We start from the raw sequence: 55,821 nt of genomic DNA on the forward strand, positions 1-55,821 counted from the left end.
GCGCGGGCGGGGCGGGGCGGTGTGTCGCGGGGCGCGGGCGGGGCGGGGCGGTGCCTAGCGTGGGGGCATGGCTGGAGCAGCGGTGGAACTGGAGGTCGGCGGCCGGACGGTGCGGCTGTCGAACCCGGACAAGATCTACTACCCGGAGCCCGGGTACACGAAGCGGGACGTCGCCGAGTACTACCTGGCGGTCGCGCCGGGGGTCCTGCGCGGGCTGCGCGGGCGGCCGACCACGCTGCAGCGCTTCCCGGACGGCGTGGACGGCGAGTCGTTCTACCAGAAGCGGGCGCCGAAGAACGTCCCGGAGTGGCTGCCGACCGCGCGGATCGCCTTCCCGTCCGGGCGCACCGCGGACGAGGTCTGCCCGACCGAGGAGGCGGCCGTGCTGTGGGCGGCGAACCTCGGCTGCCTGACCTTCCACCCCTGGCCGGTGCGCCGCACGGACACCGAGCACCCGGACGAACTGCGCATCGACCTCGACCCGCAGCCCGGCACCGACTTCTCCGACGCCGTCCGCGCCGCACTCCAACTGCGGCCGCTGCTAGAGGAGTTCGGGCTGACCGGCTGGCCGAAGACCTCCGGCGGCCGCGGCCTGCACGTGTACGTGCCGATCGAGCCGCGCTGGACGTTCACCGAGTGCCGGCACGCCGTGATCGCGCTCGGCCGCGAGCTGGAGCACCGCTCCGGCGGCGAGGTCACCACCGCCTGGTGGAAGGAGGAGCGCGGCGCGCGGATCCTCGTCGACTACAACCAGATGGCCCGCGACCGCACCATCGCCTCCCCCTACTCGCTGCGGGCCCGCCCGCGGGCCACCGCCTCCGCCCCGCTGCGCTGGGAGGAGCTGGAGCGGGTCTCCCCCGCCGACTTCACGCTGCGCACGCTGCCCGGACGGTTCGCCGAACTCGGCGACGTGCACGCCGGGATGGACGAGCAACGGGCCTCGCTGGACGGGGCGTTGGAGCTGTACGCGCACCAGGGCGCGGGCGACCTGCCCTACCCGCCGGACTTCCCGAAGATGCCGGGAGAGCCGTCCCGGGTGCAACCGAGCCGGGCCCGGAAGCGGGGCTGACGGAGCGGGACGGAGCGGGCTGGGCGGAGCGGGCTGGGCGGAGCGGGACGGAGCGGGCTGGGCGGGGCTGAGCTGGGCTGGGCGGAAAAGGCGTGGCCTCCGGCCCGGGCCGTCCGTAGCATGCGCGGGTCGGCCCGCCCCGCGTCCAGGGGCCCGTACCTGTCGGGGAGTTCGGGATGTCTGCTCAGCGCCTCCGGTTGCCGCGTTCGGCGCCGTCCGCCGTCGGGGTGTCGTCCCGGGCGGTGGGCGCGCTGCTGGACCGGCTGGAGGAGCTGCCGGTCGAGTGCCACTCGCTGCTGGTGGTGCGCCGCGGGCAGGTCGTCGCGGAGGGCTGGTGGGCGCCGTACTCGGCCGAACGCCCGCACCTGCTCTACTCGTTGACGAAGTCGTTCACGGCCGTCGCGGTGGGGCTCGCGGTCGCCGACGGGCTGCTGGCCACGGACGACCTGGTGGTCGACCTGCTGCCCGAGCACGTCCCGGCCGACGCCCCGGAGCAGGCCCGCCGGATCACCGTCCACCACCTGCTGACGATGACCGCCGGGCACGCCGGGGACAGCCTGGAGGAGGCCTGGCGGCGGGAGCCCGACGACCTGGTGCGGGGTTTCCTCGGCCTGCCGTTCGACGCGCCCGAGGGGACGCGGCACGTCTACGACAACTCGACCACCTTCCTGCTGGCCCGGATCGTGGAGCGGGTCACCGGCCGGGGCCTGCCGGAGTTCCTCGACGAGCGCCTGTTCGCCCCGATGGGCATCGACCACGCCGAGTGGGACCGGGTCCGCGGCGGCGCCGCGTTCGGCTTCCACGGGCTGCACCTGACCACCGAGGCGCTGGCCGCGTTCGGCGAGCTGCTGCGGCGCGGCGGCCGCTGGGGCGACCGGCAGCTCGTGCCGCGCGCGTGGGTCGAGCTCGCGACGCGCCGCCACGTCGCCTCCGAGTCGTTCATCTCGGGGGCGACGGACCCGGACTTCTCCTGCGGCTACGGCTACCAGTTCTGGCGCTCCCGGCACGGCTACCACGCGAACGGCGCCTACGGGCAGCAGCTCGTGGTGGTGCCCGCGCACGAGCTCGTGGTCGCGGTGACCGCCGAGGGCGCGTCCCAGGCCGTGTTCGACGCCCTGTGGGAGTGCCTGCTGCCCGGCCTCGACCCGGTCGGCGGTTCGGACGGCGGCTCGGACGGCGGCTCGGACGGCCCTGAGGAGGACGCGGCCCTCGCCGAACGGCTGCGACGGCTGTCGCTGCCGCCGGTGCCGGGCCCGGCCGAGCCGGGGCGGACGGCCCGCGCGCGGGTGGACGCCACCGCCGAGGGGTCGGCCCTCCCGCACGGGACGGCAGCCGCCGTCGAACCGGCCGACGGCGGCTGGCGGGTCCGGCTCGGGCCGCTCCCGGACACCGGCGCCGTCCTCGACCTGGAGGTCGGCCACGGCAGTTGGCGGGAGAGCGCCCCGCTCGGCCGCCCGGTCGTCGCCGCCGGGGCCTGGCAGGACGGCTGCTTCCTCGCCGACCTGTACGTGATCACCACCCCGCACCGCGTCCGGCTGACCGTCGACCCGGCCACGGGCACGGCGACGGCGCAGTGGAGCACCCCGCCGCTGACCGGCCCCCGGCTGGAGCTGCACCTGCGCTCACCGCTACTGACCCGGCCGGACGTCGCGTAGCGCGGGCGAGCGGGCGGACGGTCGGACGAGCGGACGAGCGGACGAGCGGGGCGACTGCCCGTCGGACCGCCGCGGCGGCCGGGCGGACGGGGGGAACGGCCCGTGAGACGCTACGGACGGACGGGCCACGGCTCCTCCCGGTCGAGCCACCAACGGACCGCGAAGCGGAACGCCACGAGCAGCCGACCCGCACCCCGCCCCGCACCCCGCCCCGCCACGCCGACACGGCAGCCGGGCAGGCGGCGGGGAGAACAGCCCGCAAAGCGCCACGGGCAGACGGGCCACGGCCCCTCCCGCTCAAGCCACCAACGGACCGCGGAGCGGAACGCCACGGACAGCCGACCCGCACCCCGCCCCGCCACGCCGACGCGGCAGCCGGGCAGGCGGCGGCGGTCGCGGTGGCGACGGCCAGTGGGTCGCGGGCGGGGCGGCCGAGGAGGTCGGTGAGGTCGGGGGTGGTGCGGGCGAGGAAGCCGTGGCGGATGCCGGTGGCGATCGAGGCGAGCATCGGGGGCTGGAACGGGAGGAGGCCGGGGGTCTCGTCGAGGAGGCGGCGCCGGTACTCGCCCAGGCCGATGCCGCGGTGCGGGACCCCGAGCCGGTCGGCGACCCGGGCGGCCGTGACGGGCGGGCCGACCAGGTCGAGGGTCCGGCCGCGATGCGGGGCCATCGCCGGGGCCAGGGCGGCGTACGACCGGGAGCACCCGGGCCACGACGTCCGCTGACGGGCGGGCGCGGCCCGGGACGGACGGGCGGGCGTGGCCCCGGACGGGCGGGCGGCTCAGGACGGCTGCGGGGAGCGGTCCTCGACGGGTGCGGGTGCGGGTGCGGACGCCGGGGCCGGGGCCGTCGGGCGGCGGACCAGGAGGACGACCAGGGCGGCGGCGAGCAGTCCGGCGGCTCCGGCGGTGAGGTAGACGTGGTCGAGGGCGGTGGCGTAGGCGTGGCGGGGGTCGGCGGGGCCCCGGTCGCGCAGGGTGTTCTGGAAGACGGTGCCGAGGACGGCGATGCCCAGGGCGAAGCCGAGCTGGCGGGCGGTGTTGAAGGCGCCGGAGGCCGTGCCGGCGCGTTCGCGCGGGACGGTGGCGAGGGCGGCGGACATCATCTGCGGGGTGGCCAGGCCGACGCCGGTCCCGGTGACCAGCAGGCCGGGCAGCAGGGCCGTCCAGCCGGAGCCGGGCGAGACCAGGACGAGCAGCAGGGTGCCGGTGCCGATCAGGACCAGGCCGAGTCCGATCGGCAGCCGCGGGGGTGCGCCGCGCAGCAGGCGGGTGCCGATCGGGGCGGTGACGAACGCGGCGGCGGCGAGCGGGCAGACGGCCAGTCCGGCGCTCAGCGGGCCGAGGTGCAGGACCTGTTGGAGCCACAGGCCGGTGTAGGTGAGCTGGGCGAAGGCGGCGGCGGTGAGCAGCAGTCCGGCGGCGGCGAGGCCGGTGAAGGCCGGGTTGCGCAGCAGGCGCAGGTCCAGCAGGGGGTGGGCGGTGCGGAGTTCGACGGCGGTGAAGGCGGCGAGGGCGAGGGCGGCCCCGGCGAGGGTGCCGAGCACCAGGGGGTCGCTCCAGCCGCGTTCGCCGCTCTCGATCAGGCCGTAGGTGAGGGCGGCGGCGAACAGGGTGAACGCGGTGGCGCCGGGCAGGTCGAAGCGTCCCGCGGCGGGGGCGGTGCGGTCGGGGGCGAGGCGGCGGGCGGTGAGCCAGCCGGCCAGGGCGGCGATCGGCAGGTTGACCAGGAAGACCGAGCGCCAGCCGAACTGCTGGGTGAGCAGCCCGCCGAGCACCGGTCCGGCGGCGGCCGCGGCGCCGTTGACGGCGCCCCAGACGCCGAACGCGGTGCCCCGGTCGCGGCCCTGGTAGGCGGCGTTCAGCAGCGCGGTGGTGGAGGTCATCATGGCGGCGGCGCCGATGCCCTGGACGGCGCGGGCGGCGATCAGGGTGCCGGCGCCGGGGGCGAGCGTGCAGGCCAGCGAGGCGAGGCCGAAGACGGCGAGGCCGGCCAGGTAGAGGCGGCGGTGGCCGAGGCGGTCGCCGAGCGAGCCGAAGGCCATCAGCAGGGCGGCGAGGGTGAGGGCGTACACGTCGACCACCCACTGCAGGGCGGTGAAGGTGGAGTGCAGGTCCTCGGACATCTCGGGCAGCGCGGTGTTCACGATGCTGGTGTCGACCAGCAGCATGAACGCGCCGACGCAGATCGCCGTCAGGGGTGTCCACTTGCGCACGGGCGGGGCGTCCTTCCGGAGCGGGCTTCGCTTACCGCCGTACTCTGGCCCGTTGCCGCCGCTTTCCCCTAGCCGGTGCGGCGTTCCCGGTGGTTCTCGACACGGTCTAGGCTGGGGCGGTGGGATCCGACACGTACGATGCCGTCGACCGGCAGGTGGTGCACGCGTTGCAGTTGGCGCCGCGGGCCGCGTTCAGCAGGCTGGCGGCGGTGCTGGGGGTGTCCGACCAGACGGTGGCGCGCCGGTACGGGCGGCTGCGCGGGGCGGGGCTGATCCGGGTGCTGGGGCTGTCGGACCCGGAGCGGCTGGGCGAGGTGCGCTGGCAGTTGCGGGTGCGCTGTTCGCCGGACGCGGCGGGGGCGGTGGCGGCGGCGCTGGCCCGGCGGGAGGACACCGTGTGGGTGTCGCTGAACTCGGGCGGCACCGAGATCGCCTGCTCGACCCGGACGCCGCCGGACCGCGCGGACCACTCGCTGCTGCTCCAGCACCTGCCGCGCACCCCGAACGTGCTGGGGATGACGGCGCACTGCGTGCTGCACACCTTCTTCGGCGGGGCGCAGAGCCTGGCGGTCAAGTCGGGTGCGCTGAGCGCCGAGCAGGTCGCGGCGCTCACCGCGGCCGGCCCGCAGGTCGCCGAACCCGGCGCTCCCGTACCGGAGTTGGACGTGGCGGACCGTCGGCTGCTGGCGGTGCTGGCGGTGGACGGGCGGGCCCCGCTGGCCGAACTGGCCGCCGCCTGCGGGAAGTCGGAGAGCACGGTGCGGCGGCGCCTGGAGGAGCTGTCGGCCTCGGGGGTGCTGTACTTCGACCTGGACGTGGACTGGCGGATCTTCGGCCTGCGCACCCACACCTGGCTGTGGCTGAACGTGGTCCCGTCCGAACTCGCGTCCGCGGGTGCGGCGTTGGCCGACCACCCGGAGGTGGCGTACGCCTGCGCGACGACCGGTCCGAGCAACCTGCACGCGGTGGTGATCACCCGGACCGCCCGGGAGCTGTACGGCTACCTGACCACCCGGGTGGCGGCGCTGCGCGGGGTGCAGCACCTGGAGACGGCGCCGACCATCCGGATCGTCAAGGGCCCCGGCCCGCTGCCGCTGGCCGCCCCGCGGGACATCTGACGTTCCGTCAGGCGGATTGCGGGATGCGGGCGGTGAGGTCGGCGAGGGCGTCGCGGGCGGTGGCGAGTTCGCCGATCCGGGCGTTCAGGTCGGCGAGTTGAGCGGTGAGCCGGTCACGGACGCAGGGGTGCAGTTCGCCGTCCTCGTAGCAGGGCATCAGTTCGCGGATGGTGCGGCTGGTGAGCCCGGCGGCGAGCAGCGCGCGGATCCGGCCGACCTCGACGGGCGCGTCGGCGCCGTACTCGCGGTGGCCGCCGGGAGTGCGGTGCGCGGTGAGCAGTTCCTGCTGCTCGTAGTAGCGCAGCAGCCGCACCGGGACGCCGGTGGCCCGGGACAGCTCGCCGATCCGCATCATGTGACCCACCCCACACCGCTCTGGCTTGAACCTCACACCGGTGTCACATCCTACGGTTGCCGACATGACGACGAACCAGAACACGGACGGTACGGACCGGAACGAGCCGGTGGCGCTCTACGGCTTCCTCACCCCGAAGGACGGACACCGGGAGCAACTGCGCGCACTGCTGGCCGAGTTGGTGGAGCCCTCGCGCGAGCACCCGGGCAGCCTGGTGTACCGGCTGCACGAGCAGGAGGACGGCCGGTTCTTCCTGTACGAGCTGTGGGCGAGCCGGGCGGAGCTGGCGGCGCACCACGGGACGGCCGTGCTGCAGGACGTGCTGGCGCGGCTCCCGGAGCACCTGGCGGGCGCCCCGGAAGCCTACGAGGGGTGGTTGGTGGGCGAGTCCGGGCCGGTCAGCTCCGCAGGAACTCGCGGTTGAGGCGGGCGATGCCGCTGAGCGGGATGCCCTTGGGGCAGGCGGTGGCGCACTCGCCGGTGTTGGTGCAGCCGCCGAAGCCCTCCGCGTCCATGGTCTCCACCATGTTCCGCACCCGGGAGGCGCGTTCGGGGGCGCCCTGCGGGAGGACGTTGAGGTGGACGACCTTGGCGGCGGTGAAGAGCATCGCGGAGCCGTTGGGGCAGGCGGCGACGCAGGCCCCGCAGCCGATGCACTCGGCGTGCTCGAAGGCGAGGTCGGCGGCCTCCTTGGGGACGGGGGTGGCGTGCGCCTCGGGGGCGGAGCCGGTGGGGGCGGTGACGTAGCCGCCGGAGCCGATGATCCGGTCGAGGGCGGAGCGGTCGACCACCAGGTCGCGGACGACGGGGAAGGCGCCGGCCCGCCAGGGTTCGACGTCGACGGTGTCGCCGTCGGTGAAGTGCCGCATGTGGAGCTGGCAGGTGGTGGTGCGTTCGGGGCCGTGGGCCTGGCCGTTGATGACCATGCCGCAGGCGCCGCAGATGCCTTCTCGGCAGTCGTGGTCGAAGGCGACGGGCCGCTCGCCGCGCAGGATGAGTTCCTCGTTGAGGGTGTCGAGCATCTCCAGGAAGGACATGTCCTCGCTGATCCCGGAGACCCGGTACTCGGTCATCTCGCCCGGGGTGTCCGGGCCTTGCTGGCGCCAGATGCGCAGGGTGAGGTTCACGCGTAGCTCCGCTGGGTGGGGTGGACGTGCTCGAAGACGAGCTGTTCCTGGTGCAGGACGGGGGCCTCGCCGGTGCCGGTGAACTCCCAGGCCGCGGCGTAGCCGAACTCCTCGTCGCGGCGGGCGGCTTCGCCGTCGGGGGTGGCGGACTCGGTGCGGAAGTGGCCGCCGCAGGACTCGGCGCGGTGCAGGGCGTCCAGGCACATGAGTTCGGCGAGTTCGAAGTAGTCGACGAGCCGGTTGGCCTTCTCCAGTGCCTGGTTGAGCTCCTCGCCGGTGCCGGGCACCTTGATCCGGCGCCAGAACTCCTCGCGGATCTGCGGGATCCGGGCCAGGGCGCGGCGCAGTCCGGCCTCGTCGCGGGCCATTCCGCACTCCTCCCACAAGAGTTCGCCGAGTTCGCGGTGGAAGGAGTCGGGGGTGCGGTCGCCGTCGACGGCCAGGATCAGGTTGAGCCGGTCGGCGGACTCGGCCTCCACGGCGGCGAGTTCGGGGTGGTCGGCGGGGACGGCGGCGAGCTTGGTGCGGCCCAGGTAGTCGTTGAGGGTGGGCGGCAGCACGAAGTAGCCGTCGGCGAGGCCCTGCATCAGGGCGCTGGCGCCGAGCCGGTTGGCGCCGTGGTCGGAGAAGTTGGCCTCGCCGATCGCGAACAGGCCGGGGATCGTGGTCTGCAGGTCGTAGTCGACCCAGAGCCCGCCCATCGTGTAGTGGATCGCCGGGTAGATCCGCATCGGGACGGTGTACGGGTCCTCGGCGGTGATCCGCTCGTACATCTCGAACAGGTTGCCGTACTTGGCCTCGACGGCGTCCCGGCCGAGCCGGGCGATCGCGTCGGCGAAGTCGAGGTAGACGCCCTGCCCGCCGGGGCCGACGCCGCGGCCCTCGTCGCAGACCACCTTGGCGGCCCGGGAGGCGATGTCTCGGGGCACCAGGTTGCCGAACGCCGGGTAGATCCGCTCCAGGTAGTAGTCGCGCTCGTCCTCGGGGATCTGCGCGGCGGGGCGGGTGTCGCCCTTCGCCTTCGGGACCCAGATCCGGCCGTCGTTGCGCAGCGACTCGCTCATCAGGGTCAGCTTGGACTGGTGGTCGCCGGAGCGCGGGATGCAGGTCGGGTGGATCTGGGTGAAGCACGGGTTGGCGAACAGGGCGCCGCGCCGGTGGGCCCGCCAGATCGCGGTGGCGTTGGAGTTCTTGGCGTTGGTGGAGAGGTAGAAGACGTTGCCGTAGCCGCCGGTGGCGAGCACCACGGCGTCCGCGGTGTAGGAGCGGATCTCGCCGGTGACCAGGTCGCGGGCGACGATGCCGCGGGCCCGGCCGTCGACGACCAGCAGGTCGAGCATCTCGGTGCGCGGGTGCATCTCGACGTTCCCGGCGGCGATCTGCCGGGACAGCGCCTGGTAGGCGCCGAGCAGCAGTTGCTGGCCGGTCTGGCCGCGGGCGTAGAAGGTGCGGGAGACCTGGACGCCGCCGAAGGAGCGGGTGTCGAGCAGGCCGCCGTACTCACGGGCGAACGGGACGCCCTGGGCCACGCACTGGTCGATGATCTCCACCGAGACCTCGGCCAGGCGGTGCACGTTGGACTCGCGGGCCCGGAAGTCGCCGCCCTTGACGGTGTCGTAGAACAGCCGGCGCACCGAGTCGCCGTCGTTGCGGTAGTTCTTGGCGGCATTGATGCCGCCCTGCGCGGCGATCGAGTGGGCCCGCCGCGGGGAGTCCTGAAAGCAGAACTGGACGACGTGGTAGCCCTGTTCGGCCAGCGTCGCGCCCGCCGCGCCGCCGGCCAGGCCGGTGCCGACCACGATCACGGTGTGCTTGCGGCGGTTGGCGGGGTTGACCAGCTTGGCCTCGAACCGCCGCTGCTCCCACCGCTGTTCGATCGGCCCGGCCGGGGCGGCGGTGTCGGCGACGGGCGCGCCGAGGGTGTAGTCGGAGTAGCTCATTCCCGGGCTCCCGGTGGGGTGTTGGGGGTTCATCGGACCAGTCCGGCCATCACGGCCACCGGCACCGACAGGAACCCGGCGGTCAGCAGCAGCGCCAGCGCGTTCGCGCCGAGCTTCAACGCCCGGTCGCGGCGCGGGTTGTTGACGCCCAGGGTCTGCGCGGCGCTCCAGAAGCCGTGCCGCACGTGCAGGCCGAGCGCCAGCATCGCCAGGCAGTAGACCGCGCCCGAGTACCAGGTGGAGAACGAGGCCACGATGTTCTGGTACGGGTGGCCCTCCTCGGCGGCCGGGTTCACCGTGAGGGTGGTCAGGTCGAGGATGTGCCAGACGACGAACAGCCCGAGGATCACCCCGCCCCAGCGCATCGTCCGGGTCGCGTACGTGGCCCGCTGCCGCCGGTGCGCGTACTTCACCGGGCGGGCCCGCAGGTCGCGGCGGGAGAGCTGGTAGGCGGCGGTGCCGTGGGCGAGCACGGCCGCGAGCAGGACCAGCCGGGCCAGCCAGAGGAACCAGCCGTGGTGCAGGAAGGGCTCGCCGATGGTGCGCAGCCAGTGCGCGTAGCCGTTGATGTCGTCCGGGCCGAAGAACACCTTGAGGTTGCCCAGCATGTGGGCGACCAGGTAGGCCAGCATCACCAGGCCGCTGACCGCCATCACGGCCTTCTTGCCGACGGAGCTGCGCCACAGCGACGCCGCGGAGGACGGGCGCCGGCCGGGGGCGGGGGTCCGGGGCGTCCGGGTCGCCTGGTTGGTCCGGTTGGTCCGGGTAGCAGAAGCCATGACCATGACCGTAGGCCGGGCGTGTCGCGGGTGTCCAAGACATGGAAGTGCCGCTCACGATAGGCGCTGCCTATGATGGCTGGTGTGCAGTTGCAGCAGCTCGCCTACTTCGTCGCGGTCGCCGACGCCCGGCACTTCACCCGGGCCGCCGAGCTGAGCCACGTCTCGCAGCCCTCGCTGTCCCAGCAGATCCGCTCCCTGGAGCGGGAGTTGGGTGCCGAACTGTTCCACCGCTCGCGCTCCGGGACGACCCTGACCGACGCCGGCCAGGCCCTGCTGCCGCTGGCCCGCCGGATCCTCGCCGACGCGGACAGCGCCCGGCGGGCCGTCGCCGAGACGGTGCAGCTGCGCCGCGGCCGGGTCCGCTTCGGGGCGCCGCCCTCGCTGTGCGCCAGCCTCGTCCCGCAGGTGCTGCGCGCGTACCGGGCCCGGCACCCCGGCGTCGACCTGCAGCTGACCGAGGGCGGCTCGCGCGACCTCGTCCGCGACCTGGAGGCCGGACAGCTGGACCTCGCCCTGGTGATCACCCCCGGCTCCGCCGCGCCCGCCCCGCTGGCCGTCACCCCGCTGCTGCACGAGGACCTGGTGCTGGTCTCCGCCGAACCGCTCCCCCGCCGCCGGCCCCGGATCGCCGAGCTGCGCGGCCGCGACCTGGTGATGTTCCGCGAGGGCTACGACGTCCGCGAGACCACCCTGGCGGCCTGCCGGGCGGCCGGGTTCGAGCCCTCGTACGCCGTCGAGGGCGGCGAGATGGACGCCGTGCTGGCCGCCGTCCGGGCCGGGCTGGGCCCCGCGGTCGTCCCCGGCATGGTCGCCGCCAGCGCCGCCCTGCCCAGCACCCCCTTCGCACCCCCCGGCCTCGGCCGCACCATCGCCCTCGCCCACGGCCGCGACCTGCCGCTCACCCGCGCCGCGGACGCCTTCCGCGGCACCCTCCTCGCCTACCTGCGCGAAGCCGAGCGCACCGACACGCTCCCCCCGGGCACCCGGCTGCTCCCCTCCCCCTGAAGCCCGGCGGGCCGGGCGTAAGGTGGGTGCACGGAACATCGGTACGACGAGAGGTGGTCCGGGTGACCGGGAGCGTGGTGGCGGTCAGCAGCAACGGGGCGTACTCCTTCACGAAGCCGAACCGGCCGGGGATCCGGCTGCTGGCGGGCCTCGGGGTCGAGGGCGACGTGCACGCCGGGGTGACGGTCAAGCACCGCTCCCGCGTCCGGCAGGACCCCGCGCAACCGAACCTGCGGCAGGTGCACCTGATGCACGCCGAGCTGTTCGACGAGCTCGCCGCGGCCGGGTTCGCGGTGGAGCCCGGGCAGTTGGGCGAGAACGTCACCACCCGGGGCGTGGACCTGCTCGCCCTGCCGGTCGGGACGCTGCTGCACCTCGGGGCGGAGGCCGTGGTCGAGGTGACCGGGCTGCGCAACCCGTGCGCGCAGATCGACGCCTTCCAGCCCGGGCTGCTCAAGCAGGTGGTGGGACGGGACGAGGCCGGGGCGGTGGTCCGCAAGGCCGGGATCATGGGCGTGGTCCGCTCCGGCGGCGGGATCCGCCCCGGGGACGCCGTCACCGTCACCCTGCCGCCCGAGCCGCACCGCCCGCTCGAACGGGTCTGAGCCCCCCCCGGGGCGCGGTCCGCCTACGGAGTTTCACTATGCTCCGGGTTCCACTCATCCGATCTTCACAGGGGGAACCCCATGGACCGACGCGGCCTGCTCAAGGCGAGCGGCACCGCTCTCGGCGTGTTCGGCGGCGCCCAACTCGTCGGGGCCCAGTCCGCGCAGGCGGTGACGGGCGGCGGACCGGTGGTGAACGTGCTGGACTACAAGCCGGCCGGCACCGACGACACCACCGCGTTCCACGACGCCTTCGACGGCAACCCGGGCGCCACCGTGCTGATCCCGCCGGGCACGTACACCCTGACCATGGGGGTGCGGCTGACCGCGGGCACCACGGTGATCGCGTACGGGGCCCGGATCGTCCGGGGCACCGACGCTTGCTCGGCGCTGCTGCACAACGTCAACGGGGGCGTCGAGGCGCCGGGGTACACCGGGCCGGGCCGGATCAGCGTCCTGGGCGGGACGTGGGACATGGCGGGGGCGACGCTGACCCGGCAGACCGACGCGTTCGCCTTCGCGCACGCCGCGGACCTGCTGTTCCGGGACTGCGTGATCGTCAACGTGCCCTCGGCACACGCGATCGAGCTGAACGCGGTGCGCGGGGTGCGGGTGCTGGACTGCGTCTTCGAGGGGACGAACAGCGCCTTCGGCGCGGACAAGGAGGCCGTGCAGATCACCGGCGCGACCTCGTCCGCGAACCTGCCCGCGCCCCCGTACGACCTGACCCCGTGCGTGGACGTACTCGTCTCCGGCTGCACGCTGCGGCCCCCGACGGCCGCGGGCTACGTAAACTTCGGTGCGCTGTGCGGGGACCACGGCGGCGCGGCGGGCATGGTGCACAGCAACGTCCGGGTGGTCGGCAACCGGATCGAGGGCGCCACCCTGGCGGCCGTCCGGGTCGTGGACTGGCAGCACTCGGTGGTCAGCGGGAACACCATCGAGTCGGCGTCCAACGCGGGCATCGACGTCCGCTCGCTGGCGTCGAACCCGCTGACGGGCCTGCTGATCCAGGGCAACACCGTCACCGGTACCGGCAACGGCGGCTCCCTCAGCGGCGGCATCACCGTGTCCGGCAAGGCCGAGGCGCCGATCACCGGCCTGGTGGTCAGCGGCAACGCGGTCGCGAACACCCAGGGCGAGCACGGCGTGTACGTCGGCTACGCGCCGCAGGCCGTGGTGACCGGCAACACGGTCGTCCGCACCCTCCGCAACGACAAGGCCAGCAACTGCCAGGCCGTCCAACTGGACTACTCGCCGGGCAGCGTGCTGACCGACAACACCGCCACCGACATCGCCGGCGACGGCCTGTTCGTGAACGCCAGCACCGGCAGCCTGGTCAGCGGGAACCGGGTCACCAACTGCGCGACGCACGGGCTTGCCGCCAGTTCGGACGACCTGGCCGTCCGGAACAACGTGTTCTCCGGGCTGAACACGGACGGCGCGGCGGACAAGTACGGCATCCGGGTCGGCGCCAACGCGAAGAACGCCTCGGTGCAGGGCAACGTGGTGCGCAGGAGCGGCGCCGCCCAGGACGCCACCGCGGCCGTCGCGGTGATGGCCGGCAGCAACGGCACCTGGGTCACCGGCAACGACCTGCGCGGCTGGGGCGCGGCGGCGCTGCTGGACCAGGGCACGGGCACCCTGACGACCAGCGGCGGCAACCTGTCGTAGCGCGCCGGTCGGTCCTGGTGGCGGGCCGGTCAGTCCCGGTGGCGGGCCGGTCAGTCCCGGTGGCGGGCGAGTTCGGCCCGGCCGCGGACGCCGTACTGGCGGTAGAGGCGGGTGAGGTTGGCTTCGACGGCCTTGACCGAGAGGTGGAGGCGGGCGGCGATCTCGCGGTTGGTGGCGCCGGAGCGGATCAGGGTGAGGATCTGCTGCTGCATGGGGGTGGGGTCGGCCTCCAGCGCGTCGAGGGCGGCGAGGGCCGCGGCGGCGTGCTGCTGCCAGGGTAGGCAGCCCGCGGCGGCGTAGCGGGTGTGGGCCTCCTGGAGAGCGGTGCGGGCGGCGGCGCGGCGGCGGGCGCGGCGTTCGAGGGTGCCGAGGGCGAGGTGGGCGCGGGCGAGTTCGAGGGGGTAGGGGTGGGTGTCGGGGATCAGCGCGCGCAGGGTGTCGGCGGCCCGGCGGGGGTCGGTGGCGGCGGTGAGGTGGGCTTCGGCGCGGTGCAGGCCGAGGGTGAGGACGTCGCGGCCCAGGCGGGTTGCGCGCTCGCGGGCGTCGGCGAGGGTGGCGGCGGCTTCGTCGGAGCTGCCGGAGAGGGCGAGTGCCTCGGCCAGGTCGGCGTCCACCAGGAAGAGTGAGGGGTCGGTGAACTCCATGCGGCGGAGCAGGAGTTGGCAGCGGCCGAGGTGTTCGGCGGCGGCTAGGTGGTTGCCGCGCAGGAGTTCGGCGCGGCCGCGCAGGCCGTGGGCGTAGGCGAGCCATTCGCGGTCGTGGTCGTCCTCGGCGGCGCGGATCGCGGAGTCGAGGAGCTGGGCGGCGCGGTCGGCGGTGCCGCCGTTGAGTTCGGCGGCGCCGCCGAGGACGCGGGCCGGCCCTGGGTTGGGTTCGATGCGTTCGCGCAGTTCGTGGGCGGCGCGTCCGGCGGCGTACGCCTCGGTGCAGCGTCCGGCGCGTTCGTAGACGGAGGCGGAGATGTAGAGGACGTTGGCGAGGTCCTCGGTGCGGCCGGAGGCTTCGACCTCGGCGCGCAGGGTTTCGACCTCGGCGATCGCGCGGGGCAGGTCGCCGCTGCGCAGGGCGGCGACGGCGAGCCCTTCGCGGCAGAACACCGCGGCGGCGGTGGGGGGCCGCCCGGCGGCGAGGCGGCAGCCGCGTTCGAGTTGGGCGAGGCCGCGGGCGGGGTCGGTGAGCAGGGTCAACGGGGCGCGCTGGGCGAGGAGTTCGACGAGCAGGTCGGGGTCATCGGCGTGGTCGGCGTGCTTCTCGGCGATGGCGAGTTCGGCGAGCCCTTCGGCCCGGTCGCCGCGGTGCAGGGCGCGGACGGCGCGTTCCTGGTGGACGGCGGCGGTGAGGCCGGGGTGGCCGCCGGTGTCCTCGGCGGCGGCGGTGAGCAGGGGTTCGGCGCCGGGGTGGTCGGGGCCGAGCAGGCGGGCGAGCAGCAGGCGGGCGTGGACCCGGACGTCGGCGGTGGGGGCGGCGGCGAGGCGTTCGCCGCAGGCGCGGGCGAGGTCGGGCAGGCCGGCGGCGGCGGCGTTGCGGGCGGCGGCGAGCAGGCGGCGTCCGGCGGTGTCGGGGTCGGGGGTGTGGTCGGCGGCGAGGCGGAGCAGTTCGGCGGCGGTGCCGGGGGCGCCGCGGGTGAGTGCGGTGTCGGCGGCGCGGCCGAGCCGGGAGGCGAGGTGGGGGTCGGGGGCGTCGGTGGCGAGGGCCTGGTGGCGGGCCTGTTCGACGGGGTCGGCGGCGAGTTCGGCGAGCAGCCGGTGGGCGGCGCGCAGGGCGGCGGGGGCGGCGTCGGCGAGGACGACTTCGGCGACCAGGGGGTGGCTGAACTGCGGCGCGCCGGTGGGGGTCTGCTGGAGGATGCCGTGGCGGCGGGCGGCGGCGAGGGGTTCGGTGACGGTGGCGGGCAGCGCGGTGCCGGGCCGGGCGGCGGCCAGGACGGTGAGCGACTGCCGTGCGGCGTCGGGGAGTTCGCCGAGCCGGGCGGAGACCAGGGCGCGCAGCCGGTGCGGGACGTCGAGCGGGCGGTCGGGGTCGGCGGCGAGTGCGCTCTCACTGTTCCCGGCGGCCAGTGAGCGGCCCAACTCCATTACGTAGTACGGGTTTCCTCCGCTGACGGTGTGCACGCGGGTGAGGGTGAGTCCGCTCAGGCGCAGGTCGAGCCGTTCGCGCAGCAGGGCGCCGGTGCCGCGTTCGCTGAGCGGGCCGACCGGGATCTCGCGGGCGGCGGGCGGGCAGAGTGCGCCCATCTCGGGTGCGGCGTCGGCGTGTTCGGTGCGTTCGGTGACGGCGAAGCGGACGTGGCGGTCGGTCAGGCGGCGGGCGGCGAAGGCGATGACCTGGCGGCTGGCCTCGTCGAGCCACTGGGTGTCGTCGAGCAGGACGAGCACGGGGCCGCGCTGGGCGAGTCGGCGCAGTGCTTCGAGGACGGCGACCCGGACGGCCAACGGGTCGGTGGGGGCGCCGGGTTGGGGTGCGCGGTGGAGCAGGGCGCACTCCAGGGCCTGGCGCAGGTGGTCGGGCAGGTCCTCGGCGAGGCCGGGGAGGGCCTCGCCGAGGAGGTCGATCAGGGCGAGGTGCGGCAGGTCCGCCTCGGCGGCGGTGGGGCTGCTGCGCAGGACGGCCCAGCCTGCCGGTCCGGCGTCCCGGGCGAGTGCGTCGAGCAGCGCGGTCTTGCCTATGCCGGCCGGTCCGTGCAGCAGGACGCCGCCAGTGGCGGTGAGTGCGGCACGGATCTCGGCGAGCAGGTGGGCGCGGTCGACGAGTGGGGGCTCGGTCGCTTCCGCCGGGGTGGTGGCGGCTGCGGCCGGGCCGGGGAGGATGCCGGTCATGGCGGTCAGTGTGCCGCCTCGGAACCGGCTGCGCGAGGGTGTCGCATGAACACGACACCCTCGCGACCCGCTGTTAAGTCCCTTTTAAGGCCCTGCTGTCGGGGACGTCGCGGGGGCCTCCGGTCAGCCGACGCTGACGTCGTCGACCAGGAAGACGGTCGACAGGTAGGCGTCCTCCTGCCCGGCGAACTGCAGGTTGACCGTCTGCCCGCGGAAGGCGCTCAGGTCGACGGTCTTCTGCACGTAGCCGGAGCTCGCGTTGGCGTTGGAGTACGTCGCCAGGGTCTGGCCGTTGGCGCTGACCTTCAGGGTGTCGTAGGCGGTGGAGCCGGACTCCTGGGTGGTGACCTTCAGCCAGAAGGTGAGCTTCGGGGTGCCGCTGGACGGGACGGCGACGTTGTTCTGCGCGAGGGTCTCGGTGGCCGCGGAGCCGTAGCCCATCATCCAGGCGTACCAGGAACCGCCGTGCGGGGACTGCTGGGTGGAGTTGGTGATGTCTTCGGCGCTCTGCGTCCAGCCGGTGGCGCCCTGCTCGAAGTCGCCGTTGGTCAGCGCGTTGCCCGGGTTGGGGTTGCCGGTGGGCGAGGAGGTCGGCGAGGCGGTCGGCGACGGGGACGGGTTGCCGCCCGGGTCGGGCAGCGCGGTGCCGAGCGAGACGGCGGCCCACGCCTTGGAGACGATGTACCGCTCCTGGGAGTTGGAGCCGTACAGGTCGGCGGCGGCCTGGAGGGTCGCGGTGCGCGCCGAGGAGTAGTTGGTGGTGGAGGTCATGTAGGTGGACAGGGCGCGGTACCAGATCGCCGCGGCCTTCTCCTTGCCGATGCCGCTGAAGCTGTCGCCGTTGCACGGGGTGCCGTTGTGCGACAGGCCGCCGATGGTCTTGGCGCCGGTGCCCTCGGCGGTCAGGTAGAAGAAGTGGTTGGCGATGCCGGAGGAGTAGTGCACGTCGACCTGCCCGGCCCGGCTGCTGTAGCAGGACAGCGAGGAGCCGTCCGCGGCCGGGTTGTCCATCCGGCGCAGGTAGCCGTTGCCCATCCGGAGCTTCTCGCCGATGTAGTAGTCACCGGGGTCGGTGCTGTTGTTGGCGTAGAACTCGACCATGGTGCCGAAGATGTCGGAGGTGGCCTCGTTGAGGCCGCCGGACTCGCCGGAGTAGTTGAGGTTGGCGGTGGCGGCGGGCGCCGCGGCCGTCGTTGCGGATGCCGGAGCGGTTGAAGGTGTTCTTGTAGTAGTCCCAGGTCTTCGCGAGGCCGTAGGAGGCGTCCACGGCGGCGCTCTCCCGGCTCGAAGTGGAGCCGTTGCCCCAGGAGTTGGTCGACTTGGAGAACGTCCGGGCGTTCTGCGCCGGGTTCGACTGCGGGCTGTTGTACGAGTCGTAGACGACCGTGGAGCCGTGCAGCGCGTCGGTCAGCGTGTAGCCGCTGCCGCCCTGGCTGGTCTCGATGGTGACCTGGCCGACGTTCACGCCGTTGCCGGTGCCCGAGACGGTCTGGTTGACCTCGTACTGGTCCAGGACCGCGCCGCTGGCGGCGTCCAGCAGGACCGCCTCGCGGGAGTCGGCCCCCGCTTCGCCCGCGCCGGTCACGGTGTTGCGGTACGCCAGCACCGGGACCTTTCCGACCGCCCAGACCACCAGCTGGCTGGTGTCGAGGTTGGTGGTGCGGGCCTGCTTGACGTGCTTGGCGCTGCGCACGGCGGCCGCCGAGGCGTCCTTGCCGGACAGCTTGGGCGTCACGCCCGCCACCTTGATCGCGCCCTCGTGGGCCCAGGTGGTCGAGGTGGCCTTGCCGTTCTTGCCGTAGTGCACGACCAGGTCGCCGCCGACCACCGGCAGGCCGCGGTAGGTGCGGTCGTACCGCACGTGCCGGGCACCGTCGTTGTCGACCAGCACGTCCTTGGGCAGCAGGCGCTCGTCCGGGCCCAGGCCCAGGCTCTTGGCTAGCCCCTTGGCGTCCTTCTCCGCCTGCTCCAGGACCGCGGTGCGGCCCACCGAGGTCATCGCCTGGAAGCCGGCACCGTTCGCGGTGGTGCCGCTGGCCAGTGCGGGGGACTGGGAACTCGCCACCATCACGGTGCCCATGGTGAGGGCGGCCGCAACAGCTGCCGCCAGAGCGGTCTTGCGGTTCATCGGGTTTCCTCCCACCGAGCCGGGGTTGATGGGGGACGGCCGACGACGCCGATGGGGTGTGGCGTCGCGGCCGGTTTCAGCTCGGCGGCAGGACGCTAGGACCGCGGAGCACCCCCGCAACATGCCCTCGCGACCTCGGCAAGGGCCGGTCAAGGGTGCGCCGCCCCCTCCCCCAGGGCGGCCCCCGACCTGCCCCCGGCCTGCCCCCGACCTGCCGTCGGCGCGCCCGGCGGCCTCGACGGGCGGTGCGTCCGGCGGTGCGCCCGGCGGCAGGTCGGGCGGTGCGCCCGGCAGTCTCAACGGGCGGTGCGGAAGCCGATGTTGCCGCTGGAGCTGTCGGGGGTGTTGGCGGAGCGGGCGGCGAGGCGGTAGCGGTTGCAGTAGGAGGCGTGGCACATGTGGGAACCGCCGCGCATGACCCGGGAGGTGCCGGTGGGCGGGCCGAGCGGGTCCTGGCGGGTGGCGGGGGTGTCGGGGAGGTGGTGGTCGGGGCTGAAGCGGTCGGCGCACCACTCCCAGACGTTGCCGAGCACGTTGTAGAGGCCGTGGCCGTTGGGGCGGTACGAGCGGACGGGGGCGGTGGAGCGGTGGCGGCCGGTGCCCCGGGTCGGGAAGTCGCCCTGCCAGATGTTGAGCATCTCCCGTCCGCCGGGGGCGAGTTCGTCCCCCCACGGGTAGCGGGTGCCGTCCGTGCCGCCGCGGGCCGCGTACTCCCACTGGGCCTCGGTGGGCAGCCGGGTGCCGGACCAGGCGCAGTACGCCCGGGCGTCGTTCCAGGAGACGTGCACCACCGGGTGCTGCTGGCGGGCGGCGTAGTCGCTGCCGGGGCCCTCGGGGGCCCGCCAGGTCGCGCCCGCGACGGCCCGCCACCACGGGGTGGCGGCGACCCGCGGGGAGGCGGCGCGCAGCCGGTCGGTGAGGAAGCCCTCGAAGACGAAGCTGGAGCCGAAGCGTTCGGCGTCGGTGACGTGCCCGGTCTCCCGACCGAAATCGACTCCCGCTCGACGGTCGGCGCCCCCTAGGGTGACTGGCATGGACGAGGCGGAACCGCAACCCGAACTACTGCTGCCCGAACGGTTGTTGCCCGAGCTGGACGGAACGGAGCGCGGCCTGGCCGTGCTGATGTGCGGGCTGCCCGGCTCGGGCAAGAGCACCTACGCGCGGGCCCTGGAGCGGCGCGGCTTCACCCGGCTGTCGATCGACGAGGTGGTCTGGGACCGGCTCGGCCACGACGCGGCCGAGCTCGACCCGGCCGAGTACGACCGGATGAAGAGCGCCGTCGAGGCCGAGCTGTGGCAGGGACTGGTCCGGCTGCTGGCGGCCCGCCGCCCCGTCGTCGTCGACTACAGCTTCTGGCAGCGTGCCACCCGCGACCGCTACAAGGCCCTGGTCGAACAGCACGGCTGCCGCTGGGAGTTGATTCGTCTGCGGGCCGACCTGCCGACCCTGCGCCGCCGCCTCGCCGCCCGCAACCGGCGCAACGACGCGAACAGCGTCACGGTCTCGGAGGAGACCCTGCAGCGCTACTTCGACGCCTTCCAGGAGCCCGTGGGCGAGGGCGAGCGCGTCATCGTCCAGCACTGAAGCCGTCCCGGGGGCCCCACGGAGTCGACCGGGGCGACGTCGAAGTGCGCCGGGGGTGCCGCCGACGGCGCCGGGCCCGGCGTGCGCCCGCACGGGGGCGCCGGGCGGGCGGCGCGGCCGGGTGCCCCTCGGTGGAACGTCGCGGACGACGGCGCAGGTGCGCGGGGGCGCTGTCCGCGCGGGGCGCGCCGGAGCGGGCCCGGGGGCGCGGGCGCGCGGACGGAGGCCCGGTGCGCGGCTGGCCCCCCGTCGCCCGACGGCCCATCATGGGGGCACCCTCACTGCCCGCCGAACTCCGGAGGCATCATGCGTTCCCCGTTCCGCGTCGCCGCCGCGCTGTCCGCCGTCACCCTGGCCGCGGTCCTGGTGCCGGTCGGCGCCGCCCGCGCCGACACCGTCGTGCTCGACTGCGTCGCGAGCACCGCCGCCACCTACAGCCCCGCGATCACCGACACCGCGCAGAGCGTCACCGTCGACGCCACCACCTCCTGGACGTGCACCGGCCTCCCCACCGGCTACACCTCCGCCACCAGCTCGGACCACTACACGACCACGCTCACCTGCACCGACCTGCTCAACTTCCCGGCCGGCAGCAAGACCTACACCTGGAACAACTCCAGCACCAGCACCTTCAGCTTCACCCGGGTCAACACCCGGGCCGTCAACGGCACCACCGTGGTCGAGCTGGTCGGCAGCATCACCGCCGGGACCTTCCAGGGCGCCACCGTCAGCTCGACCGCCGTCGCCCTGAACACCCAGCTCGACGCCTGCTCCACCACCGGCGTCTCCGCGCTGGACTTCACCGGCGACACCGTGATCCTCGGCCTCTGACCGGGCCGCCGGTGGGCCCGGCACCGTTCCGCCGGCCGGGCCGCCGTCGCCTTCCGGGAGCCCGGGGGCGACGGCGAGCTCGTCGTCGCCCAGCACTGGGCCACCGGGGCGACCGGCCCGGGAGCCGATGCGGCAGAATGCGGGCCGGACCAGTGCGAGGAGAGCGAGACCGGCATGACCGATGCGGACCCGACGGACCTGATCCACCTGGAGGACCCCGGCGGCGACCGCTGCGTCGTGCGCGTCGCGGGTCGGGAGCCCGGCCTGCGGGACGACCACGACATGCTCCGGGCCGCGATCCTGGTGCACGCCGACTTCGTCGACGCCAGGCTGGAGCTGCACCTCTCCCCGCGCGACCTCGACGCGTGGCAGGCCGGACTGAACGGCCTCCGGCCCGGCACCGGCACGAGCCTCGGCGGGGAGCGCGGGGCAGGCCTGGCCGTCCACCTGCAGGAGGACCGCTCCCTGGCCGTGACGGTCCACGATCCCGACCGGCTCAGCGTGGTGCTGTGGATCCAGCCGCCGGAGAACTGGACGGACGAGCACCTGGAGCGGCTGGAACGGGTTCGGCGTAGCTGACTGCCCCGGCCCGGAGCCCTGTGGACGGCGCCGGGCCGGGTGGCCGGATCAGGAGACCGGGGCGGGTGGCCGGATCAGGAGACCGGGGCGGTGACCGCGGCGACCTCGGGGAGGCGGGCGGCGAGGAGGCGGCCGGCGCCGATGAGGCCGGAGTCGTCGTCGGCGGCCCCGAGCACGACCGTGTCGCGGATCTCCTCGGGGGTGAGGCCGAAGCAGCCGAGGCGTTCGAGTTCGGCGGTGAGGAGTTCGGCGTAGCGCGGGCCGACGGCGAGGGCGAAGCCGCCGATCAGGACGTAGCGGCGGATGCCGATCGCGGTGAAGACGGCGGTGATCGCGGAGGCGAGGGCGGTGAGGCCGGGGCGCAGGGCGTCGGTCGCGAAGGCGTCCCCGGCGTGGAGGGCGGCCACCAGGGCGTGGTTGTCGAGCAGTTCGGGGTCGGGGGCGGTGGCGGCGAGGGCGGAGCGGGCGTAGCCGTCGGGGTCGGCGTGGGCCGCGCGGCGGGCGGCGGCGAGGGCGCCGCGCCCGGAGGCGAGGGCGCCGAGGTGGCCGCGGCCGCCGCAGTCGCAGGGGGCGGCGTCGGGGGACGGGTCGACGGTCCAGTGGCCGAGTTCGCCGCCGTGGCCCTCGGTGTCGAGCAGGACCTCGCCGTTGCGGAAGACCTTGTTGCCGATGCCGGAGCTGACCGTGATCAGGCAGAACGGCCGCTCGTCGGCGGGGTCGACGTAGCGCCAGACCGCGGCCGTCAGGTCGTTGACCACGACGACGGGCAGGCCGAGGCGTTCCTCCAACTGCCGCTGCACCGGGAGCTGTTCGCCGGGACCGCCCCAGACGGTGGGGGCGGCCAGGGCGCGGCCGTCGGCGGTGACGGGGCCGGCGAAGGCGATGGCGACGGCGCTGCTGCCGTGGCGTTCGACGGCTTCGGCGGCGAGGGCGGCGACCTGGTCGAGCACCCGGGCCTGGAGGTCCGCGACCGGCAGGTCGGGGTGCGCGGCTATGCCGTCGGTGGGGACGCGGCGGACGTCGGTGACGGTGTCGTCGTGCACGCCGTAGCGGGCGGTGCGCAGCGTGGTGCCGCCGAGGTCGATGACGGTGAGTGCGGCGTCGGACAAGGGTTGCTCCCCGGGCTTCGGTGCTTCTGCGGTGCGGCGGTGCGATGCGGTGCTTCTGCGTCGCGGCGGGCTGCCTCGCGGCGGGCTGCGGTGCGGTGCTTCTGCGTCGCGGTGGGCTGCGGCGTGATCGTACACGGCCGCGGGCCGATATGGGAGCGCTCCCACGGCCATCGCCGCCCACCCGGCGGCGCCGAACCCGTGTGCGGTGTCGGGGGCGGGGTCTACATTTGTCTCCCGGCGTCCGGTTCGGGCGCGGCGCGGCGCGGGCCGCGGGGGCGGTGGCTGCGGGGGTGGCGATGGCGTCCGGTTCGGGTCGCGGCGGCGCGGGGGTGGGCGGGGTGCGCACCACCGCCAAGTACGAGGTGGACGCGCTGGTCCAGGATCTGGTGGCGCAGTTCAGCGCGGCCCGGCTGCCGATGCCGGTGGTGGTGCTGTACGCGCAGGAGGACGATCCGGAGCTGGACGCGGAGGTCCGCTCCGTGGTCCGGGCGGTGCAGGAGGCGCAGGAGGGCGGCGACCTGCCGCACCGGACGGTGCCGCACGTGCCCGACGGCGATCCGCACGGCAACGCGATCGCGATCCTGGACGGGCTGGCGAAGGGCCCGTGGGCCCGCCGCGGGCCGTCCTGGTACCGCGGCTACCCGGCGCCCCGCTCGCGGCTGGTGGCCGCGATCGAGGCCGCGACCCGGCACGTGCTGGACGACTCCCCCGCCGCCGGGGCCGCCCCGGGCCCCGGCGCGCGGCCGTTCGAGGAGCAGGTGGAGTCGGTGCTGGCCCGGCTGCGGGACTTGCACTGGCGGCCCGAACCGCGGGTCGCCGGTGGCGAGTTGCAGCGCCTGCTGTCGCCCGTCCTGAACTCCACCACGCTGATCGGGGCGTTCGTCCTGGCGGCGCTCACCAGCCTGCTGACGCAGGCGAGTTGGCAGCTGGTCGCGGCGGTGCTGCTGGGGGCGGTGGCGGTGCTCGGGGCGACCGGCTGGGTGCGGCGCAACACGGCGCCGCTGTCCTGGCTGGGCCCGGCCAGCCGCTGGTTCGCGACGACGACGTTCCTGGCCGCGTCGGGGCGGCAGGCGGCGGCCTGGTCGCTGTGGCGGCCGCGGATGTCCTGGGACGTGACGCAGGCCCGGGCCCGCGAGGTGGCCGGGGAGATCCTGAAGGCCCAACTGCCCGGCACCCCGGCCGAGGAGCGCGACCGCGCCCAGCAGTTCCACCTCCAACTGCGCACCCTGGCCCTGCTGGAGGACCTGCGCCGGGCGCACCGCTCCTGGGCGCCGGACGCCCGGGGCCGCAAGCGGCGCGTCCCGCCGGTGGTGTTCGTGCCGCGGGCGGACGCGCCGGGCGGGGCGCTGCGGGTGCTGGGCGCGATCTCCGACGTGCGCAGCCGCCGCAGCGAGCAGGACCCGCTGCTGGTGCTGGCCGCGGTCGCGCACGCGGACGTGACGGCCTGGATGGAGGACGAGCACACCGCCCCGCCCGGCGGCCACCCCTTCGGGCCGCGCGGCGGCCCGTACGAGAACTGGGTGAGCGACCTGAGGGTGCGTCAGGCACCGAGCCGGGGGCGGGCGTTGGCGTGGACGCTGCCGGTGCGGTTGACCAGGCAGCAGTTGCAGGCGGGCGGGAGCACCCGGTTGGCACCGGTGCCGGTGCGGCGGTCCTGGTGGTTCCTGTGGTCGCGCTGGTCGGTGCTGCTGGCGCTGGTGCTGGTGGCGGCCGGGGCGGGGCTGCGGGTGCAGCAGCTGGCGGAGCGGTACTGCGAGGCCCGGCTGGTGGGTTCGAACCCGGACGCGGTCTGGCGCACCGGCCCGGGCGGGACGCCGGAGTGCGTCGGCGTGGCGACCGGGTCGGTGACCTTCGCGGGGGACGGCGGCGGCGTGCGGCTGAGCGGCGAACTGCCGGGGCGGGACTCGGAGCGCACCGGGGCGGACGTCGGGCTCGGCGAGCTGGAGGCGGCGATCCGGCGGGAGAACGCGCGGGTGGACGCGCTGCCGGACGTCCGCTACGTGACGGTGGTGTACGCGGGCGCGCTGACCACCGCGGCCGGGCAGGAGGGCCGGGCGCTGAACGGCCTGAAGGAGCTGGCGGGCGTCCACCTGGCGCAGGTGCGCAACAACGCGGGCGACCCGCTGAAGGTGAAGGTGCTGGTCGCCAACGGCGGGCAGGACATGTACTTCCAGACCGAGATGGTGCACCGGATCGTCGACCTCGCCGCCCGGGACCGCTCGGTCGCCGGGGTGGTCGGCCTGGGCCGGGACACCGAGGACAGCGACGCCGCGCTGACGCTGCTCCAGCAGGCGGGCCTGGCCGTGGTCAGCACCACCAACTCGGCCAGCTACCTGGCCCGCGGCCACGTCAACTACTTCGGCCTGGCCGCCACCGACCAGGAGGAGGCGGCGGCGCTGCGCCTGATCGTCGACGGCCTCGGCACCCCGCCCCAGGACCGCTGGGCGGCCGTGCTGACCCGCACCCCCACGCCCGACGACCGCTACAGCCCCGAGCACGCCCGCTACGGCAGCGCGATGCTCACCGACGCGGGCTACCGGCTGGTCGGCGGGCGCCCGCTGGAGTACGGCCTGAACAGCAACGGCGACCCGGACTACGAGCAGGCGCTCGCCACCACCTGCCACGGCGGGCACCCGCCGGCCGTGCTGTACCTGGCCGGGCGCGCCGACGACGTCAACCAGCTGATGCGGCGCCTCGCCGACGACAAGGGCTGCGCCCGGCCGCTGACCGTCCTCACCGGGGACGACCTGACGAAGGCGCAGTTCCGCACCGGGGGCACGGCGGTGGCCCCGCAGGCCACCCTGTACTACACCGCGCTGAGCGACCCGGCCGCGACGGCGCGCGGCTCCGACCTGGCCGCCACCGCCGCGGCCGTCCTGCACCTGGTGCCGCGGGCCGCCAACCCGTACGAGGACGACGTCTTCTCGGACGGTTCGCTCGCCCTCGCCTACGACGCGGTGGCGGCGCTGCAGGCCGGTGCGGCCAAGGCCGGGGCCTCGCAGCTGACCGGGACGGGCTCGGTGATGGCGGCGCTGCGCGCGGTGCAGTTGAACAACCGGCCCACCGGGACGGTCGACTTCCGCGGGGCCGCCCCGCTGGCCACCGAGCCGCAGCCCGGGCACGGCCTGCACGTGATCCGGGTCCGGCGCGACGCGCAGGGCGCGCCGGTCGTCGACCGGCTGTGCGGGCGCCCGGCGGGTGAGACCGCTCCGCTGACGGGCTGCGCACCCTGAGCGGGGGCGGCCCGTCAGCGGGGGGCGCTCAGCAGGGGGTGGCCTGGGCGCCGATCAGGCCCCGGCCGGTGTCGCGGGCGCGCTGCCAGGCGGGCGCCAGGGCGTCGAGCAGGGCGGCGGCGTCCTCCTCCGCGATCTCGTCCAGCACCTCGTGCAGCCGGTGCTCGGCGGCGGCCCGCTGCGCGGGGTCGAGCGCGAGGGCGGCCGTGACGGCGGGGCAGGTGGCCCGGACCTGCTCCGGGGTCAGCACGAAGTTGCCGAACCAGCCCGGCAGTTCGGCGAACCGCTGCGGGCCGAGGGCGTGGGCGAGCCCGGCGGCCGGGTGGCCCTTGCGACAGGAGACCGCGAGGAACGGGCCGGACTTCTCGTGGGCGCCCCAGATCTCGTAGAGCAGGTCGAGGTGGTCGTCCAGCAGGTCGGGGGCGGCCAGGTCGTACTGCTCCTCGCGCCGGCGCAGGTCGAGGGCGCCGCTGCACCAGCGCTCGAACGCGGCCCGGCCCGCGGCGGCCTGCGCCGCGATCGGCGGGCCCAGCAGCGGGGCCGCCCCGGCGACGACCGCGCCGGGCACCGGCATGACGATCCACCACCCCGTGAAACCCATGCCCGCCAGGGTACGCAGGAGCGGTGACAGCGTCGGGGCGCTCGTGCTCAGCGGGCCAGGGTACGCAGGGGCGGTGACAGCGCCGGGGCGCTCGTGCTCAGCGGGCCAGGTCGCGGACCAGGGTGCTGCTGACCTGCGGGAGTTCGCCGTACTCGGGGTCGTCGCAGTCGACGGGCAACTGGTGGACCACGGCGGCCAGCCGGGGCGGGAGCTTCACGTCGAGGCCCTCGTGGCACAGCGCGAGGATCTCCGCGGGGACGCCCGCCGGGAGCAGCGCGTCGCGGGAGCCCAGCACCCGCTGCGCGGGCCGGGGCCCGGTGGCGAGCGCCTCGGCCTGGCGGCGCCAGACCTCGGCGTCCAGGAACTCGCCGAGGCTGCGGTGCAGCAGGCTCAGGCAGGACGCGGCGGTGTAGGAGCCGCCGCCCGCCGCGAACTGCCACCAGAACTGGGCGCCTTCGCGGTGCCCGGCGACGTGCAGCAGGGCGCCGAGGACGAGGGCGCCCCCGGGGTGGATCCGGCGGTCGTTGGCCAGGAGCTCCAGCGAGGCGGCGGCGGTCGGCATCGCGAGGACCAGGGCGGTCGCGAGGTCGAGTTCGTGGGCGGCCTGCAGGTGCTCGGACGGGAAGGGGCGGGGGGCGGTCAGCAGCCGGTCCCAGGAGACCGGGGCGTCCGCCGGGCCGCCGCGCCGCCCGCTCACCCGTGCTCCCGGCGGGGGCGGGGGCAGTGGGGGACGGGGCCGGGGCGGGCGGGGACCAGGGCGGCGGCGAGGCGGTTGAGGGCCTGGGTGGCGGTGGAGCGCACGTTGGCCTCGGTGGTGGCCAGGCAGTCGGCTATCTGGGCGTCCGTCAGGTCGAGCAGGTAGCGCAGCACGACGACGTCGTGGCGCCGCTCGGAGAGGCCGCGCAGCGCGGCGTACAGCTGCTGGTGGCCGGCGGTGGTCGCGGGCAGGTGCCGGGCCCGTTCGGCGGCGCGCCGCACCGCGCAGACCCAGAGCGGGACGTGGCCGGGGGGCGGGGGCGGTTCGTCGGCGGCCATCCGCTGCAGCACGGCGGCGCCGACCTCCTCCTTGAGGATCGTCCAGGCCTGGAAGGCCGGGAACTGCTCGCGCAGGATGCGCGGCCACTCGTGCCACACCCGGCCCTTGGCGGTCTCCACGGCTGCGCGGGCGGCGCGGGCGTCGGGCAGCCGGGCCCCGGCGAAGCCGGTCCACGTCCGGTGGTGGGTGTCGCAGAACGCGTCGAAGGTCAGGCGGTGCCGGTCGCCCACGGCCCAGTCGCTCTCGTTCACGCCCGTTCCTCCCCGGTGGCCGGCGGGAACTCGCGTCCCCAGGGAGAACATTAAGGCGCATCAGGTGGCGAAATGGTAATCCGGCGCAAGAGCTTTCAAGATCAGACATAAGTCGCCCCAACTGACAACCCGACCATTCGGCGCACCGATCGAGCTGGGCCGCTCCGCAACCGCTTCCGACCGTTTCCGAGCGTTTCCGATCGGTTCGGCACGAATGGCGCCGACTGCGACCCGAACCCCTGATTGCCCGTTCGCACGTGTGGGCATAGTGGGCGCAGCGGGGAACGATCAAGGCGGAGCGGGACACCGGCACCGGGGGGAGCTCATGGCAGGCGCGCACGGACCGGCGAACGAGGCCGAGGCGGGGACGGAGGCGGAGGCGGAGGTCAGCCTCGACATCCACCTGGCGCACTCGGCCCGGATGTACGACTTCTACCTCGGCGGCACCACCAACTTCCCCGCCGACCGGGAGGCCGCGGGCCGGGCCCTGGCGGTGTTCCCGTTCGCCCGCTCCGCCGCGCGCGCCAACCGCGCCTTCATGCGGCGCACCACCCGGCTGCTCGCCGAGTCCGGCATCCGGCAGTTCCTGGACGTCGGCACCGGCATCCCGACCTCGCCCAACCTGCACGAGGTCGCCCAGCGGACCGCGCCGGACGCCGCGGTCGTCTACGCCGACAACGACCCGATCGTGCTGCTGCACGCCCAGGCCCTGCTGCACGGCACCGAACAGGGCGTCACCGCCTACGTCCAGGCCGACGTGCGCGATCCCGACGCCCTGCTGGAGGCCGCCGCCCGCACCCTCGACCTCGACCGGCCCGTCGCGCTCAGCATGAACGCCCTGCTGCACTTCGTCCCGGACGAGGCGCACCGGATCGCCGAGCGGTTCAAGGCCCGGCTCCCCCGCGGCTCGGCCCTCGTGATGAGCCACCTGACCGCGGACTTCGCCCCCGACGAGACCGCCCGCCTGATCCAGGTCTACACCGCCGCGGGCACGCCCGTCGCGGCCTGCAGCAGCGCGGAGTTCGCCCGCTTCTTCACCGGCTGGCGCCTGCTCGCCCCGGGGGTCGTCGCCACCCCCCGCTGGAACCCCTCGCCCGAGGACGGCACCGAGCACATCACGGACGCCGACGCCGCCTGCTACGGGGCGGTCGCCCTGCGCCCCTGACCCCCGGGCCCCCTCCCCGGCCGGGCCGGGGGCCGCTGTAGCGTGCCGGCATGGCGAACGGTGCGGCAGCGGACGACACGGCGGCGCGGACGGCAACGCGGACGGCGGCTCCCGGGGCGGCGGCCCTGGTCCTGGCGGCGGCGGTGGCCGGCGCGTGGGGGTTCGGGGCGGCGGCGGACGGGGCGTCGTGGGCGGACGGGCTGCGCGGGGTGCTGCGCGGGAGCGGGCTGGCGGTGTTCGCCGGTTACGGGGCGGCGGTGCTGGCGGGGAGCCTGCTGCGGACGGTGACGCCGGAGCACCGTTCGCGGTCGGTGGGCGCGGTGTGGGCGGGGGCGGGGCTGGCGCTGCTGTTCGGCGCGCTGGTGGCGCTGCTGGCCTGGCCGGTCGCGGAGATCGCGCCCGCTTCGTCCCGGGACCCGGTCTCCCAGCGGGATCCGGGCTTCCTCTACGTGCTGTGGCTGGCCTCCACGCTGCTGGCGCCCGCGCTGGCCACGGCGGGCGTGCGGACGGGCCTGCCGCTGGCCCCGCAGCGCGCCGCCGCCTCCGGAGGCTCCGCGACGGCCCCGGGCACGGGCACGACCCCGGGCACGACCCCGACGCCGACCCCGGGCACGACCCCGGCCCCGGGCACGGCCGCGTCCGGCGCTGCGGCGCCGCGCTTCCGGCTGCCCGCCGAGGACACCGTGCGGCGCGGGGTGCTGCGCGGACTGGCCTGGGGGACGCCGATGTTCGCGTTCCTACTGCTGGTGTCGGCGTTCTGAGCCTTCCCGACCGGGCGTTCCGAGCCATCCCGACCGGGCGGTCCGGGCCGAGCAGGCCGGGCCGCCCGGTCGGGATGGCCGGTCAGTCGGTGGCGGGTGCGCTCAGGTCGAGGGTGAAGCTGAACCGGTCGCCGCGGTAGAGGGTGCGGACGAGTTCGAGGGGGCGGCCGTCGGCGTCGCGGCTGCGGCGGTGCAGCAGCAGCATCGGGAGGGCGGGCGGGGTGCCGATCAGCAGCGCCTCGCGCGGGGTGGCGAGGACGGTCTCGATCCGCTCCTCCGCCCCGGCGAGCCGGACGCCGCGTTCGCGCAGGTGCCCGTAGAGCGAGCCCGCCGGGTCGAACTCCGCGGCCAGTCCCGGGAGTCGGGCCACCGGCAGGTAGGTGGACTCCAGGCCGACGCGCTCCTCGTCGGCGTGCAGCACGCGCTCCAGGTGCCAGAGCGGTTCGCCGACCGGGACGGCGAGGCGTTCGGCGCTCGCGGGGTCGGCGGGCTGCCGGTCGAGGGCGACCAGCGTCCGTCCGGGGCGCAGGCCCTGGCGGGTGACGCCCTCGGTGTAGCTGGCCAGCGACAGCGGCTGCTCGATCTTGGCCCCGGCCACCACCGTCCCCCGCCCCCGGCGGCGCAGCCGGCCCGCGATCAGCAGGTCCCGCAGGGCCTGGCGCACGGTGGCACGGGCGACCCCGTACCGCTCCGCCAGGTCGGCCTCGGTGGGCAGCCGTCCGCCCGGCCCCAGTTCGCCGAGGAGTTCCTCCAACTGGGCCTTGACCAGGTAGTACTTGGGTACCCGCCCGTGCTCGGGCACCCCGGCCCGGACGGGGGCGGGGTGCGCGCCGGAGGTGCCGTGGTCCACCGCTCCAGCCTACCGAGCCCCGCCGCTCCCGCGCCTCGGGTCACGAACCGGTAACCGGTCTGGACTGAATTTTGACACTTGTTCATACAACCGTGGACTGGGTGCGGGTTCGCGCTCGCCCGCCCGGCCCATCCTCGGTTGCCGGTGCAACCGCACCGCACCGCTTTCCCGTTGGGAGCCCCCGTGCGCAACTCCCGTACCACCATGGCCCTTTCCCTCTCCGCGGCAGCCGTCGTCGCGGCCGCGCTCGTCCCGCTCGGCGGTTCGTCCGCCGTGGCGGCGACCGGTGCGTACAACGGCCTGCCGAACGGCAGCAAGCAGGCCAAGACGCTGGTGATCGGCATCGACGGCACCCGGTACGACAGGCTGCTGGCGGCGGACGCGCCGAACCTGAAGGCGCTGATGGCCTCGGGCACCACCGCGACGTCCGACCTGTACGCGAACCCGCTGGCGCCGACGCTCTCCGGCCCGGGCTGGTCGACCATCGCCACCGGCGTGTGGCCGGACAGGCACAGGGTGCTGGACAACAGCTTCACCGGTGCGCGCTTCGACCTGTACCCGGACTACGCGAGCCGCCTGGAGGCCGCGGACCCGGCCAGCTCGACGCTGGTGGTCGGCTCCTGGAACCCGATCACCGCGAACGTCTTCAACGGCGCCGCCGACCTGCGGATCGCGGAGAGCGAGAACGACGCGAAGACCGCCTCGGACGCCGCCGACTACCTGGCGCACGGCAACCCGGACTCGGTGTTCCTGCACTTCGACGAGGTGGACGAGGCCGGGCACTCCTACGGCGGCGCGTCCAGCCAGTACCTGGCGGCGATCCACGGCGCGGACGGCCTGGTCGGGCAGGTGCTGACCGCGCTCAAGTCCCGCGCCTCGTACGCCTCGGAGGACTGGCTGGTCGTGGTCACCACCGACCACGGCCACACCGACGCGGGCGGCCACGGCGGCAACAGCGCCGACGAGCGGCAGACCTGGATGGTCCTGAACGGCCGGGGCCAGGCCGCCGGGGCGCACCGCTACGACGTGAAGCCGGTGGACATCGCGCCGACCGTGCTCAAGCACGAGGGCGCGCCGATCGACCCGGCCTGGGGGCTGGACGGCGAGCCGGTCGACGAGATCGTGCCGGACGGGTTCGACGCGCTGCGCCCGAGCCTGCAGACCCGGGTGGACGAGACCGGCATCGGCCCGACCGTCAAGGGCTTCACCCGCACCCCGCCGGCCGGCTGGTCGATCGACAACTCGCGGATGCCCACCGGCGGCGTCACCGAGTGGCGCGGCTGGGCGTTCGCCACCGACGAGTTCTGGACGGCGGCGCAGCTGGGCCAGGGCCGGGAGACCAACGTCCGGGCGCGCAACGTGTTCGCGGTCGCGGACTCCGACGAGTGGGACGACAGGTCGCACGGCACCGGCCAGTTCGACTCGACGCTGGTCAGCCCGGCGTACCCGGTGGCGGGCCGCGCCCGCGGGACGCTGTCCTTCGCGACCGACTACAGGGTCGACGGCCCGCAGACCGGCGACGTGTACGTGTCCTTCGACGGCGGGGCCGCGCAGCTGGTGAAGTCCTACCGCTCCGACCTGAACGCGGTCGAGCACCTGGAGGTGACCGTTCCGGCGGGGGCGTCGACGGCCCGGTTCCAGTTCCGCTACACGGGCACCAACTCGGCGTTCTGGACGGTCGACCAGGTCGTCTTCGGCTGAACCGGCCCCGGCCCCCCCGGTCCGGGCGGGCGGCGGTTCAGCGGGTCTTGAGCACCACCCCGGCGGCGAACGCGACCTGCTCGGCCGTCAGGTCGGCGCGGGCGGTCAGGCGCAGCCGCGGGACGCCGTCGGGGACGGACGGGGGCCGGAAGCAGCCGACGGCCAGGCCCTCGTCCCGGCAGGCGGCGGCCCAGCGGACGGCGTGCTCGGGGTCGTCGGCGCGGACGGAGACCACGGCGCCGTCGGGGGCGGAGGCGTCCAGGCCCGCTTCGGCGAGCCGGTCGGCGAGCTCGCGGGCCACCCGCAGGGCGTCGGCGGCCCGGCCGGGTTCGGCCCGCAGCAGGCGCAGCGCGCCCAGGGCGGCGCCGACGGCGGCGGGGGCGAGGCCGGTGTCGAAGATGAAGGTGCGGGCGGCGGAGACCAGGTGGCGGATCACCCGTTCGGGGCCGAGGACGACGCCGCCCTGCGAGCCGAGCGACTTGGAGAGCGTCGCGGTGGCGACCACGTCGGGCTGTCCGGCGACGCCCGCGGCGGCTCCGGCGCCCGCGCCGCCGGGGCCGAGCACGCCCAGGCCGTGCGCGTCGTCGACGACCAGGGCGGCGCCGTGCGCGCGGGCGGCGGCGAGGTGCGCGGCCAGCGGGGCGGCGTTGCCGTCGACCGAGAACACCGAGTCGGTGACCACCAGGGCGCGGGGTTCGGTGCGGGCGGCGAGGGCCGCCCGCACTGCGGCGGGGTCGCAGTGCGCGGCCCGGGCGACCCGGCCCCGGGCCAGGCGGCAGCCGTCGATCAGCGAGGCGTGGTTGTGGGCGTCGGAGACGATCAGGGTGTCCGGCCCGGCGAGCGCGGTGAGGACCGCGAGGTTCGCGGTGTAGCCGGAGGAGAACACCAGCGCGGCCTGGTAGCCGCAGAACTCGGCGAGTTCGCGCTCCAGCGCGGTGTGCGCCTCGGTGGTCCCGGTGACCAGCCGGGAGCCGGTCGCGCCGCCGCCCCACGCCAGCGCCGCCTCGGCGGCGGCCGCGGTGACCGCCGGGTGGCGGGTCAGCCCCAGGTAGTCGTTGGAGGCCAGGTCCAGCACCGGCTCGTCCACCGGCCGGCTGCGCAACCGCCTGGTCAACCCGGCGGCGTCCCGCGCGGCCGCGACCCCGTCCAGCCAGTCGAACACCCGCTCCGGACCTGCGCCCGCTTCCCCGACCTGCGCATCTGCCACCATGCCCGGCACTCTGCCACCCCCCGCGAACCCGCGGCAACGCACACCGCCCCGATGTGCGACGTCCCACACGCGGGCCGCCCCGGGGGCCCGCCCGAAAACCGCTCGCCCCCGGCGGGGGCGGGCGACACACTCGTCCGGTGGACACCTGCCCGTTGACGGCCGCGATCGCGCGCGGCGACGAGTACCTGTTCCTGACCCTGCTCGCCGAGGTGCCCGACGCGGAGCTGTCCGGCCCGACCGGGACGGCGCTGTTGGAGACCGTGGCCCGGACCGGCTGGGTGGCGTCGATGAGCGAGCTGGTCGCGATGCGGGGCGTGGACGCCCTCCTCCCGTGGGCGGGCGGTGTCGACCCGGTCGAGTGGGCGGTGCGGCGGGGCCGGGTGGACTTCCTCCGGGAGCTGCTGCACGGGATCGAGGACCCGACGCCCCCGGACTCCCCGCACCGCCGCGCGCTGCGGATCGCCGAGGAGGCGATCGCCGCCGACCCCGGTGCGCCGGTGTCCTGGCGGGGCGTGGTCACGGCGATGGAGCGCGAACTCGGCGTGCACCGCGCCCCCGAGGTGCTGATGGCCCGCGCCCTGGTGCGGGCCGCACCGGGCAGCGGGGACTGGGACGAATCGGTGTCCGCCCTGGCCGGCCGGGCCGACCTCGCCCTGTTCCGCTGGGCGTGCGACCGGGTGTCCGACGCCCCGTCGGTGGCCCAGCGCCGCTTCGCCCTCGACGTGCTGCACCTGCTGGGCCGCTGCCCTCCCGACGATCCGTTCGAGGACCGCACCCCGTTCACGGCGGCGGACGCCCGTGCCTTCCTGCGCCCGCTGCTGGAGACCGAGGACGACCCGTACGCCCTGCGCAGCCTGCTGAACGCACTGGCCGCGCACGGCTGGGACGACGCCCCGACCGCCCTGCGGCACGCCGGGCACCCGGACCCGGCCGTCCGCCTGGCCGCCGTCCGGGTGCCCTGGCAGGCCGTCGCGGACGGGACGGACCACCCGGGCCCCGGCACCCCCGAGGTCCGGGCCGTGCTCACCGGCCTGCTCGCCGACCCCGACACCTCGGTGCGGGCGAGGGCGGCCGGCACGCTGGCGCTGTACGGCGACCCGCGCGGCCGCGCGGCCCTCGACGGGATCCGGTGCGGCCTCGTCGACGGGGGCGGCTGGGAGGTCCGGGACGTCCTGTACCGGGTGCGGACGTACGCCCCGCCGCCGGTGGGGGCGGCGGGGCGGGGCCGACGGGGCCTGACGCGGGGTCAGTTGCGGTAGCGGTACATGATGCGGCCCCTGGTCAGGTCGTACGGGCTGAGCTCGACCAGGACGCGGTCGAACGGGAGGATCTTGATGTAGTTCTTGCGGATCTTTCCGCTGATGTGGGCCAGTACGTGGTGGCCGTTCTGCAGTTCCACCTTGAAGGTGGCGTTGCGCAGGCACTCGAGGACGGTGCCCTCCAGTTCCAGGCCTTTTGATACGCGTGGCAAGGGATCTCGATTCTCTGGTGGGGGGACTGGGTGTCCGTCAGGGGTGGACCAGGTGCAGGAGGTGGCCGGTCCGTTCGGCGCCGAAGCCCTCCAGGAGGGCGGTGGCGGCGGTGCGGGACTGGTCGACCTCGGCCCGGGCCGTGGTGGTGCCGGCTTCGTGCAGGGCGTGCAGGGCGTGCGCGAGCAGGGAGCGGCCGAGGCCCTGCCGCTGGTGGGCGGTGCGGACGGCGAGCAGGCCGATCCGGGCGGGGCCGCGGCCGCGGCACACCGTCCGGACCAGGCCCGCGTACCGGCCCTCGTGGACGGCGACGGCGTACAGGGACGGGTCGATCAGAGTGTCCCCCCGTGGGCCGGGTCGAACCTCCGCGGGCATGGTGTGCCAGCCGGAGGCGGCCTCGACCTCGGCCCGGATCTCGCGGTCCAGCAGCCGCAGTTCGGCCTCGTCGGCCGTTCCGGCGGGCAGCACGGTGACCCCGGGGGCGGGCCGGGCGTCGACCCCGGCGGTGGGCAGGACGTACTCCCACTCCCGCCGTTCGGCGACGAACCCGGCCCGGCCCCAGCGGGCGGCCGTCTCGGTGTCCTCCCCCGGGACCAGCGTGCGCAGCGGCGCGGGCAGGGCGGCGAGCATCGCGGCGGCCAGCGGCGCGAAGGCCGCGTCGTCCCACACGTCGATGCTCACGAAGCGGTGCCCGTCGGGTCGTTGGGACAGGTCTGCCTCGCCGACGACCACGTCGTCGGACAGGGCCTGCCACTGGGTCTCGTCGACCCGGATGATCTGCACGGTGTTCATCGGCTCTCGCCTCTCAGGAGTGCTTGCGTTCTCACGCGGGCGCTCCCGACGACACCTGTGTCAGTCGTTACACCGTGGGGGAAGGGGGGAGCACCCGCCTCGATCCAGCTCTCATCGGGAACTCACCTCCTCGCTTCCGTACACGGCGATCCGAAGAGTACCAACCCCCGCCCGTCCGTCCAACTCATTTGTCTCCCGGGCCGGTCTCCCCGCCCCGCCGGTCAGGCGACGGACAGCCCGAGGGCCGCGGCCGCGACGGCGAGCAGGACGAGGTTGAGGGCGATGCGGCGGTCGCCGCCGGTCAGGTGGACCGGGATCGCGCCGAGTTGGAGGAGGGCGAGGCCGGCGGCCGCGGCGGGGGCGGGCCAGGCGAGGAGGGTGGTGGGGAGGAGGAGGCCGGCGGCGCCGAGGAGTTCCAGGGCGGCCAGGGTGCGCAGGGCGGGGAGGGGGACGCGGTCGACCCAGGCCATCATCGGGCGGAGCCGGTCGGGGCTGCGGAGCGCTTTGAGGGCGCCGGAGTAGAGGTAGAGGAGGGCGAGCGGTCCGGCGACGATCCAGTAGGCGGTGGTCATGGCTCCCGTGGTTCCCGTCCGTGGGGTCGGTGGCGCGGGCCCGGATCGGCCGCGTCCCGACGAGTCCACCGCCGGGGCCGGGCGGCTGTCCAAGACCGGTTCCGCGCGGCCGATGCCGGATGGGTATCGTCGCAGCGTGGAGCTACGGACCCTGCGCTACTTCGTGGCGGTCGCCGAGGAACTGCACTTCGGCCGGGCCGCCCGCCGCCTGCACATGAGCCAGCCGCCGCTGAGCCGGGCGGTCCGGCAGCTGGAGGCCGACCTGGGTGCCCTGCTGCTGGTGCGCTCGCCCGCGGGGGTCGCGCTCACCCCGGCGGGGGCGGTGCTGTTGGAGGAGGCCCGCGGGCTGCTGGCGGGCGCCGAGCGGGCCCGGCTGCGGGTGGGTGCGGCGGCGGGGCGGGCGGGCCTCACCGTCGGCATCCTGGGCGACGGCACCGACCAGGGCGTGTTCCGGTCGGCGGCGGCCTTCCGCCGCAGCCGTCCGGAGGTCGACGTCCGGGTGCGGGAGACCGACCTGACCGACCCGACCTGCGGGCTGCGCGCCGGGCTGGTGGACGTGGCGCTGACCCGGGCGCCGTTCGACGAGTCCGGCCTGGAGGTGCGCACGCTGCGGGCCGATCCGGTGGGGGCGGTGGTGCGCGCGGACGACCCGCTGGCCCGCCGCGAGCGGCTGCGGCTGGACGAGTTGGCCGACCGGCGCTGGTTCAGGTTCCCGCCGGGCACCGACCCGCGCTGGCAGGCGTACTGGCACGGCGGCGCGGAGCGCGAGGGGCCGGTGGTGCGCGGCGTCCAGGAGTGCCTGCAGGCGGTGCTGTGGAACGGGACGGTCGGCCTGGCGCCGCTCGGGCACGAGCTGCCCGCCGGGCTGGCGGTGGTGCCGCTGCTCGACATGGAGCCGAGCCGGGTGGTGGTGGCGTGGAACGCGGGCGCGTCCGACCCGCTGGTGCGGGCCTTCGTCGGGACGGCGACGGCCGCGTACCGCGCCTGAGCGCCCGAGCGCCCGAGTGCCCGAGTGCCGGGAACGGCCGGGCGGCGGGCTTCAGCAGGCGCAGGAGATGCCCGAGCGCGGGGCGGTCAGGTCGTCGACCGGGCGCTGCTCGCTGCCCGCGGCGGTGTCGTACGCGAAGCCCTCGCGGGCCCAGTACTCGAAGCCGCCGAGCATCTCCTTGACCCGGTAGCCGAGGCGGGCGAAGGCCAGCGCCGCGCGGGTGGCGCCGTTGCAGCCGGGGCCCCAGCAGTAGGTGACCACGGTCAGGGACGGGTCGATCGTCCCGGGTGCGAGTTCGGCGATCCGCGCGGTGGGGAGGTGGACGGCGCCGGGGATGCGGCCCTGGTCCCAGGCGGCCTTGCTGCGGGTGTCGACCACCACGATGCCGGGCGCGCCGGAGGCCAGGTCGGCGTGGACGTCGGAGACGTCGGCCTCGAAGGCGAGCCGGGCCGCGTAGTGGGCGGCGGCCTCGGCCGGGGCGGCGGCGGGGACGCTCAGGACGGCGCTGGTGGGAGTGGCGGACGCGGCGGTGGCGGTGACGGACACGGGGGTGCCTCTTCCTGGTGGTGCGGGGGTTCCGGGGCTTCCGGTGGGCCCGGTCGGCGACGGCTCCAGTCTCGCGGCCCGCACCCCCGCCCCACGAGTGGCGTGAGCGCCTACGGCCGTCAAGATCCCGCCAACCCGGCGCGACCCGCGGCACGGCCCGCGGCGCGACCCGCGGCGGGGCCGCGCAGCAGGTCAGGGCCGCGCGCCGCGCAGGCGGTCGAGGCCGGTGTCCAGGGCGGCCTCCAGGTGGGTGGTGGCGCCGGTGGCCATCAGGATCAGCACGCCGCCCTGGATCCCGGCGAGCAGCGCGGCGGCCTCCCGGTCGGCGTCCAGGCCCGGAGCGGTCTCGCCGTCGGCCTGGAGGTGGCGGATGCCCGCGGCGAGTTGGCGCTGCCACTGGGCGAGCAGTTCGCAGGTGACCGCCCGGGTGGCGTCGGTGGCGTCGCCGAGTCGGGCGAGCGCGGTGTGCAGCGGGCAGTTGACGCCCTGGGCGCGGTAGCGGGCGATCACCTTGTCGCGCCACTGCCGCCAGGCGTCCCAGGAGGTGAGGGCGCCGAGTTCGGGCTGCTGGTCCTCGAGCACCCGGGCCGCCTCGTGCCGGGCGACGGCGAGCAGCAGCTCGTCCTTCCCGCCGGGGAAGTAGTGGAAGAGCTGGCTCTTGCTGGTCGCGGTGCGGGCCATCACGTCCTCCAGCCGGGCCCCGAGCACGCCGTGCTCGCGGATCTGTTCGGCGGCGCCGTCGACGATGCGCTGCCTGGTGGCGGCGCCCTTGCGGGTGAGCGGCACTGTTCTCCTCCGGGGGTGGCGGGTCGGTCAGGGCAGCAGGACCAGCTTGCCGGTGGTGCGGCGGGATTCCAGGTCGGCGTGCGCGCGGGCGGCCTCGGCGAGCGGGTACCGGCCGGTGACCTGCTGGACCAGCCGCCCGTCCCGGACCAGGTCGAACACCTCGCCGGAGCGCCGCACCAGGGCCTCGCGGGTGGCGACGTGGTGGTGCACGACCGGGTAGCTGAGCAGGATGCTGGCGGGCAGGTCGGTGGGCCGCAGCGTCGGGACGCCCATGAACGGGCCGTAGTAGGCGTGCACGCCGTGCGGACGCAGTGCGAGCTGGGAGGAGCGGAAGGTGTCGGCGCCGCCGCCGTCGTAGACCACGTCGGCCCCGCGTCCGCCGGTGAGTTCGCGGACCTGCTGCTCGAACCCGGCGCCGGAGTGCACCAGGACGTGGTCGGCCCCGGCCTCCGCCGCCACCGCCGCCTTCTCCGGCCGGGAGACCAGGCCGATCACCCGGCCGCCGCGGGCCTTCACCAGCTGGGTGAGCAGTCGGCCCACGCCGCCCGCCGCGGCGTGCACGACGGCGGTGCTGCCGGGGGCGACGGGGTACGTCTCGGTGGTGAGGTGGTTGGCGGTCAGGCCCTGCATCAGCAGTCCGCCCGCGACCTCGTCCGGCACCTCGTCGGGCACCTCGACCAGCACGTCGGCCGGGACGGCCAGCAGTTCGGCGTAGCTGCCGGGGTGGTAGAACCAGGCGACCCGCGCCCCGACGGCCGGGCCGGTGACGCCCGCGCCGAGCGCGGCGACGTACCCCATCCCCTCGACGCCGAGCACCGCCGGCGCCGCCCAGCCCGGCCCGCCCTGGGCGCGGGCGCCGACGTCCATGTAGTTGACCCCTGCCGCGGCCAGCCGCACCAGCACCTCCCCGGGGCCGGGGACGGGGTCGGGGAGTTCGGTCCAGCGCATGGTCTCGGGGCCGCCGTGCGCTTCGATCCGGATCGCGTGCATGGGTGCTCGCCTTCCTGCTCGGGCCCGGTCGCGTCCGGGCACGTCCACGTCCACGTCTACGTCTACGTCTACGTCCAGCACGCTAGGCAGCGAAAAATGGACCGGCAAGTCCAGAAACCCGGCCGTCCGGTGGCCCGGGCGCTCCGGGCCCCGGGTGCTCCAAGCCCCCGGGCGCTCCGGGCGCTCCGGGCCGGAAAACCGTTGGAGTCCGCGGCCCCGGGGCAGCACACTGTCCGGCGGACCCGGCGCACCGGACGGCCGGGCCACCGGACGGTTCAACGGGAGCACTTGGTTTGACGGAGTCCACGCCCTACGACGCCGAACGCAGCGCCTTCAGCCGGGCGGCCCTGGCGCGCCTGGCCCTGAGCGACACCAGCGTCGACCTCGCCGGGGCGGCGGGGAACCTGGCGATCACCCGGTTCGACGACCAGACGGGCCCGGGCGGACGGGTCAGTGAGGCCGCCGCCCTGCGGGGGATCGCCGACCGGCTGCTCAGCAGGGCGGTGGTCTTCGAGCGCGAGCGCGGCAGTTCGTGGGAGCAGATCGCGCACTACCTCGGCACCGACGCGGCCGACGCGCGCGAGCGGTTCACGCCCGCCGTCGACCGGTGGGAGCGGGCGTTCGAGGAGCCCTACCGCCTGGACGGGACGGGCCGCAAGCGCGTGCCCCAACTGCCCACCGCGGCCTACGATCCCGAGACGGCGTGCCGCCAACTCGACCTCTCCGTGCGCCTTCGCACGTTCTTCCGCGACGAGCACCCGGTGAGCGGCGCGCTCCGCCCCGCCCCGCCCGCCGGTGCCGAGCCGCCGGAGCACGAGTTGGACGGCCTGGTCCGGCGCCGGAGCCTCGGCCTGTTCCTGCACCTGCTGGCCGAGTTCGCCCGCGACTTCACGGGGACGGACTGGGACGCCCTCGCCGCGCACGTGCGGAGCACCGACGAGGACGACCCCGGCACGTGGGACACCCACCCGGTGGCGGGCTCGGCCAGGACGCTCCGCGTCCGCCTCGCGAACGTCACCCGGGACGACGACCTCGTCAGGGTCGTCGTGACGGGGGCGACGGACGCCGAACTGGGGCTGCGGATCGACACGCTGTTCGAGGCGCTGGGCCCGAACTCCTGAGCCCACTGTCCTGAGCCTGCTCTCCTGCGCCCGCTCCCCTGAGCCCGCTGTCCTGAACCCGTGACCGTGCCCGTGCCCGCACCCGGATCCGTCACGGGCTTCCGGGCGGCGCCCCGCCGCCGCCACCCCAGCGGGCGTGGGCCCGTTCGAGCTCGGTCAGGTACTGCCGCAGGTCGAAGCGGACCTTCTCGACGGGGCGCTCGTCGGCCCCGGGGTACATCAGGTCGCTCCACACGACGCGCAGCCCGCGCAACCGCACCCGGATCTCGACCCCGGGCCCGTCCCCCGCGGTCAGTTCCACGGTGCGGGCCCGCTCGGCCGGCCAGAGCGGCCCGCCGGGCCGGAGCAGCCGCCCCGGCGGGGCGCCGACCGCGGCGGCGTTGCTGCGCGCGACGAGGTCGAGGCCGTCCACGAAGAGGTAGGTGTGCACGTCCCCGCACAGCGGCGGGCCCGGGCAGGCGCCGATCAGCAGCTCGCTGGTGCCGTTCCTGCGCGGCATCAACTCCCCCCGGCCGCCCGGACCGCAGCGCCTGCGGCACCCGCCGCACCCGGAGCGCTTACCGCCCCCGCCGCGCTTACCGCCCCCGGAGCGCGGTAGACGAGCAGGTACCGCCAGAACAGCAGCCGCCGCATCCGGAAGCCCGGCAGCAGCACGGCCGCCTCCCGCCGCGTCTCGGCGTAGGTCATCCGCGGCGGCGCCACCGGCGCCCGCACCGCCCCCGGGCCGGTCGGCCGCACGCCCCGCACCCGTTCCGCGAGCGCGACGGCCGCCCGCGCGGCCGCGTTGACGGGGACGGCGGCCAGGCTCCACGCCCAGTCCGTCCGCGAGTGCTCCGGGTGGCAGCCGAGCACGACCAGCACCCCGCCCGGCGCCAGCGATTCCCGCAAGGTCCGGACGGTGTCGAACGGCACGTGGTGGAGGCTCGCCAGGCAGGAGACGAAGTCGTAGTGCCCGCGCGGCAGTTCGACCTGCGTGACGTCCGCCTGCCGGAACCGCGGCCCCTCCCCCGCCCCTTCCCCTTCCCCCGCAGCGGCGGTCAACTCCCGGGCCGCCGCGACCGCCTCCGCCGAGGGGTCGACGGCGTCCACCGCGATCCCCCGCGCGGCCAGCCGCCGGGCGAACCGGCCCGTCCCGCAGCCGACGTCCAGCGCGGTCCGGCAGCCGGGGGGCAACTGGCGCAGCAGGAGGCGGTGGTAGTGGTCGTTGTGGTCGAACGGCATGCGCACGACCCTATCCGTCTCGACAACGGGCCGGGTCCCGGCGGGTTCAGGCCCGGACGGGCCGCGGGACGGCTGCCGCGCCCTCCTGCTCCACCCGGGCGGCCAGGTCGGACGCGGCGCGGATGACCTGCTCCCGGTCCCGGCCGCGGATGACCGCGACGGGCCGGGCGGCGGGGCCGACGGCGACGGCGACGGCCCAGCGGGGGCGGCGCCGGAGTTCGAGGAGCAGCCAGCCGGTGGCGCGGTAGAGGCCGAGCAGGAGGAGGTACGGGACGACGAAGAAGAACGCCTCCCCGCTGCTCCCGAAGTCCGGTGACGGGGACGGCCGGAAGGCCCCGGCGACGGCCTGGTGGCGGCCCAGCCAGACCACGGCGATCCGCACCGGTTCGCCGTCCGGCCCGGTGACCTCCGTGTGGCTGCCCGCCGCGCCGCGCTCCCCCTCCGCCCAGGCATCACGCTCCGCCTGCCGGGCTTCGGCCTCCCGCCGGGCGCGCTCCACCGCATCCCGCTCCTGGATCCGCTTCTCCAGCGCCTCGACCCACTCCCGCTCCCGCCGCAACCGCTCCGCCCGGACTTCGGGTTCCTCCCCGGTTCCGCTCATGCCGCCAGGGTAGGTCCGCCGACCCCCGTAATCAGCGGAGCGGCCCGGCTGTGGACAAGTCGTTACGGGGCTCCGGCCCGGGCCGTCCCGGTACGATGCAACTCGGCTCCGCCCTGCGGGTGTTGGCGGCGCGGACCGTAGGCAGCCGGAGCGGCAGGTGGAGACCGTCGAGCGTGCGGTGCGGGCCCGGTCGGGGCTCAACTGCCGGTCGGGTAGCCGATCTCCGCGACGTCCCCGGCGGGGGCGGCGAGCTCCAGGTGCGGGTTCAGCGCCCGCACGACCTGGCGGGTGAGCGGCCGCAGGGCGTACACGTGGCGGACGGCGTCGAGGGCGACGTCCACCTCGTAGTACTCCTCGGCGAAGCTCCGGTAGGCCTCGGGGCTGCCGTCCAGCAGTACGCCGAACAGCCGGGCGGCGCCGCCGTCGTCCGGTGCGGGTGCGGGGTTCCCGGTGTGCCAGGCCGGGTCGGCGGCCTCGCGCCAGAAGCACACCGTGGCCTCCGGCACCCCGTCCCCGTCCCCGTCGCAGAACGCGGGCTCGGCCAGCTGCGCCCGGAACGCCTCCGGCACCCCGTCCAGCAGCCCGGGCCACGGCCTGCCGAGGCCGGGGCCGGGGCGGTACGGGCTCAGTGCGGACTCGTGGTCGAAGCCGGTGGCGAAGGCGCCCGCGGCGGAGAAGACGATCCGGTACGCGTTGCCGGAGCCGTCCCGCATGGAGGCCATCACCTCGCCGGGCGCCCACCGGGAGTCGCAGGAGTAGCAGCGGTCGGCCCAGACGGGGGCGAGGACGGCGTCCAGCATCGCCAGGGCGCGGCAGCGGTCCAGGACCGCCGGGATACCGGGCAGTCGGCTGATCAGGTCGGCAACGGGCATGCGGCCATCCGATCACCTCCCGCCGACACCCGGCCGGACTGGTAGATTCCCGGACGGACCGGCCCGCCCCCTGACCACGGCGACCGGTCGGGGAAGACCGGGGAGGCACTCTTGGCCGCAGGGCGGATGCTCGCCGCGCGCTACCGGCTGGACGAGCCGATCGGACGCGGCGGCATGGGCCAGGTCTGGCACGGCTGGGACGTGACGCTGCGGCGCCCGGTCGCCGTCAAGCTGCTGCACGCCGACCTGCCCGACCCGCGCGGCGCCGAACTGTTCCTGAACGAGGCCCGGCTCGCCGCCGGTCTCGGCCACCCCGGCATCGTCACCGTCCACGACCTGGGCCGCGAGCCGGACGGGACGGCCTACCTGGTGATGGAGCTCCTCACCGGCACCGACCTGGCCGTCCGGCTCCGCACCCAGGGCCCGCCGCCGCTCGCCGAGGCGGTCGGCTGGACGCTCCAGCTCTGCGACGCGCTCGCGTTCGCGCACGCCGCGCGGGTGGTCCACCGGGACCTGAAGCCCGCCAACCTGTTCCTGGCCCGGGACGGGCGGCTGAAGATCCTCGACTTCGGCATCGCCAAGCACCGCGAGGGCGGCACCGATTCGCACAGCCGGGTGATGGGCACCGTGGCCTACCTGCCGCCGGAACGCTTCCACGGCCGCTCCGGCGACCACCGCGGCGACCTGTACGCGCTCGGCTGCGTGCTGTTCGAACTCCTCACCGGGCGGCCGCCGTTCGGCAGCGGCGACCCCGTCCCGCTGATGCTGCGCCACCTCTCCGAACCGCCCCGGCCGCCCGGCCCGGAAGCACCCGGCCCCGTCCCGCCGGAGCTCGACCGGCTGGTCCTCGACCTCCTCGCCAAGGACCCGGACGCCCGCCCCCGCTCCGCCACCGAGGTCGCCGCCCGCCTGGCCGCCCTCCCGACCGGCCGGGACACCCTCGTCCTCTCCCCGCCCTCCCTGCCCTCCCCGGCGACCGCCCCGACCGCCCCACTGCCCGCGCCCGCCCCCACGCTCCTCCTCCCGACCGAGCGGGTCGCCCCCGCCGCCTTCCCCGGGCCCGGGCCGCACGCCACGGAGCCGGTGTACGTCGACTGGATCCGCACCCTGCACGCCGCCGGTCAACTCCCGCCGCCCGAACGGATGCTGGCCCGGCACGGCCACGGCTACCAGTCCACCGCCTGGGCCCGCGCGGCGGCCCGGGCCTGGCCCGCCGCCGGCCTCGGCGCCCTGCTCGCCACCTACGACGACGCCCGGCTGCCCCGCCTCGCCAACGAGATCGCCCGCAGCGTCCCCGCCCTGCGCGACCCCGCCGAACTCCCCGGCGTCCTCGCCGGTCTCCGCGAGGCCGGTCAGCAACTGCGCCTCACCATGCTGACCGCCGCGTTCGAGGCCTCCGCACCCGACCCCGCACCCGACCCCGCGGACCCCGCGCCCGACCCCGCGGAGCGCGCGGCGGCACTCTCCCGGCTGGCCCGCCTGCTCCGCGCCCTCGCGACCCGCCGCCCCGCACCGCCCCGGGAGCTCCCCCAGGACCCTCCGGGCGTGCCGCCGTTCGCGGCGGTCGTCGCGGCGGTGGCCGCGCTGACCGGGGCGGGCTGCGCGGACGAGGCCTCGTTCCTCGACTGGATACGGGCCCGACCGCCGGGCGGCGAGGGGCGGTTCCGCGCGGAGTGGCTGCCGACGCTGCACCAGGTCCGGCACTCCGGGATCTCGCCGGACGACCTGGTCTCCACCGTCGCCCGGGCCTGGCCCGCCGCCGAACTCGGCGCCGCCGTGGCCGCGTTCCACCGGGCCGGGCAGTTCCCGGTCGCGGAACGGCTGACCTGCCTGGCCGCCTCCCTGCGCACCCCCGCCGAACTGCCCGCCCTGGTCGCCGGGTTCCGCCGCTCCGGGCAGCAGGGACGGCTGCGGGTGCTGCTGTGGGAGGTCGGCCACCAGGCTCCGCCGTCCGTCGCCGCGGCCGCCGCGGCCCTCACCGCCGCCGGAGAACTCGACGCCGCCACGGCCGTCCTGCGCCCGCTGCCGATGACCCTGGCGGAACGCCGCAACCTCCTGCTCAACCGCGGCCCGCTCCACTGATCCCGCACGGGGCGCCACCCCCCGGGGGCCCGGTCCGGCTCCGCCGGGCCTGGGGGTGGGGTGGTGCACGCGTGGGAGCCCGGCCTGAGGCTCCCGGGGCCGGTCAGGCGCCGTCCGCGGTGCCCTGTTCGTAGGCGGCCATGGTGCGGACGAACAGGGCGCGTTCGGCGGGGGTGAGCGGGGCGAACGCGGCCTGCCAGGAGGCGGAGCCGTTGGCGAGCCAGCGTTCGACGGCGGTGCGGGTGGCGGGGTCGGCGGTCAGCGAGACGATGGTGCGGCGGCGGTCGGCGGGGTCGGGGCGGCGTTCCAGGACGCCCTGGCGGGTGAGGTCGCCGACCATCAGGCTGGCGGTGGTGTGGGCGACTTCGAGGCGTTCGGCGAGGGCGCCGACCGGCATCGGGCCGTCGAAGACCAGGTAGGCGAGGAGCGAGAGGTGCCGGGGGGCGAGCTGGAACCCGGCCAGTGCCTCGGGGACTGCGGTCCGTTTGACCCGGGCGGCGACCCGAGGCATCAGCAGCAGCATCGCCCGGACGGCGTCGTCCGCGGTCAGTCCCTCCCGGGGGCCGGAGGGGGTCGTCGGGCCGGTCATGCGCCCTCCCGAGCCGGTCATGCGCCCTCCCGGGCCGGTCATGCGCCCTCCCGGGCCGGTGCGCGGTGGGTGCGCGGTGCGCGGTGGGTGCGCGGTGCGCGGTGGGTGCGCGGTGCGCGGTGGGTGCGCGGTGGGGTCCGGCGCCGCGGTCGCGGGGCCGGACCTCACGGTACCGGACGGCGGGTCAGCGTTCCGGGTGCGGGGCGGACGCGGCGAGCAGGTGCTCCTCCTCGTAGGCGAAGTGGGCTTCGAGCCCGTCGGTGAGCCGGTCGAGTTCGGCGCGCAGCGCGGCGGGGTCGTCGGCGCCGGGGGTGGCGAGGTGGGCTTCGAAGCGGGCGAGGGCGTCGGCGACGGTGCGGTGGTCGGCGCGCAGCCGGGTGAGGGCGGGGGCGAGTTGCGGGTAGCGGCGCTGGAAGGCGGTGAAGGCGCCCTCCTCGCGGATGTGGTGCATGTCGAGTCCGTGGCAGAAGCTGAGGCAGCGTTCGCGGAGCCGGGCGGCCGGGTCGGGGGCGGGGGCCGGGTCGGCTCCGTTCAACTGGGCGCGGAGGTCCGCGAGTTGGCGGCGGAGGTCCTCGTGGTGGAGGCGGAGCTGGCCGACGATCGCGGCGGGCAGGGCGGGGTTGCCGGAGAGGTCGAGGGGGTGCAGGGCGATGACCGGGATGTCCCGGTCGGCGCGGGCGGCGTACTCGGCGAAGGCGGGGACGCGGCGGGCCTGTTCGGCGTACTGGCGGGCGCGTTCGTCGGGGTCGAGTTCGACGGGGCGGACCGAGTGGAGGACGGTTCCGCCCTGTCCGTCGGGGAGTTCGGCGGTGCCGCCGCCCGCGGCGAGCAGGTTGCGGTACCAGTGCGGGTGGCGCGGGGCGCCGCCGTTGGAGCCGAAGACGAGGTAGCGTCCGACGTCCTCGCGGTAGGCGAGCGGGGTGGTGCGGGGTTTGCCGGTGCGCCGTCCGGCGGTGGTGAGCAGCAGCAGGTCGGGGAACCCGTCGACCCGGCCGCCGTTGGCCCGGAACCGTTCGATGACCTGCTGGTTGAAGTCCTCGGCCATGGTGTGCCTCCCCGTGGTGCGCGGTCCGTCGGCGGTGTCGCCACCGATTCATGTTTGCAAGCAAATGCAATCTAGGCACGCCCGGCGCGGTGGTCAACCACCGCCCCGCTCCGCACACGTCCTTCGACTCCTGTACGCACGGGGGTTGACGTGGCCGCGCAGACGCCCCTAACTTCACGTCTTGAAAAAGGTCCAGACCAAAGCCGGCGGGGCCGCTGGCCACCACCACGTCGATCCTCCGTCAGGGGGATCTTCCGCCCTGCCCGGACCGCTCCGGACGCTCCCTCAGGCATCGCTTCGCGTTCACTTCATGAACGAGTGAACGTTCTCCCCCACGAGGAGCCGCCTTGATCCGCACCCGTTCCCGCACCCTCCTGCGCAGTGCGGCAGCCGCCGTCGCGCTGCCCGCCACCGTGGCCGGCCTGCTGGTGGCCGGCGCCGGCCAGGCCTCGGCCGCGGCCAACGCCGGGCCCGGCTTCCCGGCGCACTACGCGGCGCCGTACCTGGAGACCTGGAACTCGCCGAACACCCTGGCGGACGCCCGCAACAGCGGCGGGCTGAAGTACGTCACCCTCGCCTTCGTGATCAGCGACGGCAGTTGCAACGCCACCTTCAACGGCGACACCCCGATCACCGACGCGGGCTGGACCAACGCGATCAACGCCCACCGCGCGGCCGGCGGCGACGTGATCGCCAGCTTCGGCGGCGCCGCCGGCACCGAGCTGGGCCAGGCCTGCACCAGCGTCTCCACCCTCCAGGCCCAGTACAAGCGGGTCGTCGACGCCCTCAACCTCACCCGCATCGACCTGGACATCGAGGGCGGCGCGCTCAACGACGCCGCCGCCAACGACCGCCGCAACCAGGCACTCGCCCAGCTCCAGCAGGCCCAGGCCGCCGCGGGCAAGCGGCTGGACGTCAACTACACGCTGCCGGTGAGCCCTTCGGGACTCGAATCCAACTCGATCAGCCTGCTGAACAACGCGAAGAGCCGCGGACTGACCGTCAACGCCGTCAACATCATGACGATGGACTACGGCCCGGCGATGGACATGGGGCAGGCCGCGATCAGCGCCGCCAACGGCCTGCACACCCAGCTGGGCCAGATCTGGACGTCCAAGACCTCCGAGCAGCTGTGGGCGATGGAGGGCAACACCCCGATGATCGGGGTCAACGACACCCAGGCCGAGGTGTTCACCACCGCCAACGCACAGGCCCTGGAGACCTTCGCCGCCTCCAAGGGCATCCAGCTGCTCGCCTTCTGGGCGGTCGGCCGCGACAAGGCCTGCGCCGCCAACGGCACCCTCTCCTCCACCTGCAGCGGCACCCCGCAGTCGGCGTACCAGTTCTCGAAGACCTTCAACGCGATCACCGGCGGCTCCACCACCCCGCCCCCGAGCGGCGGCCGCACCGGGCAGATCACCGGCTACGGCGGCAAGTGCGTGGACGTGGCGGCCGCCAGCTCCGCCAACGGCACCGCGGTCCAGCTGTACGACTGCAACGGCACCGCCGCCCAGCAGTGGACGGTCGGCACCGACGGCACGATCCGGGCGCTCGGCAAGTGCCTGGACCTCACCTCGGGCGGCACCGCCAACGGCACCCAGGCGCAGCTGTACGACTGCAACGGCACCGGCGCGCAGCAGTGGCAGGCGCAGGCGAACAAGACCCTGGTCAACCCGGCCTCCGGCCGCTGCCTGGACGCCACCGGCCCGTCCTCCGCGAACGGCACCCGGCTGCAGGTCTGGGACTGCTTCGCCGGCGCCAACCAGCAGTGGAACCTGCCCGCCTGACCGCCTCCGTCCCAAGGAAGGAGCAACTCCCTTGCGCAGCAAACGACTTCTCCCGCTGACCGCCACGGCCGGCCTGCTGGCCTCCGCCACGGCCCTGCTGGCCCCCGCGCCGTCCGCGCTGGCCGCCGTCCCGACCGGGGCGACCACGCTGGTGGCGCAGAACTCCGGCAAGTGCGTGGACGCCGCCGCGGCCGCCACCGCCGACGGCACCGTCGTCCAGCAGTACGCCTGCAACGGCACCACCGCCCAGCAGTGGCAGCTCCAGGACCTCGGCAACGGCTACGTCCGGATCAACAACCAGAACGACACCTCGAAGGTGCTGGACGTCGTCGACGTCTCCACCGCCGACGCCGCGAAGGTCCAGCTGTGGACGTACGGCGGCGGCCTGAACCAGCAGTGGCAGGCCGTCGCCGAGGCGGGCGGCGCGTACCACTTCGTCAACCGCAACAGCGGCAAGTGCCTGGACGTGCCGAGCGCCTCCACCGCGGACGCGGTGCAGCTGCAGCAGTACGCCTGCAACGGCACCGCCGCGCAGTCCTTCACCTTCGGGAGCACCGTCACGAACCCGCCCGGCACGCCCGACTTCGGGCCGAACGTGACCGTCTTCGACCCGTCGACGCCCGCCGCGACCGTCCAGGCCAAGCTGAACGCGGTCTTCGCGCAGCAGGAGTCCAACCAGTTCGGCGCCCAGCGCCAGGCCCTGCTGTTCAAGCCGGGCAGCTACAGCGTGGACGCCAACGTCGGCTTCTACACCCAGGTCGCGGGCCTCGGCCTGTCCCCCGACGACGTCACCATCAACGGCGCGGTGCACGCCGAGGCCGACTGGTTCCAGGGCAACGCGACGCAGAACTTCTGGCGCTCCGCCGAGAACCTGTCGGTCAACCCGACCGGCGGCACCGACCGCTGGGCGGTGTCCCAGGCCGCGCCGTACCGCCGGATGCACGTGCGCGGCAACCTGCAGCTGGACGACGGCGGCTGGTCCTCGGGCGGCTTCATCGCCGACTCGAAGGTCGACGGCCAGGTCCGCTCCGGCTCCCAGCAGCAGTGGCTGTCGCGCAACGCGCAGTGGGGCAGCTGGACGGGCTCCAACTGGAACATGGTGTTCGTCGGCGACGTCAACGCGCCCGCCAACTCCTTCCCCAACCCGCCCTACACCACCGTCGGCCAGACCCCGGTGGTGCGCGAGAAGCCCTTCCTGTACGTCGACTCCGCGGGCGCGTACAAGGTGTTCGTCCCGGCGCTGCGCTCGGGCACCTCCGGCACCAGCTGGGCGGGCGGCGCGCAGCAGGGCAGCTCGCTGCCGATCGACCAGTTCTTCGTCGTGAAGCCGGGCGCGACCGCCGCCGACATGAACGCGGCGCTGGCCCAGGGCAAGAACCTGCTGGTCACCCCGGGCGTCTACCACCTGAACCAGCCCCTGAACGTCAACCGCGCCGACACCGTGGTGCTCGGCCTGGGCCTGGCCACCCTTGTCCCGGACAACGGCGTCACCGCCGTGAACGTCGCGGACGTGGACGGCGTGAAGCTGGCCGGGCTGCTGATCGACGCCGGGACGGTCAACTCCCCGGTGCTGATGCAGGTCGGCGCGGCGGGCTCGTCCGCCGACCACGGCGCCGACCCGACCTCGCTGCACGACGTGTTCTTCCGGATCGGCGGCGCGGGCGTCGGCAAGGCCACCCAGTCGCTGGTGGTCAACTCGAACAACGTGATCGGCGACCACATGTGGCTCTGGCGCGCGGACCACGGCAGCGGCGTCGGCTGGACCAGCAACACCGCCGCCAACGGGCTGGTCGTCAACGGCAACAACGTCACCATGTACGGCCTGTTCGTCGAGCACTACCAGCAGACCCAGGTGATCTGGAACGGCAACAACGGCCGCACGTACTTCTTCCAGAACGAGCTGCCGTACGACCCGCCGAACCAGGCGGCCTGGATGAACGGCTCGACCCGCGGCTACCCGGCCTACAAGGTCGCCGACTCGGTGACCACCCACGAGGCCTGGGGCCTGGGCTCCTACGCCTACTTCAACGTCAACCCGGCGGTGGTCGAGGAGCACTCCTTCGAGGTCCCCAACCGCTCCACCGTCCGCTTCCACGACATGGTGACCGTCTCGCTGGGCGGCACCGGCACCATCGCCCACGTCATCAACTCCACCGGCGGGCCGTCCAACTCCACCACCAACGTGGCCAACCTGGTCGCGTACCCGTAAGCCCGGCCCCCACCGGAGAACCGGCCGCCCCCTCCGTGCGGGAGGGGGCGGCCGTCCGTTCGACGTACCCGTCAGCTCTGGGTCGCCCCCTCGGTCCCCTCCGCCCCCGCGGCCCGCTCCGCCGCGCTGCGCAGCACGCAGAACTCGTTGCCCTCCGGGTCCGCCAGCACCGCCCACCCCGTGCCGTCCGGTTCGCGGTGGTCGCCGACCAGCACCGCCCCCAGGGCCAGCAGGCGCGCCACCTCCGCGTCGCGGGCGCGGTCCTCCGGGCGCAGGCACAGGTGGACCCGGTTCTTGACCGTCTTGGCCTCCGGCACCTGGTTGAAGTAGAGCACCGGGCCGCCCGGCAGGGTCACCTGCGTCTCCCGGTCGCCCGGCCCGCACTCCGGGTCGACCTGCCCGCCCGTCACCTCGCCCCAGAACCGGGCCAGCCGGTAGGCGTCCGCACAGTCGACCGCCACGTTCTGCACCATCGAAACCATGCCCGCGAGTCTCCCCCACCGGCGCCCCGCGGAACCGACCGGCCACGCGGACGCCGGAGCCGCCCGGTATGGAGCCGCCCGGTATGGAGCCGCCGTCACCGGGTAACCGGCGCAGGCACGGAACCGGGTGGAGCGGGGATCGGACGCGCGCGGGGAAGAGGAGGGCCGGGACGATGGGCAGCGGACGGACGACGGCGGCCGGGCAGGGCACGCCGGAGCGGGCGGACGGGAGCGCCTCCCCGTGGCACTGGCGGCACTGGAAACACCGGATGACCCGCCGGGCCGACACCACCGGCACTACCGGCACCCCCGACACCACCGGCGCCACCGACCCGCGGGCGGAGCGGCGGGGGCGGCCGTTCCTGCACCGCCCCGGGCCGCTGTCCGCCGCCGTCCGGTGGCTGGTGCTGCTGGTCGGGCTGGTGCTGACCGTGGTGTTCGCGGTCGGGCTGGCCCGGGCGACGCTGGTGCCGGAACCCGCCGCGCAGCACCTGGTGCACCCCAACTTCCACCTCGGCTCCTCGCTCCGCGCCTACCTGGACCAGCCGGCCGTCCGGGCCGCGGCGCAGCAGGTCGGCGGGAACGTCCTGCTGGGCATGCCGTTCGGCGTGCTGCTGCCGGTGCTGTTCCCCCGGCTGCGCAGCGTCCTGGCCGCGACGGCGCTGACCGCGCTGGTGATGGTCACGGTCGAGGCGGCGCAGGGCCTCCTGGTGGAGGGCCGGGCGTTCGACGTGGACGACGTGCTGCTCAACACCCTCGGCGCCCTGCTCGCCCACCTGCTGCTGGGCCGCCGGATCGGCCGGGCGCTGTACGAACGGCCCTGATCCCGGCGCGACGGGCCGCTCCGCGGCGGGCGGCTCCGCGGCGGGCGGCTCCGCGGCGGGCGGGCCTCAGCGGCGGACGGCCCAGCGACAGACGGGCCGCTCAGCGGCGGGCGGCCCAGACCTGGCGTTCGGTGCGCACCGCGAGGTCGGGCCGCCGGGCGACGCTGTCGGGGCCGTCGGCGTCGAGCAGGCGGTCCAGGGCGGCGAGGTCGGCGGGGTCGAGGAGTTCGGCGACGGCGGTGCGGATCCGGCGCAGGGTGGCCAGGGCGTAGCGGCCGACGGAGGGGTGCTCGGTGGCGGCGATGTCGACGGTGACGGTGCGCTCGCCGGTGACGGTGAGGCCCGCGGCGGTCAGCACCGGCCCCCAGTCGGCGCCGCGGTGGGGCACGTGCTCGGCGTGCAGGTGGTCGGTCGCGGCGTGGCAGCGCTCCTCCAGACCGGGGCGCTCGGCGGGGGCGTCGGACGGCAGGAAGCGCGGGAAGCCGGCCAGTTCGACCAGGGCGAGCAGGCCGTCCGGGCCGAGGAGCCCGCGGACCTTGCGCAGGGCCTGCCCGGGGTCGGCCAGGTGGTGCACGGAGGCGGAGGCCCACACCAGGTCGGGGGTGCCGAGGTCGGGCCAGTCGGCGGCGTCCAGGTCGGCCTGCACGGTGGTGACCCGGCCGTCGAGGCCCAGGGCCCGGGCCTTCTCGCGCAGGCGCAGCAGGTGCCCGGGCGAGGCGTCGACGGCGGTGACCCGGGCGTCGGGGAAGCGGCGCAGCAGGGCGAAGGTGCCCGCGCCGGTGCCCGCGCCGAGGTCGACGATCCGCTGCGGTGCACGCTCCAGGGGCAGCCAGTCGGTGAGCGCGGCGAGGTGTTCGGCGAGCACCTCGGCGTCCAGGTCGAGGACCTCGGCCTGGGCCGCGTCGTCCTCGGCCGAGTGCGAGTGCGAGTGCGCGTGCGCGTGCGTGTGGGCGTGCTGGTGCTGGTGGGTGTGGGTGTGGGCGTGGGTGTGCGGGTGGCTCATGGGGTCACCGTACGGCGGCCATGCGCCTGGAGCACGCTCCCTCCCGGAAAGCGCAAGGGGTTGCCCTTCCCGCATGCCGCAGGCGCAAACCCTCCCGTCAGCACTCGCGCCGGCCCGGGTCGGGCCGGTGGCCGCGGCGGGCGGCGCGGTCGAAGATGCCGAGCACCTCGCACGGGCCGCCCTCCGCGCCGATGGCGTGCGGCATCATCGTGGGGAACTCGGCGGCCTGGTGGGTGGTGAGGCGGATCCGGCGGTGGCCGAGCAGCAGGACGGCGGTGCCGGAGAGCACGACCAGCCACTCCCGCCCGGGGTGGGCGCGCATCCGGGCCGGGTTGTCGGGCGGCGGCTCGGTCATCCGCTGGCGCACCACGCTGATCCCGGGGTCGCCCTTGACCGGCCAGCGCATGGTGCCGTGCTGGGCGTCGACCGTCGGGGTGATCACCACGTCCTCGGCCGCGGTCTCCACGAGCTGGTCCAGGGTGGTGTCCAAGGCCCGTGCCAGCGTGACGAGTTGGTCGAGCGCGAGGCGGCGCTGCCCGTTCTCGATCCGGCTCAGCGAGGACTGGCTGAGGTTGGCCCGCGCCGCCAGCTCCTCCAGCGACCAGCCCTGCGCGAGCCGCAGCGCCCTGATCCGCTTGCGGACCAGCCCGTCCAGGTCAGCGGCGTCTTCCGTCATACCCGGCATGGTAGGCGGCAGGCGGCAGACGGTGGGCTGCGGGCGGACGCTCAGCGGCGGCGGTCGAGCAGGTGCCGCACGTCCGGCGTGCGCGAGCCCGACCCGCGCAGCACGATCTCCGCACACATCAGCAGTCCCAGCACGGTCAGCACCAGCAGGCCCACCACCGGCACGCCCTCCGGGTGCGGCAGCGCGATCGGCATCCGCCCACCTCCCGGGAGGGATCCTACGGTCCGTGGTCGTAGACCGTGACGGGCACGTCCTGGTCGGTGAGCCGGGCGGTGACCAGGGGTTCGACGCGCTCCCACTTGCCGCCGGCCAGGCCGCAGCCGATCCGGGGCATGTGGACGGAGGCACCCAGCCGCAGCGCCTCGGGGGCGAGCTTGGCGAGCGCGGCGTCGATCGCCTCGTAGCGGACGGGGACGCCGGTGGAGCGGCCGGTGCGGATGCCGCGCTGGCCGACCAGGTTGGCGACCCACAACTGCGGGGTGACCTGGACCAGTTGGAGGGCGCCGAGGCCGAAGTCGTTGGTGGCGCGCTCCCGGTGCCAGCGGCGGAAGGCGGCCTCGGGTTCGGGCCAGCGGCGGGAGAGGGCGAGGACGAAACCGCGGCCCCAGCCGCCGAGGTCGTTGCAGACGTGGGCGATGATCCGGGGGCCCTTGCCCCCGGGGGCGGTGGCGTCGCCGCGCAGATAGGTGATCGTTTCGGCCATCCCGGCATCCTGGCAGCCGCCACCGACAGGCCGGTGCCGCCCGGCCGCCCCGAGGAGGGAGGCGTCCGGGCGGCAACGGTGGCGGCGCGTCAGTGCGCCGCCGGGTGGGGCTGCGCCGTACCCGCGGCGGTGCAGGGGAGCCCCAGGCGGGAGGGGTGCGCGGCGTCGCGGTGGATCCTGCGGGTGACGGGCCGTCCGACCGGGAGGTGGAAGGCGTCGGCGGCGCGGTGGACGCCGTCGCGCATCGGCACCCGCAGGTCCTTGCGGACGGCGAGAGCCGGAGCGTCCCCGCGAAAGGGGCGCCCCGGCTCGACGTCGTGGGCGAGGAAGGCGGACGGGCTGGTTTCTTGGGAGGAAAGGGAGAAGGAAGCCCGTCCATGGCCTCGCCGGAGCGCCCCCGCGAAGGGGTGCCCCGCGGGCGAGGAAGGCGGACGGGCTGTGAGTTCGTCAGGAGTACGAAGAAGGAGAAGGAAGCCCGTCCATGGCCTCGCCCGCCCCGCACGCTAGCACCCGCCCCCGCCTCGGGGCACCCGATTTCCCGGCCCGGCCGCCCGACCGCCCGGCGGCATCCCGGGCGGCGCACGCGAAGGGGCGGACCGGGGCCGACACCCCACATTGAACGCGTTCAAAATTTGCGGCATGATCGGCACCGTCGGACCCGGGGGGAGAACGGGGCCCGCACCGCCGTGCCCTGCCCAGGGCATCCACTAGGAAAGGGGGGACCGTGGTAGACATCGGCAGAACTCGCCTGCCGGCCCTCGCGGTCGCGTTGATGTGGTGGTACGAGGGCTTCTGGTGCAAGGTCTTCCCCGGACGGGCGGACCAGCGCGCCATCGTGGAGGGGCTGCCCCTGCTGTCGGCCGGCGCGGCGGGCGCGCTGCTGGTCGCCATCGGCCTCGCCGAGGTCGCGCTCGGTGCGTGGGTCCTGCTGGGGCACCGCCCGTACGCCGCCGCGGTCGTGCAGACGGTCCTGGTCGTCGGCTTCAACTCCGGCGGCCTGCTCGTCGGCGCGCAGCACATCCCCGAGCCCGGCCGGCTGGTGGTCCAGGACCTC

Annotated in this window: 55 protein-coding genes (1 of these 55 only partly in view); 22 read left to right on the forward strand and 33 right to left on the reverse strand. The window is 75.3% G+C overall.

Translation table 11 applies throughout. The annotated features are described in order from the left end of the window. The first annotated feature begins 67 nt into the window (after nt 1-67). Together ligD and OO57_RS12935 are read left to right on the forward strand one after the other, a co-directional pair. Complete coding sequence (gene ligD, locus OO57_RS12930) at nt 68-1,069, forward strand: non-homologous end-joining DNA ligase (RefSeq protein ID WP_199811249.1); 1,002 nt, start codon at nt 68-70, stop codon at nt 1,067-1,069. A 176-nt stretch (nt 1,070-1,245) separates the two neighbouring features. Beyond that, the gene (locus tag OO57_RS12935; RefSeq protein WP_199811250.1) at nt 1,246-2,724 is read left to right on the forward strand and encodes a serine hydrolase domain-containing protein; all 1,479 of its coding nucleotides are present in this window, start codon (nt 1,246-1,248) and stop codon (nt 2,722-2,724) included. Between the two features lie 781 nt (nt 2,725-3,505). On the opposite strand, the gene OO57_RS12945 is transcribed toward OO57_RS12935, so the two are convergent. After that, the gene (locus OO57_RS12945; RefSeq protein WP_033252558.1) at nt 3,506-4,939 is read right to left on the reverse strand and encodes an MFS transporter; all 1,434 of its coding nucleotides are present in this window, start codon (nt 4,937-4,939) and stop codon (nt 3,506-3,508) included. A gap of 119 nt (nt 4,940-5,058) precedes the next feature. Between OO57_RS12945 and OO57_RS12950 the strand changes: the two genes are divergently transcribed. Continuing rightward, nucleotides 5,059-6,057, forward strand: a complete 999-nt coding sequence (locus OO57_RS12950) for an Lrp/AsnC family transcriptional regulator (RefSeq protein WP_033252559.1) — start codon at nt 5,059-5,061, stop codon at nt 6,055-6,057. Nucleotides 6,058-6,064: 7 nt separating this feature from the next. Here OO57_RS12950 and OO57_RS12955 read toward each other — a convergent pair whose 3' ends face one another. After that, a complete protein-coding gene (locus OO57_RS12955; protein WP_081973647.1) occupies nt 6,065-6,412 on the reverse strand; it encodes a MerR family transcriptional regulator in 348 nt (115 codons plus the stop codon). A gap of 64 nt (nt 6,413-6,476) precedes the next feature. Here OO57_RS12955 and OO57_RS12960 point away from each other — a divergent pair, with 64 nt between their 5' ends. Beyond that, the gene (locus OO57_RS12960) at nt 6,477-6,836 is read left to right on the forward strand and encodes a putative quinol monooxygenase (protein ID WP_051777444.1); all 360 of its coding nucleotides are present in this window, start codon (nt 6,477-6,479) and stop codon (nt 6,834-6,836) included. On the opposite strand, the gene OO57_RS12965 is transcribed toward OO57_RS12960, so the two are convergent. The 3 genes from OO57_RS12965 to OO57_RS12975 are packed head-to-tail and all read right to left on the reverse strand — an operon-like array spanning nt 6,811 to nt 10,258. Then, nucleotides 6,811-7,539, reverse strand: coding sequence for a succinate dehydrogenase/fumarate reductase iron-sulfur subunit (locus OO57_RS12965; protein WP_033252560.1), 729 nt, complete (start codon nt 7,537-7,539; stop codon nt 6,811-6,813). The genes OO57_RS12960 and OO57_RS12965 overlap by 26 nt on opposite strands. After that, complete coding sequence (locus OO57_RS12970) at nt 7,536-9,479, reverse strand: fumarate reductase/succinate dehydrogenase flavoprotein subunit (RefSeq protein ID WP_033252561.1); 1,944 nt, start codon at nt 9,477-9,479, stop codon at nt 7,536-7,538. Before OO57_RS12970 ends, OO57_RS12965 begins: the two co-directional genes overlap by 4 nt. Before the next feature lie 29 nt (nt 9,480-9,508). Continuing rightward, on the reverse strand, nt 9,509-10,258 hold the full coding sequence (locus tag OO57_RS12975; protein ID WP_199811251.1) for a succinate dehydrogenase cytochrome b subunit: 750 nt from the start codon (nt 10,256-10,258) through the stop codon (nt 9,509-9,511). An 84-nt stretch (nt 10,259-10,342) separates the two neighbouring features. On the opposite strand from OO57_RS12975, the gene OO57_RS12980 reads away from it, so the two are divergent. The 3 genes from OO57_RS12980 (at nt 10,343) to OO57_RS12990 (ending at nt 13,545) form a co-directional block, all read left to right on the forward strand. Further along, nucleotides 10,343-11,266 carry a LysR family transcriptional regulator gene (locus OO57_RS12980; protein WP_033252562.1) on the forward strand — a complete coding sequence of 308 codons (924 nt, stop codon included), beginning with the start codon at nt 10,343-10,345 and terminating at the stop codon, nt 11,264-11,266. Nucleotides 11,267-11,340: 74 nt separating this feature from the next. Continuing rightward, on the forward strand, nt 11,341-11,871 hold the full coding sequence (locus tag OO57_RS12985; protein ID WP_033252642.1) for an MOSC domain-containing protein: 531 nt from the start codon (nt 11,341-11,343) through the stop codon (nt 11,869-11,871). An 81-nt stretch (nt 11,872-11,952) separates the two neighbouring features. Continuing rightward, nucleotides 11,953-13,545, forward strand: a complete 1,593-nt coding sequence (locus OO57_RS12990; RefSeq protein WP_033252563.1) for a right-handed parallel beta-helix repeat-containing protein — start codon at nt 11,953-11,955, stop codon at nt 13,543-13,545. Between the two features lie 50 nt (nt 13,546-13,595). Here the strand turns inward: OO57_RS12990 and OO57_RS12995 are convergent, their stop codons facing one another. From OO57_RS12995 to OO57_RS13005, 4 genes are all read right to left on the reverse strand, one after another. After that, nucleotides 13,596-16,361 (reverse strand): ATP-binding protein, encoded by a 2,766-nt coding sequence (locus OO57_RS12995; protein WP_033252564.1) that lies wholly within the window; start codon nt 16,359-16,361, stop codon nt 13,596-13,598. Between the two features lie 123 nt (nt 16,362-16,484). After that, nucleotides 16,485-17,474 (reverse strand): M4 family metallopeptidase, encoded by a 990-nt coding sequence (locus OO57_RS47200; protein ID WP_324606781.1) that lies wholly within the window; start codon nt 17,472-17,474, stop codon nt 16,485-16,487. After that, the gene (locus OO57_RS47205) at nt 17,422-18,489 is read right to left on the reverse strand and encodes a hypothetical protein (protein ID WP_324606776.1); all 1,068 of its coding nucleotides are present in this window, start codon (nt 18,487-18,489) and stop codon (nt 17,422-17,424) included. Before OO57_RS47205 ends, OO57_RS47200 begins: the two co-directional genes overlap by 53 nt. Nucleotides 18,490-18,785: 296 nt before the next feature. Continuing rightward, nucleotides 18,786-19,523, reverse strand: coding sequence for a formylglycine-generating enzyme family protein (locus OO57_RS13005; protein WP_324606777.1), 738 nt, complete (start codon nt 19,521-19,523; stop codon nt 18,786-18,788). Here OO57_RS13005 and OO57_RS13010 point away from each other — a divergent pair. The 3 genes from OO57_RS13010 (at nt 19,522) to OO57_RS13020 (ending at nt 21,483) form a co-directional block, all read left to right on the forward strand. Then, the gene (locus OO57_RS13010) at nt 19,522-20,073 is read left to right on the forward strand and encodes an AAA family ATPase (protein ID WP_051777447.1); all 552 of its coding nucleotides are present in this window, start codon (nt 19,522-19,524) and stop codon (nt 20,071-20,073) included. The two genes, OO57_RS13005 and OO57_RS13010, sit on opposite strands and share 2 nt — an antisense overlap. A gap of 306 nt (nt 20,074-20,379) precedes the next feature. Beyond that, on the forward strand, nt 20,380-20,904 hold the full coding sequence (locus OO57_RS13015; RefSeq protein WP_033252565.1) for a hypothetical protein: 525 nt from the start codon (nt 20,380-20,382) through the stop codon (nt 20,902-20,904). A gap of 174 nt (nt 20,905-21,078) precedes the next feature. Further along, a complete protein-coding gene (locus OO57_RS13020; RefSeq protein ID WP_033252566.1) occupies nt 21,079-21,483 on the forward strand; it encodes a DUF5959 family protein in 405 nt (134 codons plus the stop codon). 74 nt (nt 21,484-21,557) lie between these two features. On the opposite strand, the gene OO57_RS13025 is transcribed toward OO57_RS13020, so the two are convergent. Continuing rightward, nucleotides 21,558-22,592, reverse strand: a complete 1,035-nt coding sequence (locus OO57_RS13025; RefSeq protein ID WP_033252567.1) for an ROK family protein — start codon at nt 22,590-22,592, stop codon at nt 21,558-21,560. Nucleotides 22,593-22,930: 338 nt separating this feature from the next. On the opposite strand from OO57_RS13025, the gene OO57_RS13030 reads away from it, so the two are divergent. Continuing rightward, complete coding sequence (locus OO57_RS13030) at nt 22,931-25,825, forward strand: hypothetical protein (protein WP_033252645.1); 2,895 nt, start codon at nt 22,931-22,933, stop codon at nt 25,823-25,825. A gap of 28 nt (nt 25,826-25,853) precedes the next feature. Here OO57_RS13030 and OO57_RS13035 read toward each other — a convergent pair whose 3' ends face one another. From OO57_RS13035 to OO57_RS13045, 3 genes are all read right to left on the reverse strand, one after another. Beyond that, entirely contained in the window at nt 25,854-26,426 is a 573-nt protein-coding gene (locus tag OO57_RS13035; protein WP_158715105.1) for a hypothetical protein, read from the reverse strand. Nucleotides 26,427-26,523: 97 nt separating this feature from the next. Then, nucleotides 26,524-27,123: a hypothetical protein gene (locus OO57_RS13040; protein ID WP_199811252.1), complete on the reverse strand. Its 600-nt coding sequence runs from the start codon at nt 27,121-27,123 to the stop codon at nt 26,524-26,526. Next, entirely contained in the window at nt 27,120-27,713 is a 594-nt protein-coding gene (locus OO57_RS13045) for a sigma factor-like helix-turn-helix DNA-binding protein (RefSeq protein ID WP_063737550.1), read from the reverse strand. Before OO57_RS13045 ends, OO57_RS13040 begins: the two co-directional genes overlap by 4 nt. A gap of 325 nt (nt 27,714-28,038) precedes the next feature. Between OO57_RS13045 and OO57_RS13050 the strand changes: the two genes are divergently transcribed. Beyond that, nucleotides 28,039-28,878 (forward strand): SAM-dependent methyltransferase, encoded by an 840-nt coding sequence (locus OO57_RS13050; RefSeq protein WP_051777453.1) that lies wholly within the window; start codon nt 28,039-28,041, stop codon nt 28,876-28,878. 50 nt (nt 28,879-28,928) lie between these two features. Continuing rightward, the gene (locus OO57_RS13055; protein ID WP_033252569.1) at nt 28,929-29,639 is read left to right on the forward strand and encodes a hypothetical protein; all 711 of its coding nucleotides are present in this window, start codon (nt 28,929-28,931) and stop codon (nt 29,637-29,639) included. An 82-nt stretch (nt 29,640-29,721) separates the two neighbouring features. Here OO57_RS13055 and OO57_RS13060 read toward each other — a convergent pair whose 3' ends face one another. Beyond that, on the reverse strand, nt 29,722-30,489 hold the full coding sequence (locus tag OO57_RS13060; RefSeq protein WP_033252570.1) for a GntR family transcriptional regulator: 768 nt from the start codon (nt 30,487-30,489) through the stop codon (nt 29,722-29,724). 183 nt (nt 30,490-30,672) lie between these two features. Between OO57_RS13060 and OO57_RS13065 the strand changes: the two genes are divergently transcribed. Further along, nucleotides 30,673-32,190, forward strand: coding sequence for an alkaline phosphatase family protein (locus tag OO57_RS13065; protein ID WP_324606778.1), 1,518 nt, complete (start codon nt 30,673-30,675; stop codon nt 32,188-32,190). A gap of 37 nt (nt 32,191-32,227) precedes the next feature. Here the strand turns inward: OO57_RS13065 and OO57_RS13070 are convergent, their stop codons facing one another. Further along, nucleotides 32,228-33,400, reverse strand: a complete 1,173-nt coding sequence (locus tag OO57_RS13070; protein ID WP_051777489.1) for an aminotransferase class I/II-fold pyridoxal phosphate-dependent enzyme — start codon at nt 33,398-33,400, stop codon at nt 32,228-32,230. A 137-nt stretch (nt 33,401-33,537) separates the two neighbouring features. Here OO57_RS13070 and OO57_RS13075 point away from each other — a divergent pair, with 137 nt between their 5' ends. Further along, nucleotides 33,538-34,659, forward strand: a complete 1,122-nt coding sequence (locus OO57_RS13075; protein ID WP_158715106.1) for a HEAT repeat domain-containing protein — start codon at nt 33,538-33,540, stop codon at nt 34,657-34,659. Here the strand turns inward: OO57_RS13075 and infA are convergent. The 3 genes from infA to OO57_RS13090 all read right to left on the reverse strand — a co-directional run bounded on the left by infA (nt 34,647) and on the right by OO57_RS13090 (nt 36,233). Beyond that, entirely contained in the window at nt 34,647-34,871 is a 225-nt protein-coding gene (infA, locus tag OO57_RS13080) for a translation initiation factor IF-1 (protein WP_033216059.1), read from the reverse strand. The two genes, OO57_RS13075 and infA, sit on opposite strands and share 13 nt — an antisense overlap. 37 nt (nt 34,872-34,908) lie before the next feature. Beyond that, entirely contained in the window at nt 34,909-35,661 is a 753-nt protein-coding gene (locus OO57_RS13085) for a GNAT family N-acetyltransferase (protein WP_033252573.1), read from the reverse strand. Between the two features lie 221 nt (nt 35,662-35,882). Further along, a complete protein-coding gene (locus tag OO57_RS13090) occupies nt 35,883-36,233 on the reverse strand; it encodes a DoxX family protein (protein ID WP_033252574.1) in 351 nt (116 codons plus the stop codon). Nucleotides 36,234-36,369: 136 nt separating this feature from the next. Here OO57_RS13090 and OO57_RS13095 point away from each other — a divergent pair, with 136 nt between their 5' ends. Then, a complete protein-coding gene (locus OO57_RS13095) occupies nt 36,370-37,221 on the forward strand; it encodes a LysR family transcriptional regulator (RefSeq protein ID WP_199811253.1) in 852 nt (283 codons plus the stop codon). A gap of 51 nt (nt 37,222-37,272) precedes the next feature. Here the strand turns inward: OO57_RS13095 and OO57_RS13100 are convergent, their stop codons facing one another. From OO57_RS13100 to OO57_RS13110, 3 genes are all read right to left on the reverse strand, one after another. Further along, the gene (locus OO57_RS13100) at nt 37,273-37,767 is read right to left on the reverse strand and encodes a rhodanese-like domain-containing protein (protein WP_033252575.1); all 495 of its coding nucleotides are present in this window, start codon (nt 37,765-37,767) and stop codon (nt 37,273-37,275) included. A 192-nt stretch (nt 37,768-37,959) separates the two neighbouring features. After that, nucleotides 37,960-38,553, reverse strand: coding sequence for a TetR/AcrR family transcriptional regulator (locus OO57_RS13105; protein WP_033252576.1), 594 nt, complete (start codon nt 38,551-38,553; stop codon nt 37,960-37,962). A 27-nt stretch (nt 38,554-38,580) separates the two neighbouring features. Further along, a complete protein-coding gene (locus OO57_RS13110) occupies nt 38,581-39,543 on the reverse strand; it encodes a quinone oxidoreductase family protein (protein WP_033252577.1) in 963 nt (320 codons plus the stop codon). A gap of 293 nt (nt 39,544-39,836) precedes the next feature. Between OO57_RS13110 and OO57_RS42485 the strand changes: the two genes are divergently transcribed. Further along, nucleotides 39,837-40,664: a hypothetical protein gene (locus OO57_RS42485; protein ID WP_033252578.1), complete on the forward strand. Its 828-nt coding sequence runs from the start codon at nt 39,837-39,839 to the stop codon at nt 40,662-40,664. 91 nt (nt 40,665-40,755) lie between these two features. Here the strand turns inward: OO57_RS42485 and OO57_RS13120 are convergent, their stop codons facing one another. The 4 genes from OO57_RS13120 to OO57_RS13135 all read right to left on the reverse strand — a co-directional run bounded on the left by OO57_RS13120 (nt 40,756) and on the right by OO57_RS13135 (nt 43,358). After that, entirely contained in the window at nt 40,756-41,163 is a 408-nt protein-coding gene (locus OO57_RS13120) for a hypothetical protein (RefSeq protein ID WP_199811254.1), read from the reverse strand. Further along, entirely contained in the window at nt 41,163-41,885 is a 723-nt protein-coding gene (locus OO57_RS13125) for a class I SAM-dependent methyltransferase (RefSeq protein WP_033252579.1), read from the reverse strand. Before OO57_RS13125 ends, OO57_RS13120 begins: the two co-directional genes overlap by 1 nt. Before the next feature lie 46 nt (nt 41,886-41,931). Next, nucleotides 41,932-42,486 carry a hypothetical protein gene (locus tag OO57_RS13130; RefSeq protein ID WP_158715107.1) on the reverse strand — a complete coding sequence of 185 codons (555 nt, stop codon included), beginning with the start codon at nt 42,484-42,486 and terminating at the stop codon, nt 41,932-41,934. Nucleotides 42,487-42,683: 197 nt separating this feature from the next. Beyond that, nucleotides 42,684-43,358: a hypothetical protein gene (locus tag OO57_RS13135; protein ID WP_033252581.1), complete on the reverse strand. Its 675-nt coding sequence runs from the start codon at nt 43,356-43,358 to the stop codon at nt 42,684-42,686. Nucleotides 43,359-43,469: 111 nt separating this feature from the next. Between OO57_RS13135 and OO57_RS39415 the strand changes: the two genes are divergently transcribed. Beyond that, nucleotides 43,470-45,440 carry a serine/threonine-protein kinase gene (locus tag OO57_RS39415; RefSeq protein ID WP_158715108.1) on the forward strand — a complete coding sequence of 657 codons (1,971 nt, stop codon included), beginning with the start codon at nt 43,470-43,472 and terminating at the stop codon, nt 45,438-45,440. A gap of 103 nt (nt 45,441-45,543) precedes the next feature. Here the strand turns inward: OO57_RS39415 and OO57_RS13145 are convergent, their stop codons facing one another. Together OO57_RS13145 and OO57_RS13150 are read right to left on the reverse strand one after the other, a co-directional pair. Next, nucleotides 45,544-46,029 carry a MarR family winged helix-turn-helix transcriptional regulator gene (locus OO57_RS13145; RefSeq protein WP_033252582.1) on the reverse strand — a complete coding sequence of 162 codons (486 nt, stop codon included), beginning with the start codon at nt 46,027-46,029 and terminating at the stop codon, nt 45,544-45,546. 184 nt (nt 46,030-46,213) lie between these two features. After that, nucleotides 46,214-47,074, reverse strand: a complete 861-nt coding sequence (locus tag OO57_RS13150; protein WP_033252583.1) for a nitroreductase/quinone reductase family protein — start codon at nt 47,072-47,074, stop codon at nt 46,214-46,216. A gap of 347 nt (nt 47,075-47,421) precedes the next feature. On the opposite strand from OO57_RS13150, the gene OO57_RS13155 reads away from it, so the two are divergent. Continuing rightward, a complete protein-coding gene (locus OO57_RS13155) occupies nt 47,422-48,861 on the forward strand; it encodes a chitinase (RefSeq protein WP_033252584.1) in 1,440 nt (479 codons plus the stop codon). Nucleotides 48,862-48,892: 31 nt separating this feature from the next. Continuing rightward, on the forward strand, nt 48,893-51,070 hold the full coding sequence (locus OO57_RS13160) for an RICIN domain-containing protein (protein ID WP_081973649.1): 2,178 nt from the start codon (nt 48,893-48,895) through the stop codon (nt 51,068-51,070). A gap of 71 nt (nt 51,071-51,141) precedes the next feature. On the opposite strand, the gene OO57_RS43780 is transcribed toward OO57_RS13160, so the two are convergent. Next, nucleotides 51,142-51,552, reverse strand: a complete 411-nt coding sequence (locus OO57_RS43780; RefSeq protein ID WP_033252585.1) for a VOC family protein — start codon at nt 51,550-51,552, stop codon at nt 51,142-51,144. A gap of 173 nt (nt 51,553-51,725) precedes the next feature. Between OO57_RS43780 and OO57_RS13170 the strand changes: the two genes are divergently transcribed. Then, nucleotides 51,726-52,376: a VanZ family protein gene (locus OO57_RS13170; protein ID WP_324606779.1), complete on the forward strand. Its 651-nt coding sequence runs from the start codon at nt 51,726-51,728 to the stop codon at nt 52,374-52,376. A 100-nt stretch (nt 52,377-52,476) separates the two neighbouring features. Here the strand turns inward: OO57_RS13170 and OO57_RS13175 are convergent, their stop codons facing one another. From OO57_RS13175 to OO57_RS43790, 5 genes are all read right to left on the reverse strand, one after another. Then, entirely contained in the window at nt 52,477-53,379 is a 903-nt protein-coding gene (locus OO57_RS13175) for a class I SAM-dependent methyltransferase (protein WP_033252586.1), read from the reverse strand. Between the two features lie 97 nt (nt 53,380-53,476). Next, nucleotides 53,477-54,055: an XRE family transcriptional regulator gene (locus OO57_RS13180; protein WP_199811255.1), complete on the reverse strand. Its 579-nt coding sequence runs from the start codon at nt 54,053-54,055 to the stop codon at nt 53,477-53,479. 50 nt (nt 54,056-54,105) lie between these two features. Then, a complete protein-coding gene (locus tag OO57_RS43785; protein WP_158715109.1) occupies nt 54,106-54,258 on the reverse strand; it encodes a hypothetical protein in 153 nt (50 codons plus the stop codon). A 23-nt stretch (nt 54,259-54,281) separates the two neighbouring features. Next, entirely contained in the window at nt 54,282-54,767 is a 486-nt protein-coding gene (locus OO57_RS13185) for a macro domain-containing protein (protein ID WP_033252588.1), read from the reverse strand. An 89-nt stretch (nt 54,768-54,856) separates the two neighbouring features. Next, nucleotides 54,857-55,018 (reverse strand): hypothetical protein, encoded by a 162-nt coding sequence (locus OO57_RS43790; RefSeq protein ID WP_158715110.1) that lies wholly within the window; start codon nt 55,016-55,018, stop codon nt 54,857-54,859. 473 nt (nt 55,019-55,491) lie between these two features. Here OO57_RS43790 and OO57_RS13190 point away from each other — a divergent pair, with 473 nt between their 5' ends. Further along, nucleotides 55,492-55,821 carry the 5' portion of a DoxX-like family protein gene (locus OO57_RS13190; RefSeq protein WP_199811256.1) on the forward strand. 96 nt of this gene lie beyond the right edge of the window, so the window shows 330 of its 426 coding nt (coding positions 1-330); its start codon is at nt 55,492-55,494; its stop codon lies off the right edge, out of view.

Source organism: Kitasatospora phosalacinea (genome assembly GCF_000717185.1).
GTDB lineage: Bacteria > Actinomycetota > Actinomycetes > Streptomycetales > Streptomycetaceae > Kitasatospora > Kitasatospora phosalacinea_A.

Coding starts and splice junctions, on each gene's coding strand:
- OO57_RS13055 (WP_033252569.1), top strand. CDS start 28,929: ATGGCGAACGGTGCGGCAGCGGACGACACGGCGGCGCGGACGGCAACG.
- OO57_RS13110 (WP_033252577.1), bottom strand. CDS start 39,543: ATGCACGCGATCCGGATCGAAGCGCACGGCGGCCCCGAGACCATGCGC.
- OO57_RS13070 (WP_051777489.1), bottom strand. CDS start 33,400: ATGGTGGCAGATGCGCAGGTCGGGGAAGCGGGCGCAGGTCCGGAGCGG.
- OO57_RS12975 (WP_199811251.1), bottom strand. CDS start 10,258: ATGGCTTCTGCTACCCGGACCAACCGGACCAACCAGGCGACCCGGACG.
- OO57_RS13050 (WP_051777453.1), top strand. CDS start 28,039: ATGGCAGGCGCGCACGGACCGGCGAACGAGGCCGAGGCGGGGACGGAG.
- OO57_RS13125 (WP_033252579.1), bottom strand. CDS start 41,885: ATGCCGTTCGACCACAACGACCACTACCACCGCCTCCTGCTGCGCCAG.
- OO57_RS47205 (WP_324606776.1), bottom strand. CDS start 18,489: ATGAACCGCAAGACCGCTCTGGCGGCAGCTGTTGCGGCCGCCCTCACC.
- OO57_RS13010 (WP_051777447.1), top strand. CDS start 19,522: ATGGACGAGGCGGAACCGCAACCCGAACTACTGCTGCCCGAACGGTTG.
- OO57_RS13130 (WP_158715107.1), bottom strand. CDS start 42,486: ATGAGCGGAACCGGGGAGGAACCCGAAGTCCGGGCGGAGCGGTTGCGG.
- OO57_RS12990 (WP_033252563.1), top strand. CDS start 11,953: ATGGACCGACGCGGCCTGCTCAAGGCGAGCGGCACCGCTCTCGGCGTG.
- OO57_RS13150 (WP_033252583.1), bottom strand. CDS start 47,074: ATGGCCGAGGACTTCAACCAGCAGGTCATCGAACGGTTCCGGGCCAAC.
- OO57_RS13005 (WP_324606777.1), bottom strand. CDS start 19,523: ATGCCAGTCACCCTAGGGGGCGCCGACCGTCGAGCGGGAGTCGATTTC.
- OO57_RS13180 (WP_199811255.1), bottom strand. CDS start 54,055: ATGACGGAAGACGCCGCTGACCTGGACGGGCTGGTCCGCAAGCGGATC.
- OO57_RS13015 (WP_033252565.1), top strand. CDS start 20,380: ATGCGTTCCCCGTTCCGCGTCGCCGCCGCGCTGTCCGCCGTCACCCTG.
- OO57_RS43780 (WP_033252585.1), bottom strand. CDS start 51,552: ATGGTTTCGATGGTGCAGAACGTGGCGGTCGACTGTGCGGACGCCTAC.
- OO57_RS12955 (WP_081973647.1), bottom strand. CDS start 6,412: ATGATGCGGATCGGCGAGCTGTCCCGGGCCACCGGCGTCCCGGTGCGG.
- OO57_RS13085 (WP_033252573.1), bottom strand. CDS start 35,661: ATGAACACCGTGCAGATCATCCGGGTCGACGAGACCCAGTGGCAGGCC.
- OO57_RS12935 (WP_199811250.1), top strand. CDS start 1,246: ATGTCTGCTCAGCGCCTCCGGTTGCCGCGTTCGGCGCCGTCCGCCGTC.
- OO57_RS13185 (WP_033252588.1), bottom strand. CDS start 54,767: ATGGCCGAAACGATCACCTATCTGCGCGGCGACGCCACCGCCCCCGGG.
- OO57_RS13170 (WP_324606779.1), top strand. CDS start 51,726: ATGGGCAGCGGACGGACGACGGCGGCCGGGCAGGGCACGCCGGAGCGG.
- OO57_RS13020 (WP_033252566.1), top strand. CDS start 21,079: ATGACCGATGCGGACCCGACGGACCTGATCCACCTGGAGGACCCCGGC.
- OO57_RS12995 (WP_033252564.1), bottom strand. CDS start 16,361: ATGACCGGCATCCTCCCCGGCCCGGCCGCAGCCGCCACCACCCCGGCG.
- OO57_RS13135 (WP_033252581.1), bottom strand. CDS start 43,358: ATGCCCGTTGCCGACCTGATCAGCCGACTGCCCGGTATCCCGGCGGTC.
- OO57_RS12970 (WP_033252561.1), bottom strand. CDS start 9,479: ATGAGCTACTCCGACTACACCCTCGGCGCGCCCGTCGCCGACACCGCC.
- OO57_RS13145 (WP_033252582.1), bottom strand. CDS start 46,029: ATGACCGGCCCGACGACCCCCTCCGGCCCCCGGGAGGGACTGACCGCG.
- ligD (WP_199811249.1), top strand. CDS start 68: ATGGCTGGAGCAGCGGTGGAACTGGAGGTCGGCGGCCGGACGGTGCGG.
- OO57_RS13090 (WP_033252574.1), bottom strand. CDS start 36,233: ATGACCACCGCCTACTGGATCGTCGCCGGACCGCTCGCCCTCCTCTAC.
- OO57_RS13035 (WP_158715105.1), bottom strand. CDS start 26,426: ATGGGTTTCACGGGGTGGTGGATCGTCATGCCGGTGCCCGGCGCGGTC.
- OO57_RS43785 (WP_158715109.1), bottom strand. CDS start 54,258: ATGCCGATCGCGCTGCCGCACCCGGAGGGCGTGCCGGTGGTGGGCCTG.
- OO57_RS13175 (WP_033252586.1), bottom strand. CDS start 53,379: ATGAGCCACCCGCACACCCACGCCCACACCCACACCCACCAGCACCAG.
- OO57_RS13120 (WP_199811254.1), bottom strand. CDS start 41,163: ATGCCGCGCAGGAACGGCACCAGCGAGCTGCTGATCGGCGCCTGCCCG.
- OO57_RS12960 (WP_051777444.1), top strand. CDS start 6,477: ATGACGACGAACCAGAACACGGACGGTACGGACCGGAACGAGCCGGTG.